The sequence below is a fragment of the Ramlibacter lithotrophicus genome (assembly GCF_012184415.1).
In the GTDB taxonomy this organism is placed as follows: Bacteria; Pseudomonadota; Gammaproteobacteria; order Burkholderiales; family Burkholderiaceae_C; genus Ramlibacter; species Ramlibacter lithotrophicus.
In genome coordinates, this window is record NZ_VTOX01000001.1 from 445,314 (window position 1) to 501,048 (window position 55,735).

Annotated in this window: 49 protein-coding genes (2 of these 49 only partly in view); 24 read left to right on the plus strand and 25 right to left on the minus strand. The window is 68.5% G+C overall.

Annotated features, from left to right (window positions below):
- The 9 genes from RAMLITH_RS02135 to RAMLITH_RS02175 form a co-directional block, all read right to left on the minus strand.
- Positions 1-620 carry the 5' end (the start) of an acyl-CoA dehydrogenase gene (locus RAMLITH_RS02135; RefSeq protein WP_168105678.1) on the minus strand. Its footprint begins 1,264 nt before the window's first position, so 620 of the gene's 1,884 nt are visible here — the first part of the coding sequence; it begins with the start codon at positions 618-620; its stop codon lies off the left edge, out of view.
- A 147-nt stretch (positions 621-767) separates the two neighbouring features.
- A complete protein-coding gene (locus RAMLITH_RS02140; RefSeq protein ID WP_168105679.1) occupies positions 768-1,943 on the minus strand; it encodes an acetyl-CoA C-acyltransferase in 1,176 nt (391 codons plus the stop codon).
- A gap of 24 nt (positions 1,944-1,967) precedes the next feature.
- Complete coding sequence (locus RAMLITH_RS02145; RefSeq protein WP_168105680.1) at positions 1,968-4,076, minus strand: 3-hydroxyacyl-CoA dehydrogenase NAD-binding domain-containing protein; 2,109 nt, start codon at positions 4,074-4,076, stop codon at positions 1,968-1,970.
- Positions 4,077-4,232: 156 nt separating this feature from the next.
- Positions 4,233-4,928 carry an ABC transporter ATP-binding protein gene (locus RAMLITH_RS02150; protein ID WP_168106415.1) on the minus strand — a complete coding sequence of 232 codons (696 nt, stop codon included), beginning with the start codon at positions 4,926-4,928 and terminating at the stop codon, positions 4,233-4,235.
- Between the two features lie 5 nt (positions 4,929-4,933).
- The gene (locus RAMLITH_RS02155) at positions 4,934-5,782 is read right to left on the minus strand and encodes an ABC transporter ATP-binding protein (RefSeq protein ID WP_238343977.1); all 849 of its coding nucleotides are present in this window, start codon (positions 5,780-5,782) and stop codon (positions 4,934-4,936) included.
- 103 nt (positions 5,783-5,885) lie between these two features.
- Positions 5,886-7,241, minus strand: coding sequence for a branched-chain amino acid ABC transporter permease (locus RAMLITH_RS02160; protein ID WP_168106417.1), 1,356 nt, complete (start codon positions 7,239-7,241; stop codon positions 5,886-5,888).
- Between the two features lie 70 nt (positions 7,242-7,311).
- Entirely contained in the window at positions 7,312-8,259 is a 948-nt protein-coding gene (locus RAMLITH_RS02165) for a branched-chain amino acid ABC transporter permease (RefSeq protein ID WP_168105681.1), read from the minus strand.
- Positions 8,260-8,403: 144 nt separating this feature from the next.
- Complete coding sequence (locus RAMLITH_RS02170; protein ID WP_168105682.1) at positions 8,404-9,690, minus strand: branched-chain amino acid ABC transporter substrate-binding protein; 1,287 nt, start codon at positions 9,688-9,690, stop codon at positions 8,404-8,406.
- Positions 9,691-9,825: 135 nt separating this feature from the next.
- Positions 9,826-11,454: a 3-(methylthio)propionyl-CoA ligase gene (locus tag RAMLITH_RS02175; protein WP_168105683.1), complete on the minus strand. Its 1,629-nt coding sequence runs from the start codon at positions 11,452-11,454 to the stop codon at positions 9,826-9,828.
- 213 nt (positions 11,455-11,667) lie between these two features.
- On the opposite strand from RAMLITH_RS02175, the gene msrB reads away from it, so the two are divergent.
- The 4 genes from msrB to RAMLITH_RS02195 are packed head-to-tail and all read left to right on the plus strand — an operon-like array spanning position 11,668 to position 13,722.
- A complete protein-coding gene (gene msrB, locus RAMLITH_RS02180) occupies positions 11,668-12,087 on the plus strand; it encodes a peptide-methionine (R)-S-oxide reductase MsrB (protein WP_168105684.1) in 420 nt (139 codons plus the stop codon).
- 10 nt (positions 12,088-12,097) lie between these two features.
- Complete coding sequence (locus tag RAMLITH_RS02185; protein ID WP_168105685.1) at positions 12,098-12,643, plus strand: septation protein A; 546 nt, start codon at positions 12,098-12,100, stop codon at positions 12,641-12,643.
- The gene (locus RAMLITH_RS02190) at positions 12,640-12,909 is read left to right on the plus strand and encodes a BolA family protein (RefSeq protein WP_168105686.1); all 270 of its coding nucleotides are present in this window, start codon (positions 12,640-12,642) and stop codon (positions 12,907-12,909) included. Before RAMLITH_RS02185 ends, RAMLITH_RS02190 begins: the two co-directional genes overlap by 4 nt.
- 33 nt (positions 12,910-12,942) lie before the next feature.
- Positions 12,943-13,722 carry a peptidyl-prolyl cis-trans isomerase gene (locus RAMLITH_RS02195; RefSeq protein ID WP_168105687.1) on the plus strand — a complete coding sequence of 260 codons (780 nt, stop codon included), beginning with the start codon at positions 12,943-12,945 and terminating at the stop codon, positions 13,720-13,722.
- A 66-nt stretch (positions 13,723-13,788) separates the two neighbouring features.
- Here the strand turns inward: RAMLITH_RS02195 and RAMLITH_RS02200 are convergent, their stop codons facing one another.
- The 3 genes from RAMLITH_RS02200 to RAMLITH_RS02210 all read right to left on the minus strand — a co-directional run bounded on the left by RAMLITH_RS02200 (position 13,789) and on the right by RAMLITH_RS02210 (position 17,626).
- Positions 13,789-14,298 (minus strand): hemerythrin domain-containing protein, encoded by a 510-nt coding sequence (locus tag RAMLITH_RS02200; RefSeq protein ID WP_168105688.1) that lies wholly within the window; start codon positions 14,296-14,298, stop codon positions 13,789-13,791.
- Positions 14,299-14,326: 28 nt separating this feature from the next.
- Positions 14,327-16,762, minus strand: a complete 2,436-nt coding sequence (locus tag RAMLITH_RS02205) for a catalase (RefSeq protein ID WP_168105689.1) — start codon at positions 16,760-16,762, stop codon at positions 14,327-14,329.
- Positions 16,763-16,888: 126 nt separating this feature from the next.
- The gene (locus RAMLITH_RS02210; RefSeq protein ID WP_168105690.1) at positions 16,889-17,626 is read right to left on the minus strand and encodes a heparan-alpha-glucosaminide N-acetyltransferase; all 738 of its coding nucleotides are present in this window, start codon (positions 17,624-17,626) and stop codon (positions 16,889-16,891) included.
- A 131-nt stretch (positions 17,627-17,757) separates the two neighbouring features.
- Between RAMLITH_RS02210 and RAMLITH_RS02215 the strand changes: the two genes are divergently transcribed.
- Positions 17,758-18,438 carry a hypothetical protein gene (locus RAMLITH_RS02215; RefSeq protein ID WP_168105691.1) on the plus strand — a complete coding sequence of 227 codons (681 nt, stop codon included), beginning with the start codon at positions 17,758-17,760 and terminating at the stop codon, positions 18,436-18,438.
- A 77-nt stretch (positions 18,439-18,515) separates the two neighbouring features.
- On the opposite strand, the gene RAMLITH_RS02220 is transcribed toward RAMLITH_RS02215, so the two are convergent.
- Together RAMLITH_RS02220 and RAMLITH_RS02225 are read right to left on the minus strand one after the other, a co-directional pair.
- Positions 18,516-18,824, minus strand: coding sequence for an MTH1187 family thiamine-binding protein (locus tag RAMLITH_RS02220; RefSeq protein WP_168105692.1), 309 nt, complete (start codon positions 18,822-18,824; stop codon positions 18,516-18,518).
- A gap of 9 nt (positions 18,825-18,833) precedes the next feature.
- A complete protein-coding gene (locus RAMLITH_RS02225; protein WP_420376882.1) occupies positions 18,834-19,661 on the minus strand; it encodes a DUF2189 domain-containing protein in 828 nt (275 codons plus the stop codon).
- A 136-nt stretch (positions 19,662-19,797) separates the two neighbouring features.
- On the opposite strand from RAMLITH_RS02225, the gene RAMLITH_RS02230 reads away from it, so the two are divergent.
- The gene (locus tag RAMLITH_RS02230; protein WP_168105694.1) at positions 19,798-21,843 is read left to right on the plus strand and encodes a peptidase U32 family protein; all 2,046 of its coding nucleotides are present in this window, start codon (positions 19,798-19,800) and stop codon (positions 21,841-21,843) included.
- Positions 21,844-21,959: 116 nt separating this feature from the next.
- On the opposite strand, the gene purL is transcribed toward RAMLITH_RS02230, so the two are convergent.
- Entirely contained in the window at positions 21,960-26,054 is a 4,095-nt protein-coding gene (gene purL / locus RAMLITH_RS02235; RefSeq protein ID WP_168105695.1) for a phosphoribosylformylglycinamidine synthase, read from the minus strand.
- Positions 26,055-26,169: 115 nt separating this feature from the next.
- On the opposite strand from purL, the gene map reads away from it, so the two are divergent.
- The 3 genes from map (at position 26,170) to RAMLITH_RS02250 (ending at position 30,439) form a co-directional block, all read left to right on the plus strand.
- Positions 26,170-26,973, plus strand: coding sequence for a type I methionyl aminopeptidase (gene map, locus RAMLITH_RS02240; RefSeq protein ID WP_168105696.1), 804 nt, complete (start codon positions 26,170-26,172; stop codon positions 26,971-26,973).
- Positions 26,974-27,016: 43 nt separating this feature from the next.
- On the plus strand, positions 27,017-29,641 hold the full coding sequence (locus RAMLITH_RS02245; protein WP_168105697.1) for a [protein-PII] uridylyltransferase: 2,625 nt from the start codon (positions 27,017-27,019) through the stop codon (positions 29,639-29,641).
- A gap of 114 nt (positions 29,642-29,755) precedes the next feature.
- Entirely contained in the window at positions 29,756-30,439 is a 684-nt protein-coding gene (locus tag RAMLITH_RS02250) for an OB-fold nucleic acid binding domain-containing protein (protein ID WP_202883221.1), read from the plus strand.
- Between the two features lie 137 nt (positions 30,440-30,576).
- Here the strand turns inward: RAMLITH_RS02250 and def are convergent, their stop codons facing one another.
- Complete coding sequence (def, locus tag RAMLITH_RS02255) at positions 30,577-31,116, minus strand: peptide deformylase (protein WP_168105698.1); 540 nt, start codon at positions 31,114-31,116, stop codon at positions 30,577-30,579.
- 34 nt (positions 31,117-31,150) lie between these two features.
- Between def and RAMLITH_RS02260 the strand changes: the two genes are divergently transcribed.
- On the plus strand, positions 31,151-31,588 hold the full coding sequence (locus tag RAMLITH_RS02260) for a YbaN family protein (protein WP_168105699.1): 438 nt from the start codon (positions 31,151-31,153) through the stop codon (positions 31,586-31,588).
- Here the strand turns inward: RAMLITH_RS02260 and ligA are convergent.
- Genes ligA through smc form a run of 3 tightly spaced genes read right to left on the minus strand, consistent with a single transcriptional unit; the run spans position 31,574 to position 38,341 of the window.
- Entirely contained in the window at positions 31,574-33,769 is a 2,196-nt protein-coding gene (gene ligA / locus RAMLITH_RS02265) for an NAD-dependent DNA ligase LigA (protein ID WP_168105700.1), read from the minus strand. The genes RAMLITH_RS02260 and ligA overlap by 15 nt on opposite strands.
- 1 nt (position 33,770) lies before the next feature.
- Positions 33,771-34,811, minus strand: coding sequence for a cell division protein ZipA C-terminal FtsZ-binding domain-containing protein (locus RAMLITH_RS02270; RefSeq protein ID WP_168106419.1), 1,041 nt, complete (start codon positions 34,809-34,811; stop codon positions 33,771-33,773).
- Positions 34,812-34,825: 14 nt separating this feature from the next.
- The gene (gene smc / locus RAMLITH_RS02275; protein ID WP_168105701.1) at positions 34,826-38,341 is read right to left on the minus strand and encodes a chromosome segregation protein SMC; all 3,516 of its coding nucleotides are present in this window, start codon (positions 38,339-38,341) and stop codon (positions 34,826-34,828) included.
- Between the two features lie 159 nt (positions 38,342-38,500).
- Between smc and RAMLITH_RS02280 the strand changes: the two genes are divergently transcribed.
- A complete protein-coding gene (locus RAMLITH_RS02280; protein WP_168105702.1) occupies positions 38,501-39,391 on the plus strand; it encodes a DUF72 domain-containing protein in 891 nt (296 codons plus the stop codon).
- A 9-nt stretch (positions 39,392-39,400) separates the two neighbouring features.
- Here RAMLITH_RS02280 and RAMLITH_RS02285 read toward each other — a convergent pair whose 3' ends face one another.
- Positions 39,401-39,868 carry a MarR family winged helix-turn-helix transcriptional regulator gene (locus tag RAMLITH_RS02285; RefSeq protein ID WP_168105703.1) on the minus strand — a complete coding sequence of 156 codons (468 nt, stop codon included), beginning with the start codon at positions 39,866-39,868 and terminating at the stop codon, positions 39,401-39,403.
- 194 nt (positions 39,869-40,062) lie between these two features.
- Between RAMLITH_RS02285 and RAMLITH_RS02290 the strand changes: the two genes are divergently transcribed.
- The 13 genes from RAMLITH_RS02290 to RAMLITH_RS02350 all read left to right on the plus strand — a co-directional run bounded on the left by RAMLITH_RS02290 (position 40,063) and on the right by RAMLITH_RS02350 (position 52,853).
- Complete coding sequence (locus RAMLITH_RS02290) at positions 40,063-40,521, plus strand: tripartite tricarboxylate transporter TctB family protein (protein ID WP_168106420.1); 459 nt, start codon at positions 40,063-40,065, stop codon at positions 40,519-40,521.
- Between the two features lie 13 nt (positions 40,522-40,534).
- Positions 40,535-42,037, plus strand: coding sequence for a tripartite tricarboxylate transporter permease (locus tag RAMLITH_RS02295; protein WP_168105704.1), 1,503 nt, complete (start codon positions 40,535-40,537; stop codon positions 42,035-42,037).
- A gap of 47 nt (positions 42,038-42,084) precedes the next feature.
- Positions 42,085-43,287, plus strand: a complete 1,203-nt coding sequence (gene dapC / locus RAMLITH_RS02300; RefSeq protein WP_168105705.1) for a succinyldiaminopimelate transaminase — start codon at positions 42,085-42,087, stop codon at positions 43,285-43,287.
- Between the two features lie 4 nt (positions 43,288-43,291).
- A complete protein-coding gene (gene dapD / locus RAMLITH_RS02305; RefSeq protein ID WP_168105706.1) occupies positions 43,292-44,116 on the plus strand; it encodes a 2,3,4,5-tetrahydropyridine-2,6-dicarboxylate N-succinyltransferase in 825 nt (274 codons plus the stop codon).
- A gap of 146 nt (positions 44,117-44,262) precedes the next feature.
- Entirely contained in the window at positions 44,263-45,423 is a 1,161-nt protein-coding gene (locus tag RAMLITH_RS02310; protein ID WP_168105707.1) for a PilT/PilU family type 4a pilus ATPase, read from the plus strand.
- Positions 45,423-46,652, plus strand: a complete 1,230-nt coding sequence (gene dapE, locus RAMLITH_RS02315) for a succinyl-diaminopimelate desuccinylase (RefSeq protein ID WP_168105708.1) — start codon at positions 45,423-45,425, stop codon at positions 46,650-46,652. The genes RAMLITH_RS02310 and dapE overlap by 1 nt, the downstream gene beginning before the upstream one ends.
- Before the next feature lie 67 nt (positions 46,653-46,719).
- The gene (gene prmB, locus RAMLITH_RS02320; protein WP_168105709.1) at positions 46,720-47,592 is read left to right on the plus strand and encodes a 50S ribosomal protein L3 N(5)-glutamine methyltransferase; all 873 of its coding nucleotides are present in this window, start codon (positions 46,720-46,722) and stop codon (positions 47,590-47,592) included.
- Positions 47,589-49,604, plus strand: coding sequence for an ATP-binding cassette domain-containing protein (locus RAMLITH_RS02325; protein ID WP_168105710.1), 2,016 nt, complete (start codon positions 47,589-47,591; stop codon positions 49,602-49,604). Before prmB ends, RAMLITH_RS02325 begins: the two co-directional genes overlap by 4 nt.
- A 32-nt stretch (positions 49,605-49,636) precedes the next feature.
- On the plus strand, positions 49,637-50,161 hold the full coding sequence (locus tag RAMLITH_RS02330; RefSeq protein WP_168105711.1) for a hypothetical protein: 525 nt from the start codon (positions 49,637-49,639) through the stop codon (positions 50,159-50,161).
- Between the two features lie 4 nt (positions 50,162-50,165).
- A complete protein-coding gene (locus RAMLITH_RS02335) occupies positions 50,166-50,564 on the plus strand; it encodes a hypothetical protein (protein ID WP_168105712.1) in 399 nt (132 codons plus the stop codon).
- 100 nt (positions 50,565-50,664) lie between these two features.
- Positions 50,665-51,162 carry a hypothetical protein gene (locus RAMLITH_RS02340; RefSeq protein ID WP_168105713.1) on the plus strand — a complete coding sequence of 166 codons (498 nt, stop codon included), beginning with the start codon at positions 50,665-50,667 and terminating at the stop codon, positions 51,160-51,162.
- Positions 51,163-51,371: 209 nt separating this feature from the next.
- Positions 51,372-52,346 carry a recombination-associated protein RdgC gene (locus RAMLITH_RS02345; protein WP_168105714.1) on the plus strand — a complete coding sequence of 325 codons (975 nt, stop codon included), beginning with the start codon at positions 51,372-51,374 and terminating at the stop codon, positions 52,344-52,346.
- Between the two features lie 297 nt (positions 52,347-52,643).
- Complete coding sequence (locus RAMLITH_RS02350) at positions 52,644-52,853, plus strand: hypothetical protein (protein ID WP_168105715.1); 210 nt, start codon at positions 52,644-52,646, stop codon at positions 52,851-52,853.
- A 79-nt stretch (positions 52,854-52,932) separates the two neighbouring features.
- On the opposite strand, the gene RAMLITH_RS02355 is transcribed toward RAMLITH_RS02350, so the two are convergent.
- The 5 genes from RAMLITH_RS02355 to RAMLITH_RS02375 all read right to left on the minus strand — a co-directional run.
- On the minus strand, positions 52,933-53,205 hold the full coding sequence (locus RAMLITH_RS02355; protein WP_168105716.1) for a DUF4242 domain-containing protein: 273 nt from the start codon (positions 53,203-53,205) through the stop codon (positions 52,933-52,935).
- Between the two features lie 126 nt (positions 53,206-53,331).
- Positions 53,332-53,535, minus strand: coding sequence for a hypothetical protein (locus RAMLITH_RS02360; protein WP_168105717.1), 204 nt, complete (start codon positions 53,533-53,535; stop codon positions 53,332-53,334).
- Between the two features lie 259 nt (positions 53,536-53,794).
- Positions 53,795-54,544 carry an MBL fold metallo-hydrolase gene (locus RAMLITH_RS02365; protein ID WP_168105718.1) on the minus strand — a complete coding sequence of 250 codons (750 nt, stop codon included), beginning with the start codon at positions 54,542-54,544 and terminating at the stop codon, positions 53,795-53,797.
- A 139-nt stretch (positions 54,545-54,683) separates the two neighbouring features.
- Positions 54,684-55,139, minus strand: coding sequence for an OsmC family protein (locus RAMLITH_RS02370; protein WP_168105719.1), 456 nt, complete (start codon positions 55,137-55,139; stop codon positions 54,684-54,686).
- Between the two features lie 236 nt (positions 55,140-55,375).
- Positions 55,376-55,735 carry the final stretch of a dihydrolipoyl dehydrogenase gene (locus RAMLITH_RS02375; RefSeq protein ID WP_168105720.1) on the minus strand. 1,011 nt of this gene lie beyond the right edge of the window, so 360 of the gene's 1,371 nt are visible here — the last part of the coding sequence; its start codon lies off the right edge, out of view; the stop codon is at positions 55,376-55,378.

A 55,735-nucleotide genomic window follows, 5' to 3' on the forward strand; every position in this document is an offset into this window, starting at 1 on the left:
AGCTCGTGCTCGCCCGCCGAGATCCACATCTTGTTGCCGGTCAGTCGGTAGCGGGGACCGAGCGCGTCGGACTCGAAGTCGTCGCCGTCCGGGACGGCCCGGGTCGCGACGTCGGACAGCGACGAGCCCGCCTGCGGCTCCGACAGCGCCATCGTCCCCGACCAGCGCCCGGAGAATTCGTTGAGCGCGAAGACCTTGCGCTGCAGCTCGGTGCCGTGTTCGAGCAGCAGGTTGGCGTTGCCCACGGTCAACATGCCCGAGCCGATGCTGACCGAGGCCATCGCGAAGAAGCTGTTTGCCGCCGCCTCGACGGTGTACGGCAGTTGCATGCCGCCGATGTCGTAGTCCTGCGCCGCGCTGAGCATGCCGGAGGCGGCGTAGGCATCGTGCGCCTCATGCGTCGCCTTGGGCAGGATCACCTTCTCGCCGTCGAAGCGTGGCTCCTCGATGTCCACCGTGCGGTTGAACGGCGCGTACTTCTCGCGGGCGATGCGCTCGCAGGTGTCGAGCACCGCGTCGAAGGTCTCGCGCGAGTGGTCGGCAAAGTGCGGCCGGCCGGACAGCTGCTCGACGTGCAGCCAGTCGTAGAGGAGGAATTCGAGGGTGGGACGGTATGGCATGTCGTTCGAATGGAACATCCGAACGCAGAAGCCGCAAAGGAAGCGCAGAAGCCGCAAAGAAATCAAGAAGAAGTTTGGCCTTCTCCCTGATCGTTCTGCGGCTTCTGCGAAGCTTTTGCGGCTTCTGCGTCCGGCTGTCCGTTTTCCTTAGAGAACCTCGAACACGCCAGCGGCCCCCATCCCCCCGCCGATGCACATGGTCACCAGCACGCGCTTGGCGCCGCGGCGCTTGCCTTCGATCAGCGCATGCCCGGTCAGCCGCTGGCCCGACACGCCGTACGGGTGGCCCAGCGCGATGGCGCCGCCGTTGACGTTCAGGCGATCGTTCGGGATGCCCAGCTTGTCGCGGCAGTAGATCACCTGCACCGCGAACGCCTCGTTCAGCTCCCACAGGTCGATGTCCTGCACCGACAGGCCCAGTTTCTTCAGCACCTTCGGCACCGCGAAGACCGGCCCGATGCCCATCTCGTCGGGCTCGCAGCCGGCCACGGCGAAACCCAGGAAGCGGCCCAGCGGCTTCAGGTTGTTGCGGCTTGCGTACTGCTCGCTCACCACCACGCAGGCGCCGGCGCCGTCGGAGAACTGGCTGGCGTTGCCGGCCGCGATCGAGCCGCCCGGCAGGGCCGGCTTGATGCCCGAGATGCCTTCCCTGGTCGTGCCTTCGCGCGTGCCTTCGTCGCGGCTGACGGTGACTTCCTTGCTGCGCAGGCCCATCACCGGGTCGGCGACGCCCGCCGTGACGGTGATCGGCGCGATTTCGTCGTCGAACTTGCCGGCGTTCTGCGCCGCGCAGGCCTTCTGCTGGCTGGCGGCGCCGTATTCGTCCATGACCTCGCGGCCGATGTTGTAGCGCTTGGCGACCTGCTCGGCCGTCTGCAGCATCGTCCAGTAGATCTCCGGCTTGATCTCCATGAGCGCCGGGTCGCGCAACATGTGCATGTTCATCTCCTGCTGCACGCAGGAGATGCTCTCGACGCCGCCGGCGACGAACACCTCGCCCTCGCCGGCGATGACGCGCTGCGAAGCCAGCGCGATCGTCTGCAGGCCCGACGAGCAGAAGCGGTTGACGGTCATGCCCGAGACGGTGACGGGCAAGCCGGCGCGCAGCGCGGCCTGGCGCGCGATGTTCATGCCGGTGGCGCCCTCGGGGTTCGCGCAACCCATGATCACGTCCTCCACCTGCGCGGCATCGATGCCGGCGCGCTGGATCGCGTGCTTGACGGCATGGCCGCCGAGCGTGGCGCCGTGCGTCATGTTGAAGGCGCCCTTCCAGCTCTTGGCCAGGGGCGTGCGGGCGGTGGAGACGATGAGTGCGTTGGTCATGGCTGGACCCCTTTCGAATTCGTGTCAGGTGGTCTGGTTGAAGGTCTTGCCTTCGGCGGCGAGGCGCGCCAGCACCGGCGCCGGCTCCCAGAACTTCTGGTCGTCGCGCGGGTTCTTCTGGAACCGCTTCATCGCCTGCACCACGTTGAACAGGCCCACCTGGTCCGCGTACAGCATGGGGCCGCCGCGGTGGATCGGGAATCCGTAGCCGGTGAGGTACACCATGTCGATGTCGCTCGCCTTGGACGCGATGCCGTCCTCGAGGATGCGGGCGCCTTCGTTCACGAGCGAATACACCAGCCGCTGCACGATCTCGTCGTCCGAGATCCTGCGCGGGGTGATGCCCAGTTCCTTGCGATGGTCCTCGATCATCTTGTTGACGACGTCGGACGGGATCGCGTCGCGCTTGCCGGCCTGGTAGTCGTACCAGCCGGCGCCGGTCTTCTGTCCGAAGCGGCCCAGCTCGCACAGCTTGTCCGCGGTGCGGCTGTACTTCATGTCGGGATGCTCGACGGCGCGACGCTTGCGGATGGCCCAGCCGATGTCGTTGCCGGCCAGGTCACCCATGCGGAACGGGCCCATGGCGAAGCCGAAACGCTCGATCGCGCGGTCCACCTGCGCCGGCAGCGCGCCCTCGTCCAGCAGGAAGCCGGCCTGGCGGCTGTACTGCTCGATCATGCGGTTGCCGATGAAGCCGTCGCAGACGCCGGAGACCACCGCCGTCTTCTTGATCTTCTTGGCCAGCGTCATCACCGTGGCCAGTACGTCCTTGGCCGTCTTCTCGCCGCGGATCACCTCGAGCAGCTTCATCACGTTGGCCGGGCTGAAGAAGTGCATCCCGATCACGTCCTGCGGGCGCTTCGTGAACGCCGCGATCTTGTTGACGTCCAGCGTCGACGTGTTGGACGCCAGGATCGCGCCGGGCTTCATCACCGCGTCGAGCTGCTCGAACACCTTCTGCTTGACGCCCATTTCCTCGAACACGGCCTCGATCACCAGGTCGGCGTCCTTGAGGGCGCCGTAGTCCAGCGTCGTGTTCAGCAGGCTCATCCGCTGCTCGTACTTGTCGGCCTTGAGCTTGCCCTTCTTGACCTGGGCTTCGTAGTTCTTGCGGATGGTCGCGACGCCGCGGTCCAGCGCTTCCTGCTTCATCTCGAGGATGGTCACGGGAATGCCGGCGTTCAGGAAGTTCATCGAGATGCCGCCGCCCATGGTGCCGGCGCCGATGACGGCGACCGACCTGATCTCACGCTGCGGCGTGTCGGCAGGCACGTCGGGGATCTTGGAGGCGGCGCGCTCGGAAAAGAAGATGTGGCGCAGCGCCCGGCTCTCCGGGCTGATCAGGAGGGACGCGAACAGCTCGCGCTCGCGCGCCAGCCCGTCGTCGAACCGCCCTTGAGTGGCCGCTTCCACCGCGTCCACGCACTTGGCCGGTGCGGGCAGGTTCTTCGCCATGCCCTTGACCATGTTGCGCGCGAACTGGAAGTACGCATCGCCCAGCGGGTGCTTGCACGGGAGGTCGCGCACCTTCGGCAGCGGGCGCGCATCGGCCACAGAGCGGGCGAAGGCGATCGCCTCCTCCAGCAGCGACTCGGGCGACTTCGCCATGCGGTCGAACAGCTTCTGGCCCGGCAGCTGGGCCAGCATTTCACTCTTGACGGGCTCGCCGCTGACGATCATGTTCAGCGCTGTCTCCACGCCCAGCACCCGCGGCAGCCGCTGCGTACCGCCCGCGCCCGGAAGGATGCCGAGCTTCACTTCGGGCAGCGCGATGTTGGCACCCGGCGCGGCGATGCGGTAGTTGCAGCCCAGCGCGAGTTCCAGGCCGCCGCCCATGGCGATCGAGTGGACCGCGGCGACCACCGGCTTGTCGCAGGCTTCCAGGGCCAGGATCACTGAGTGCAGGTTCGGCTCGGCCATGGCGGCCGGCTTGCCGAACTCGTTGATGTCGGCGCCGCCGGAGAATGCCTTGCCGGCGCCGGTGATCACGATGGCCTTGACGGACGCATCGGCCCCGGCCTGCTCCAGTCCCCTGGTGATCCCGGCGCGGGTGGCGTGCCCCAGCCCGTTGACGGGCGGATTGTTGATCGTGACCACGGCCACGTCGCCGTGCACCTTGTATTCAGCCGTCATGCTGGTGTGCTCCTGAAAGAAAAGAACGACCGCCAAGATCGTTCGACGCGGCGCTGGTGCGCTCGTTGCGAAACGATTGTAGGGACGTCCGCGGTCGCCGCAACGCCGTTTGTCCCGGCAGAGACAAGCTGAGCCGCCGCGCCCGCGGCGGCCTGTTCAGACCTCCAGCCACTCCTTGCGGATGTACGCGTCCGCGCGCAGGGTCTGCGGCGTGCCCTGGAACACGATGCTGCCGTGTCCCATGACCAGCGTGCGGTCCGAGATCGCCAGTGCGATCGTCAGCTTCTGCTCGATCAGCAGCACGGAGATGCCGCGCTGCTTGAGCCGCTGCAGGTACTCGGCGACGAGTTCGACGATCTTGGGCGCGAGTCCCTCGGTCGGCTCGTCGATGATGATCAGGTCGGGGTCGCCCATCAGCGTGCGGCACAGCGTGAGCATCTGCTGCTCGCCGCCGGACAGCACGCCGGCGTCGGTGTGCTGGCGTTCCTTCAGCCGCGGGAACATGTCGTACATGTCGTCGAAGCTCCAGCGTCCCTGCCGCTTCGCGCTCTTCTGCCCCAGCATCAGGTTCTGGTGCACCGTCAGCTTCGGAAAGATGTCGCGGTTTTCCGGAACGTAGCCCAGGCCCAGGTGGGCGATCTGGTAGGGCTTGAGCCCCATCGTGTGGCGACCTTTCCAGTCGACGACGCCGGTGCACTCGACCATGCCCATGATCGCCTTGGCGGTGGTGGAGCGGCCCGATCCGTTGCGGCCCAGCAGCGCCACGATCTCCCCCTCGCCGACCTCGAAGTGCACGCCGTGCAGCACGTGGCTCTTGCCGTAGAAGGCATGCAGGTTCTCGACCTTCAGCATCGTGTTCATGGCCGTGCCACCTGCGCGTCGGCGACGTGCGAGCCGAGGTAGGCTTCCTGCACGCGCTGGTTGGACCGCACCGCCTCCGGCCGGTCGAAGGCGATCACCTCGCCGTACACCACGACGGCGATCTTGTCGGCCAGCCCGAACACCACCCCCATGTCGTGCTCCACCGTCAGCAGCGTCTTGCCCACCGTCACTTCCTTGATCAGCTCGATGAAGCGCCGGGTCTCGCTCTTGCTCATGCCGGCGGTCGGCTCGTCCAGCAGGATCACGCCCGCGCCGCCGGCAATGGTGATGCCGATCTCCAGCGCACGCTGCTCGGCGTACGTGAGGTTCATGGCCAGCACGTCCCGCTTCTTGTCCAGCTTGATCATCTCCAGCAATTGCTCGGCGCGCTCGTTGGCGTCGTCGAGGTCGGCCAGGAACTTCAGGAAGGTGTAGCGGTAGCCGAGGCTCCACAGCACGCCGCACCGCAGGTTCTCGAACACGCTGAGCTTCGGAAAGATGTTGGTGATCTGGAAGCTGCGCGACAGTCCCAGCCGGTTGATCTCGAAGGGCCGCTTGCCGTCGATGCGCTGGCCATTGAGCAGGACCTCGCCGCTGGTGGGCGCAAACCGGCCGCTGATGAGGTTGAACAGCGTGGACTTGCCGGCGCCGTTGGGTCCGATCACGGCGACCCGCTCGCCGGCGTTCACCGCCAGGCTGGCGCCGCGGATGATCTCGGTCTTGCCGAAGCTCTTGCGCAGGTCGCGCAACTCCAGCGCGTACGGCGGCGCCGAGCCGCCCCTGGCTCCGGCAGGCTCCGCGAGGCCGGCGCCCGTCGGCGTGATGCCGGATGCAACCGCGCTCATAGCGCCTCCTTGCGAATGCCGTTGGCGCTCCAGCGCCGCGCGGCGGAGGCGATGCCGTACTCCGCTGGTCGATCCCCGCAAGCGGGGCCCCTCGCCCTACGCTTCATACGGCCTCCCTGCGCTTGATTTCCTTCTCGATGAACTCCTGGATCTCGCCCCAATGGCGCACGAAGTGGCGGCGCGCCACCTCGAACAGGCCGAGGGCGGTGAGCATCACGAAGGCCGATCCGAACCAGCTGTTCAGGCCATGCGCGTTCAGGTGCAGGCCGAGGAACTCCAGTTCCGGGCCGAGCGCCGCGTTCAGCTTCAGGTGGTACACCATCTCGATCATCGCCGCAGCGCCAAGCAGCACGACCAGCGCGGTGCACGCCAGGGCGAGATAGCTCACCCACAGCTCGCGCAGGCGTCCGAACGACGCGATGCGCAGGTTCATCATGATCAGGCTGGCGATGCCGCCGGGCGCATACATCACCATGAACAGGAACACCAGGCCCATGTACAGCAGCCACGCCTTGGTGAGCTCCGACAGCAGCACGAAGGCGATCACCATCAGGATGCCGCCGATGATGGGCCCGAAGAAGAACGTGGCGCCGCCGAGGAACGTGAACAGCAGGTAGGCACCCGAGCGCGGGCCGCTCACCACCTCGGAGGTGACGATCTCGAAATTCAGCGCGGCCAGTCCGCCCGACACGCCGGCGAAGAACGCCGCGATGATGAACGCGATGTAGCGCACCATCTGCGTGTCGTAGCCGACGAACTCGACTCGCTCGGGGTTGTCTCGCACCGCGTTGAGCATCCGGCCGAGCGGCGTGCGCGTGAACGCGAACATCAGCGCCGTGCAGATGAACGTGTAGATGGCGATCAGGTAGTACAGCTGGATCTGCGGCCCGAACGTGAGGCCCAGCGCATCCGCGATGCCGCCGGCCTTGGCGCCGGTCACCCGGTTACCGGAGACGCCGCCTTCGCCGCCGAAGAACTCCGGAAACATCAGCGACATCGCCCACACCAGCTCGCCGATGCCCAGCGTGATCATGGCGAACGGGGTGGCCGCCTTCTTGGTCGTCACCCACCCCAGGAGCACGGCGAAAAACGCGCCCGACAGCCCGCCCACGATCGGAATGAGGCTCACGGGCACCGGCAGGCTGCCCTTGCTCACCAGGTTCAAGGTGTGGATCGCGAGGAAGGACCCCAGGCCCGAGTAGACGGCGTGGCCGAAACTGAGCATCCCGCCCTGCCCCAGCAGCATGTTGTAGGACAGGCACACGATGATCGCGATGCCCATCTGGCTGAGCATGGTGTGCGACAGGCTGCTGGTGAACAGCATCGGCGCGACGCCGAGGACCACCGCGAACAGCCCCCAGATGATCCAGCGGCCGACGTTGTAGGGTCTGAACTGGTAGTAGTCCTTGCTGGACCGGGAGTCCGGCACCCGCGAGGACCGCGCGCCGGGAAGCGCCATCGGAATGCCGGTGCGCCGGTTCTCCCGCTCCGCTTCGGAATTGGCTTCAAGGTTCGACAGCGTCGTCATCTCATCCCTCCCGCGTGCCGAGGAGGCCCTTGGGCCGGAAGATGAGGATCAGCACCAGGAACAGGTAGGGCAGGATCGGCGCGATCTGGCTGATCTTGAGCTTCCACACCGGGTAGCCGAAGGTCTGCGGGCCGATCTCCAGGCCGATGCTGGTCGCGGCACCGATCAGCGAGCTGTCGATGCCGACCGCGAAGGTCTGGATGATCCCGATCAGCAGCGAAGCGACGAACGCGCCCGACAGCGATCCCATGCCGCCGACCACGACCACGACGAAGATCACCGAGCCGACGGTGGCCGCCATGCCGGGCTCGGTGACGAAGGCGTTGCCCCCGATGACCCCGGCCAGGCCGGCCAGCGCCGCGCCGCCGCCGAACACCAGCATGAACACGCGCGGGACGTTGTGGCCCAGCACCTCCACGGTCTCGGGGTGCGTCAGCGCGGCCTGGATCACGAGTCCGATCCGCGTGCGCGTGAGCAGCAGCCAGATGGCGACCAGCATCAGGATCGCCACCAGCATCATGAAGCCGCGGTAGGCGGGGAACTGCGTCCCGTAGATCGTGAACAGCGGACCGCTGAGCGCCGGCGGCACCCGATAGTCGACCGAACTGGTGCCCCAGATCAGCTGGACGACCTCCAGGATGATGAACGACAGGCCGAAGGTAATGAGCAGCTCGGCGACGTGGCCGAACTTGTGGACGCGGCGCAGCGCGTACCGCTCGAACACGGCGCCGAGTGCCGCCACCAGCAGCGGCGCGACGAACAGCGCCGGCCAGTAGCCGACAACCTGCGTCGTGGAGTACGCGAAATACGCGCCGAGCATGTAGAAGCTGGCATGCGCGAAGTTCAGCACGCCCATCATGCTGAAGATCAGCGTCAGCCCCGAACTGAGCATGAACAGCAGGAGCCCGTAGCTCAGGCCGTTCAGCAGCGAGATGGTGAAGAACTCCATTGAATATCCATGGATGCTGGAAGGCAGCCCGTGGCCCTCAGGCGCGGCTGCACAAGGGCGGCCCCGGCCGCCGCCGGGGCCCGGATGCGACAACGCCGGGTTGGCTGCGAGGCTTCACCCGGCGTCGCGGCATGGACGGCGCGTTCAGCCCGGCCGCTTCATCTGGCAGCTGGTGGGCGTGCTGGAAACGTACGGATCCATCTGCTTGATCGGCACGAAGGTGTAGCCGGTCTTCTCGACGCTGTACTCGCCCTGCTTGGCCTTCTGCCACTTCGTGATGAACATGCTCTGCTGCAGTTGGTGGTCCGAGGCACGCATCTGCACGTCACCGGCGAAGCTCTTGAACGACAGACCTTCCATCGCCTTGGCCACCTTCACCGGGTCGGTCGAGCCGGCCTTGACCATGGCGTTCGCCAGCAGGTTGATGCCGTTCAGCGTCGCGTAGGTGTAGTAGTCGTCGTTGAACTTCTTGAGGAACTCCTGGCCCATCTGGCCGAGTTCGCCGGGGTGGTTCGCATGGCCGTAGGCCACCACGTACACCTCGCTGTCGCCGCCGGCGGCCAGGGCCGTGGGCGTTCCGGTCACGCCGGCATAGTACGTATACATCGGCAGCTTCAGGCCGGCATCGTTCAGCGCCTTCACGAGCAGCGTGAGGTCGGTGCCCCAGTTGCCCGTGACGATGGTGTCGGCGCCGGACTGCTTGATCTTGGCCACGTAGGGCGAGAAGTCCTTGACCTGGCCGATCGGGTGCAGGTCCTCGCCGACGACCTGCACGTCGGGCCGCTTGCGCTTGATGCCTTCCTTGAAATAGCTCGCGACCTGGTGGCCGTGCGAGTAGTTCTGGTTGATCAGGAAGACCTTCTTGACCTTGGGCTGGTCCTTCATGAAGGTCGTGAGCGCCTCCATCTTCATGGAGGTATCGGCGTCCAGGCGGAAGTGCCAGTAGTTGCACTTGTCGTTGGTCAGCGCCGGATCCACCGCCGCGTAATTGAGGTAGACGACTTCCTTGCCCGGGTTGCGGTCGTTGTGCTTGGCCACCGCGTCCATGATGGCGGTGGCGGCGCCGGAGCCGTTGCCTTGCGTGATGTATCGGAAGCCCTGGTCGATCGCCGCCTTGACGGTGTTGAGGCTTTCCTGCGGCGAGCCCTTGTTGTCGAAGCCGACGACCTCGAACTTCACGCCCGCCGGGTTCTTGTCGCCGGACAGGCGCTCGGCGATGTACTGCCAGCTCTTCAGCTGGTTCTGGCCGACGTTGGCAAACGGGCCCGAGAGCGGGTCCATGAACGCGATGCGCACCGTCTGGCCCTTCACGGCGCTGGCCGCTGCGGGGGCCGCCGGCTTGGCGGCCGGCTTGGCGGGCGCTTGCGCGAACAGCGGACCGGCGCAGAACAGCAGGCTGCCGAGCGCAACCGAGGTCAGTGCGAATTTCATCTACGTTTCTCCTGGAAATCGACAGCGGCAGCGTACATTTGTTGTGGTGCGCGCCGCGCTAGGGAATGCCCTAGACGGAATCGCCCGCGCGACCGGCGGGCCTTGCCCGTTCTGCAGTGCAAACCAGTCCCCGGCTCACGCCGTCGGCAGCCGGTAGTCCTTCAGCATCTCGCGCAGCCGCGTCTTGAGCATCTTGCCGGTGGCGCCGAGCGGGATGGCTTCGACGAAGACCACGTCATCGGGGATCTGCCACTTGGCGATCCTGCCCTCGTAGAACTTCAGGAGTTCCTCGCGGGTGACCTCGGCGCCCGGCTTCTTCACCACCGCGACGATCGGCCGCTCGTCCCACTTGGGATGCGGCATGCCGACGCAGGCGGCCATCGCGACGGCCGGATGGGCGACGGCGATGTTCTCGACGTCGATGGAACTGATCCACTCGCCGCCGGACTTGATCACATCCTTGCTGCGGTCCGTGATCTGCATGTAGCCGTCGCCATCGATGGTCGCGACGTCGCCGGTGGGGAACCAGCCGTCCACCAGCGGATCGCCGCCTTCGCCCTTGAAGTACTCGCGCACCGTCCACGGGCCCTTCACGTAGAGGTTGCCGTAGGTCTTGCCGTCCCAGGGCAGTTCCTTTCCGTCGTCGCCGACGATCTTCATGTCGACGCCGAAGAAGGTCCGCCCCTGCTTGAGCCGGATCTTCATCTGCTCTTCTTCGGGCATGTCCAGGTGCTTGTTCTTCAGTGTGCACAAGGTGCCCAGCGGGCTCATCTCGGTCATGCCCCAGGCATGCAGCACCTCGACGCCGTACTCGTCGCGGAAGGCGTGGATCATGGCCGGCGGGCAGGCGGAGCCGCCGATCACGGTGCGCTTCAAGGTCGAGAAGCGCAGTTTGTTGGGCTTCAGGTGCCCCAGCAGCATCTGCCAGACGGTCGGCACGCCGGCCGCGTAATTGACCTTCTCCGCCTCGACCAGCTCGTAGATCGACTTGCCGTCCATCGCCGGACCCGGGAAGACCAGCTTGGCGCCGACCAGCGCGGCGGAATACGGAATGCCCCAGGCATTGACGTGGAACATCGGCACCACCGGCAGCACCGAGTCGCGCGCCGACAGGCACATGACGTCGGGGAGCGCCGCCGCGTAGGCGTGCAGGATCGTCGAGCGATGGCTGTACAGCGCGGCCTTCGGATTGCCGGTGGTACCGCTCGTGTAGCACATGCTGGAGGCCGAGTTCTCGTCGAAGCTCGGCCACTCGTAGGTGGTGGGCTGGCCCGCGATCCACGCTTCGTAGCTCACCAGGTTGGGCACGCCGGTGTCGGCCGGCAGCTTGTCGGCGTCGCACAGCGCAACGTATTGCCGGATGCCCGGGCAGCGCGCGTGGATGGCCTGCACCAGCGGCAGGAAGGTCATGTCGAAGCACAGCACCTGGTCTTCGGCATGGTTGGCAATCCAGGCGATCTGGTCCGGGTGCAGACGCGGGTTGATCGTGTGCAGGACGCGGCCCGATCCGCTGACGCCGAAATAGAGCTCCAGGTGGCGGTAGCCATTCCAGGCGAGCGTGGCGACCCGATCGGAGAACAGGAGGTTCATGGCGTCCAGCGCGTGCGCCACCTGGCGCGCGCGAGTCGCGACGCCACGCCAGTTGTAGCGGTGGATGTCGCCCTCGACGCGGCGCGAGACGATTTCGGCGTCGCCATGGTGGCGGTCCGCGAAGTCGATCAGCGACGAGATCAGCAGGGGTTGGCTCTGCATCAAGCCCAGCATGGAAGCTCCTTGGGTTGGGTTCGTGGTCCAAAACCCTGATCGTAGTATTGCCGTGCTGGATTGGATACCCGGACTTTCACGCGCGCGACAGCGGCATCCCCGGAAACGGCGCGCCGGCCGCCCCGCTTTTGCCCCGCCGCGCACGGGAAATCCCCCCGCGCGGGACAATGCCGAAGGAGACCGGGTTGCCCGGGTCCAACTCAGCTGCTTGCCATGACCTACCCCATCCAGAAAACCGATTCCCAGTGGCGCGAGCTGCTGGCGCAACAAGGCGCCGAACCCGGTGCCTTCGAAGTGACCCGGCGCGCCGCGACCGAACGCCCGTTCACGGGCAAGTACGAACAGGTGTGGGCCGACGGCAGCTACCACTGCGTCTGCTGCGGCGCCAAGCTGTTCGACTCGGGCACCAAGTTCGACGCCGGCTGCGGCTGGCCCAGCTTCTCGCAGGCGGTGCCCGGCGCGATCCGCGAGATCACCGACCGCAGCCACGGCATGGTCCGCACCGAGACCGTGTGCGCCCAATGCGGCGCCCACCTGGGCCACGTCTTCCCCGACGGCCCGGCGCCGACCGGACTGCGCTACTGCATGAACTCCGCGTCCCTCCAGTTCGCGCCCGCCAAGGACGGGGAATAATCCAGGCCACATGAAACTGCTGATCGATTTCTTCCCCATCATCCTGTTCTTCGCGGCCTTCAAGCTGTGGGGCATCTACGCGGCGACGGCCGTCGCCATCGTCGCAACCATCGCGCAGATCCTCTGGCTGCGCCACAGCCATGGCAAGGTCGAACCGATGCAGTGGGTCAGCCTGGGGGTGATCGTCCTCTTCGGCGGCGCGACCATCGCGTTGCAGAACGAGACCTTCATCAAGTGGAAGCCCACGGTGCTGTACTGGCTGATGGGCGGCACGCTCGCGGCGGGCCAGCTGTTCTTCCGCAAGAACCTGCTCAAGACGCTCATGGGCTCGCAGCTCGACCTGCCGGAGCCGGCCTGGCGCGTCACGAACTGGAGCTGGATCGTGTTCTTCGCCGTCATGGGCGTGCTGAACCTGTGGGTGGCCTACACGTTCGACACCGACACCTGGGTCAACTTCAAGCTGTTCGGCGGCATGGGACTGATGGTCGTCTTCGTCATCGGACAGGCCCTGTACCTGGGCCGGTACATGAAGGCCGACGAGGCGAGCGGGCCATGAGCGGCACCGGCATCACGGCGGACGCGATGCGCGCGCGCCTCGAGGAACTCCTGGCGCCGACCTGGCTCGAAGTCATCGACGAAAGCATGGCGCACATGGGCCACGCCGGCTCGGACGGAACCGGCTCGGGGACGCACTTCAGGGTGCGGATCGCCGCGCCGGCGTTCGACGGCCTGTCGCGGGTGGCGCGGCATCGCCTTGTGTATGATGCGCTGCGAACTTTCGTGGACCGGGGCGTGCACGCCCTGGCGATCGAAACCCTCTGATTTTTTCCGCTCCGTTTCCTCGAGAGATCCCCCATGAAGCGATATGTCCTGCCGGCGGTGTCGGCCCTCGTCCTCAGCCTGGCCCTGCCCGTGTTCGCGCAGAACGTGGCGATCGTCAACGGCAAGCCCGTGCCCAAGGCCCGCGTCGACGCGCTGGCGGCCCAGCTTGCCAAGTCCGGCCGGCCGGTGGGCGCCGAGATGGAAGGCCAGCTGAAGGAGGAAGTGATCGCGCGCGAAGTGTTCATGCAGGAAGCGCAGAAGCGCGGGCTGGACGCCAGCGACGACTTCAAGACCCAGATGGAACTGGCGCGCCAGACCCTCCTGATCCGCGAACTGTTCGCCGACCAGCAGAAGAAGAACCCGGTCTCCGACGCCGAAGTGCAGGCCGAGTACGACAAGTTCGTGTCGGCCAACGGCGGCAAGGAATACCGCGCCCGCCACATCCTGGTAGAGAAGGAAGCCGACGCGAAGGCGATCATCGCCTCGCTGAAGAAGGGCGGCAAGTTCGAGGACATCGCCAAGAAGCAGTCGAAGGATCCCGGCTCCGGCGCCAACGGCGGCGATCTCGACTGGGCCAACGCGGCGAGCTACGTTCCCGAGTTCTCGCAGGCGCTGATCAAGCTGAACAAGGGCCAGACCACCGACGCGCCGGTCAAGAGCCAGTTCGGCTGGCACGTGATCCGCCTCGACGACGTGCGCCAGGCGCAGCTGCCGAAGCTGGAGGACGTCAAGCCGCAGATCGCCGAGCAGCTGCAGCGCCAGAAGCTGGCCAAGTTCCAGGAAGACCTGCGCGGCAAGGCCAAGGTCGAGTGACGCGGGCGGCCGGAGGCAGCAGCGAAAAAGGCGGCTCGCGGGCCGCCTTTTTTTCGTCCGGAAGGATCAGGCCGCCTGCGCTTCGAGCTCCTGCTGTCGCTCCTTCATCCTCGCGCCCAGCTCGTCGAGATCGAGCTCTTCGGCCGCGCGCGCCTTCGGGAACAGCAGGTCGCGCTCCTCCTTGACGTGGTTTTCCACGGCCCGGGCGAGCTCGCTCACGAGGTCGTCCATGGCGGCGTCGGCTTCCGAGAGGCCTTCGATCTGCGCGATCAGTTCCCTGGCCTGCTGGTGCTCGGCCTGCGCCTCGTCCAGCAGTTCGGGAACGTCGACGACGTCGCGCAGCGCCGGATAGAAGATCTCCTCCTCGATCTGCGCGTGCACTGTGAGTTCGCGGCAGATCTTGCGGGCCAGCGCCGGCCGCTGGTCGGCCGGACGGCTGCGGCCTTTGCCGGGGGCGCCCGCGCCGGTGGCCGCCCCGGCAAAGGCCAGCCGGGCGTATTCGACGAAGAGGTGCTTGGTGGCGATGTGGTCGGCGTCGAGCAGTTCGCAGGCGTCGTGTTGGACAAGTGTTGGCATGTGAAGTCCTGGCTGTGCGGGTGGAGGGTCAGACCAGTGGCGGGTCCATCTGGCGGCCGAAATGGCGGTGCATGGCCAGGGCCTGCACGAACGCTTCGCCCGCCTGGCCGCCGGTACCATCCTCGGCGACGATCAGGCCGGTGCCACCCTGCGCCTGGCTCTTGTCCAGCGACAGCGGCAGGCCGGCCTGCGACAGCAGCATGCGCGAGGCGCCGAACACCAGGATCGGCTTGCAGTGGCGGAACTGGTCGCGGATGAACTCCGCGGTGTGGCCGTCCTGCGCCAGCGCCGCCACGGCTTCGTCGCCGTCGGGCAGCACCAGGCCGTCGAACAGGAATCCGGGCTCGTTCTCGAGCGAGGCATCGGCGTCGATCAGGTCGCCGCTGGCGCTGGGCATCGGCCCGATCCGGGGCCCGACCAGGCGGCCGACGGCGCCTTGCGCCGCCAGCGTCGCCTGCAGTTCCAGGATCGCATCGGCCTGGACGCCGGGCGCCACCAGCAGGGCGACCTTGCGGCCCTTGATCGACCCGTCGCCCGGCCGCGCCATGAGCGACAGCGCCGGCGATTTCGCCACCTCGGGCGGCGCCGGCTGCTCGAGCGCCCGCGGCATGGGCGGTGGCAGCTCCACCATCCCCAGCCCGTCGGCCACCTTCTTGGCCAGTTCCTCCGAAGCGTTGCGCAACGAGGCGACCATGCGTTCCCGGATCGCCGGGACCGTGACCTTGCTCAGCTCGAAGCGGAAGGCCTCGGCGATGTGGCATTGCTCGACCGGCGTCTGGCTTTCGTAGAACAGCGTCGCCTGCGTGTAGTGGTCGGCGAACTTCTCGGGCTTGGCCCGCACCTTCCCCTGCTCCTCCTTCGCCTGGATGCGCGCCGGCACCGAGACGAAGCCCTGCGCGGCGCCGGCCTGGAACGGGCAGCCGCCGGCGAGCGAGTTCGGCTCGTAGTTCACCCGGCCGCGGTGGATCGCCTGCCGGTGGAAGCCGTCGCGCTGGTTGTTGTGCACGGGCACGACCGGGGCGTTGATCGGGATCTCGTGGAAATTGGGTCCGCCCAGGCGCGTGATCTGCGTGTCGACGTAGGAATGGATGCGGCCCGCCAGCAGCGGATCGTTGGAGAAATCGATTCCCGGAATCACCTGTGCCGTGCAGAACGCGACCTGCTCGGTCTCGGCGAAGAAGTTGTCGGGGTTGCGGTTCAGGACCATGCGGCCCACCGGCCGGATCGGCACCAGCTCCTCCGGCACGATCTTGGTCGCGTCGAGGATGTCGAAGCTGAACTGGTCGGCCTGCTCCTCGGTGAAGACCTGCACGCCCAGCTCGTACTCGGGATAGTTGCCGGATTCGATGCGCTCCCACAGGTCGCGGCGGTGGAAGTCGGGGTCCGCGCCCGAGATCTTGACGGCTTCGTCCCAAACCAGCGAATGCGTGCCGGCAACCGGGCTCCAGTGGAACTTGACGAACACCGACTCGCCCGCGTCGTTGACGAAGCGAAAGGTGTGCACGCCGAAGCCCTGCATGGTGGCGAAGCTGCGCGGGATCGCGCGGTCGGACATCACCCACATCAACATGTGCGTCGACTCGGGCATCAGCGACACGAAGTCCCAGAACGTGTCATGGGCGCTGGCCGCCTGCGGCATCTGGTGGTGCGGCTCGGGCTTGACGGCGTGCACCAGGTCGGGAAACTTCATCGCGTCCTGGATGAAGAAGACCGGCATGTTGTTGCCCACCAGGTCCCAGTTGCCCTCGTCGGTGTAGAACTTCACGGCGAAGCCGCGCACGTCGCGCGCCGTGTCCTTGGAGCCGCGCTCGCCCTGCACGGTGGAAAAGCGCACGAACACCGGCGTCACCTTCCCGGCCTCCTGGAACGGCGCCGCCCTGGTCAGGTCGGTGAGCGGCTCGTAGCATTCGAAGAAGCCGTGCGCGCCGGAACCGCGCGCGTGCACGATGCGCTCGGGGATGCGCTCGTGGTCGAAATGCGTGATCTTCTCGCGCAGGATGAAGTCTTCCAGCAGCGCCGGCCCGCGCACGCCGTACTTGAGAGAGTTCTGGTTGTCCGCGATGCGCACGCCCTGGTTGGTGGTGAGCATCTGTCCCGTCGAGTCCACCCGGACGCGGTCCAGGGGCTCGATGGTCGAGTTGACACCCTCGGGCGCGACGCTGCCGGTCTTGCCCGAGCCGTTCTCCTCGGACAGCGTGCTGGCGCCGGGGAGGCGCGAGTCGGGGTCGACGGTCGCGCCGGGCTGCGGCGCGACCCCGCTGGCAAAGCCGTGCTCGAATGGCTTCGTGGGGTTGTGCGGCATGGCGGCGGCGAGGGCCTGCACCTGCGCCATTCGCTCGGCCGGCGCATCGCCGCCGGCCGGGACTGCGCGGCCGGGGCCGCTGTCGGTATTGCGTGCCGCCGACTTGGCGGCGGCTTTCTTCGCCGGCGTTTTTGCTGCCGGCGGCTTGGGGGATTTGGGCATGATCTTCCTGATCACAGCGGCAAGATGGCCGACCCTCACCCTAAGTGGCCGCTCCGGCCGAGCACGTAGGACGGTATTGATGATCCCGGCCTTCCGGCAAGTGTGGGAGGCCGTTCCTGATTCAGGTCAACTCGCGGCCCGCCGCACGAGTGCCAGCGCGCCGATGAGCACGGGCTGGTGCAGCATGTACCAGGTCAGGCTCCAGCGGCCCAGCCAGGACAGCGGCGCGGCGGCGCGCGGCAACCGGACCTCGACCCAGGCCCGGCGGCGAGCCAGCAGCCATTGGCCGCTCGCCATGCCCCACCACATCACGCCCAGCCAGGGCACGAGCGGCACATAGTCCTCCGTCACCGGCTTGCGGCCGACGAGGCCGAGCCAGTTCCAGGCGGGGGCGTCGAGGAACGCCAGCCCGGGCCACTGCGCGTGCGCCGCTTCGGCGATGGGCTTGGCCAGGATCGCGAGCGCTCCCGCCAGCCACAGCCAGCGGCCCCAGCCGGCGGTGACGCGGACGATGACCAGCATCGCCGCGATGCCGTGCAGCACGCCGAAGTAGATGAAGCTGCGCGGGAACATGAACCAGGAACCGGCCGTGACCAGCAAGGCGCAGCCGGCGACCTGGGCCCAGCGTTTCCAGAACCGGGGCCAGCCCTGCCGCTGCTCCCAGGCGACGGCCTGCCCCAGGCCGGCGCAGAACAGGAACAGGCTGACGATCGCGGTGCGCTGCCAGGTCCAGAACGGATCGCGGTAGAAGTCCTCGCGCAGCCAGCCGAACCAGTTCAGGTCGAAGCAGAAGTGGTACGCCGTCATCCACACGATGGCGGCGCCGCGCAGGGAGTCGATGGCGTCGAAGCGCTGGCGTGGCATCGGCCCGAGTGTAGGGCGCCGGCGAGGCGCAGGCTCAACCACGCGGGCCGCCCCAGGATTCCCCTAGTGACCTGGCTGGTGGGCGGCGGTTCAATCCCCTGCCAGACAAGGAACAACTTCGGGAGAGAACCATGCGAAAGAGCGCGCGAACTGCTTTCTGGGTGGCTGCCGGCGCGATCGGCCTGGCCGGATGCGCGGCGATGCAGTCGGGTCCGCAAGGGATGTCGTTCTTCGTGACCAGCGGCGGACCCGGCAAGGGCGGCGACCTGGGTGGCCTGGAGGGCGCCGACCGGCACTGCCAGACCCTGGCACAGGCCGCCGGAGCGGGCCATCGCACATGGCGCGCCTACCTGAGCACGCAGGCCCCCAGCCTGAACAATCCAGGCTTCGTGAATGCGCGCGACCGGATCGGCACCGGACCGTGGCACAACGCGAAAGGCGTGGTGATCGCCCGCAGCGTGGAAGACCTCCACTCGGCCGCCAACAACGTCAACAAGGAGACGGCGCTCGATGAGCGAGGGCGGCCGGTCAACGGACGCACCGAAACGCCGAACAAGCACGACATCCTCACCGGCTCGCGCCCGGACGGAACCGCGTTTCCGGGAGCGCCGTTCCCGGACATGACCTGCGGGAACTGGACGAAGGGCACCGCCGATGGCGCGGCGATGACCGGCCATCACGACCGCGCCGGCCCCATCAACAACGCGTGGGCCGTGTCGTGGAATTCCGCTCATCCGACCCTCGGTTGCAGCCAGGAGCGAGTGCGCCCGACCGGCGGCGACGGGCTGTTCTACTGCTTCGCCGCAAAGTAGGGGATCGGGCGGCAGCACGGCGGCACTGATCCGCCCCGGCGCGCGGTCACCAGCTGCCTGGTGGCCAATCGTTCGTTCTAGGTCTTGAGCTTGCGCCCGAGGTGCGCTTCCACGCGGGCGATCTTGCTGAGCAGGCGCGATTCGGGGCCGGCCCGCCAGTCCATCTTCAGGTTCATGCCGATGCGCGGGCACTCCGCCTGCAGGGTCTTGAAGCAGGCGGTGACGACGGCCATCACCTCGTCCCACTCGCCTTCGAGAATCGTGCCCATCGGCGTCAGCTGGTACGGCACGCCGCTCTTGTCGATCACGTCCAGGACGCGGGCCACCTGCGCACTCAGGCTCTCGCCCTGACCGGTGGGCGACATCGCGAATTCAAGCAGGACCATCTGTGTCTCCTAAGCCGGTGTGATGGTACCCGCCGGGCGCCACGCGAAAGAGCCGCGGTAGGCATGCCAGCTGGCGTGCCCCAGCCACGGGCCGACCACCAGCAGCCCGGCGGCCCACGGCAGCAGCATCGCGCCGAGCACCAGGGCCACGATCAGCGCCCCCCAGACCACCATGGGGCCGGTGCGCAACGCCACCACCTGCATGCTGGCGAGGCCCGCAGTGATGGCGTCCGTGTCGCGGTCCAGGATCATCGGGAGCGCCACGACGCAGGTGGAGAACACGAGCGCGGCAAAAACCCAGCCGACCAGCAGGTAGACACCGATGAACTGCCAGTTCTTCGGGTTGAACACGGCCTGCACGACGCTGGCCGTGGTCGGCATCCCGGTGTTGAAGAAGACGGCGAACACCACCAGCGACGCGCGGCCCCACAGCAATTCGAGCAGCAGCAGCACCAGCACCAGCATGCCCATGCTGCCGAGGTGTCCCTCCCAGCACGTCAGCGAAGCGCCCAGGCTCTGCGGCAGCCCCTGCTCGCGCCGGCGGCTCACCTCGTACAGACCGAGCGCGAGGAACGGGCCGACCAGGAAACAGCCGGACACGAAAGAGATCGTGTATTCCGGCTTGTTGCGGAATACCGCCTGCAGCGTCACGGCCATCAGCCAGAAGCACACGCCATAGAACAGCGCGATGCCGGGCGCCGCGCGCAGGTCCCCCCAGCCGCCGCGCAGCCAGCGCAGCGGGTCCGTGAGGCGCACCGGCAGCAGTTGGCGCACCTCGGCAGGTCTTGGGGTGGCCTCGGGTGCGGCCGGCTCGACGGGAACGGTCATGCGCGGCATTGAAACCGGCGGCCGGCAGGGCCGTATCGGGACCAACCCGCAGCCGGTCGGGCTTCCGGCGGGCCGGTCACGCTCCGCCCGCGGCGTCGCTAGAATGTCCGGCTCCCGCGCCGGGCATTCCGCGCCCTCCTCCCCCATGTCACTCCTGAACCACCAGCTCGAGCTGCTCGCGCCGGCCCGTGACGCCGACATCGGCATCGCGGCAATCGACCACGGCGCCGACGCCGTCTACATCGGCGGACCCGCCTTCGGCGCGCGGGCTTCCGCCGGCAACGACGTGCGGGACATCGAGCGGCTCGCGCGGCATGCGCACCGCTTCGGCGCGCGCATCTTCGTCACGCACAACACCATCCTGAGGGACGACGAGCTGGAGCCGGCGCGCCGCATGGCCTGGGACGTGTACCGCGCGGGCGCCGACGTGCTGATCATCCAGGACATGGGCCTGCTGGAGCTCGACCTGCCGCCGATCCAGCTGCACGCCAGCACCCAGACCGACATCCGCACCCCCGAGAAGGCGCGCTTCCTGCAGGACGTCGGCTTCTCCCAGATCGTGCTGGCGCGCGAGCTCACGCTGGAGCAGATCCGGGAGATCCACGGGCGCCTCGACGCCGACCGCTGCAAGCTGGAATTCTTCGTGCACGGCGCGCTGTGCGTCGCCTACAGCGGCCAGTGCTACATCAGCCACGCGCACACCGGCCGCAGCGCCAACCGCGGCGACTGCTCGCAGGCCTGCCGGCTGCCGTACCACGTGGTCGACGCGCAGGGCCGCTTCGTGGCCCACGACAAGCACGTGCTGTCGATGAAGGACAACAACCAGGGCGCCAACCTGGCCGCGCTGGTGGACGCCGGCGTCCGCAGCTTCAAGATCGAGGGCCGCTACAAGGACATGGGCTACGTGAAGAACATCACCGCCCACTACCGCAAGCTGCTCGACGAGCTGATCGAATCGCGCGAGGGATCCGGTTTTCCCCTGGCGCGCGCGTCCAGCGGCCGCACGACGTTCAGCTTCGCGCCGGATCCCAACCAGAACTTCAATCGCGAGTTCACCGACTATTTCGTCAACGGCCGGCAGGACGACATCGGCGCCTTCGACTCGCCCAAGAACCCGGGCCAGGCCATCGGCTGGGTGACCAGGGTCGGCAGCGACTGGATCGAGCTGGAGCTCGACGATCCCCAGGCCGTACTGCACAACGGCGACGGCCTGTGCTACTTCGACCTGCAGAAGGAACTGGTCGGCGTCGCCATCAACCGCGCTGAATTGCTCCCTCTCCCCGCTGGGGGGAGCGGAGCGAGGGGGGCTGGGGCGAGGGGCGCTGGCGCACGCTGGCGCGTCTTCCCCAAGGACTCCATCGCCGGCATGCGCGACCTGCGCCAGGGCACGCGGATCAACCGCAACCGCGACATGGACTGGGTGCGCACCCTGGAGAAGAAGTCGAGCGAGCGACGCATCGCCGTGTGGGCGCGGCTTGCCGACACCCCTGACGGCGTTCGCCTGAGCCTGACGGACGAGGACGGATTTGCCGGCGAGGCAGCGGCCGCCTGCGAGAAGTTGCCGTCGCGCGACCCGGCTCGCGGCAAGGCCGCACTGCGCGATCACCTGGCGCGGTTCGGCGCCACCATCTTCGAGCCGCTGGACATCGCGATCGACCTGGCGCAGCCCTGGTTCATTCCGGCTTCACTGATCAACCAGCTTCGTCGGGGCGCCGTGGAGGCGCTCGAAGCGGCGCGCGCCGGCGGCTATCGCCGTCCCGCGCGGACCGAGCCGGTCACGCCGCCGGTGCCGTACCCGGAAGACACCCTCTCCTACCTCGCCAACGTTTTCAACCAGAAGGCCCGCGACTTCTACGCGAAGCACGGGGTCAAGGTGATCGATGCGGCCTACGAAAGCCACGAGGAAGAAGGCGAAGTCAGCCTGATGATCACCAAGCACTGCGTGCGCTGGTCGATGAGCCTGTGTCCCAAGCAGGCCAAGGGCGTGGTCGGCGTCAAGGGCACGATCAAGGCCGAGCCGCTGCAATTGATCAACGGCAGTGAAAAGCTCACGCTGCGCTTCGACTGCAAGCCGTGCGAGATGCACGTCGTCGGCAGGATGAAGAAGTCGGTGCTGCAGCAGCGCGCCCGGGAGATGGCCGAGGTGCCGATGCAGTTCTATCGGACGCGGCCGGCTCGGTCGACCGCCTGACGTTCATTGCACGACCTCGCGCCGCGGGAGGCGCTGCCCGGCGTGGCCTCATGGCGCGCGGGGCCTCTCTCGATGCGGGCAAGCTGACGACCCCGGGGAACGACCCTGGCGAAGCCCTACCCCACCCACCGGCGCGCATTGCGCCAGATCTGCATCCACGGGCTGAAGTCGCTCTTGTCGCCGCTGGTCCAGGACATCTGGATGTTGCGGAACACGCGCTCCGGGTGCGGCATCATGGCCGTGAAGCGGCCGTCCGCGGTGGTCACGGCCGTGAGGCCGCCCCGGCTGCCGTTGGGATTGAGCGGATAGGCTTCGGTCGGCTGGCCGCGGTGGTCGACGAAGCGCATGGCGGCAATCGCCTGCGACTGGTCGCCGCGGTTGGCGAAGTTCGCATAGCCTTCACCGTGCGCGACGGCGATCGGCAGCCGGGCGCCGGCCATGCCGGCGAAGAACAGGCTCGGTGAGTCCAGCACTTCCACCTGCGACAGGCGCGCCTCGTAGCGTTCGCTGCGGTTGGTGGTGAAGCGCGGCCAGGCCTGCGCGCCCGGCACGATGTCGGCCAGTTCGGCAAGCATCTGGCAGCCGTTGCACACGCCCAGCGCGAAACTGTCCTGGCGCGCGAAGAACGCCTTGAACTGGTCCGCCAGTTCCGGGTGGAAGGTGATGCTGCGGGCCCAGCCGATGCCCGCGCCCAGGGTGTCGCCGTAACTGAAACCGCCGCAGGCGACGAAGCCCTTGAAGTCCGCCAGGCTCGCACGGCCCGACAGCAGGTCGGTCATGTGCACGTCGTAGGCTTCGAAACCGGCCTCGCTGAAGCAGTACGCCATCTCCACGTGGGAGTTGACGCCCTGCTCGCGCAGGATGGCGACCATGGGGCGGGAGAGGTTGAGGGCGGGCGCACTGCCCCCGCCCCAGCCCTCCCCCAGCGGGGGAGGGAGAACGACGTGCAGGCCAGGATCCGCCGGATCGCCGGCGGCCGCATGCTCCTGGTCGGCGCAGGCGGGGTTGTCGCGCTCGCGGCAGATCTTCCAGCTCACGCTGTCCCACACCTGGTGCAGGTCCGCCAGCTTCGCGGAAAACACCGCCCTGGTGTCGCGCCAGACCTGGACCTCGCCCTTGCCGACCGCTATCGCCGACGACAGGGGCCGGGTGCTGCCGACGAAGTGGCTGTGCTTGGACAGTCCGTACTGGCGCAGCACCTGCATGACCTCGTTGCGCACGTCGGTCGGCACCTGCAGCACCACGCCGAGCTCCTCGTTGAACAGCGCCTGCAGCGTCAGCTCCTCGCGGCGCGCGCCGATCTGCGACGCCCAGTTCTTGGCGTCGCCGTATTCGGCGCGGCTGTCGGTGATGCCGTCGCCTTCGGTGACGAGCAGGTCCACGTTCAGCGCGACGCCGACCTGGCCGGCGAAGGCCATTTCGCAGGCCGCGGCGAACAGGCCGCCATCGCTGCGGTCGTGATAGGCCAGGATGCGGCCTTGCGCCCGCAGCGCGTTCACCGCGTCGACCAGCCGCACCAGGTCCTGCGGCTCGTCGAGGTCCGGCACCTCGTCACCGGCCTGGTCGAGCACCTGCGCCAGGACGCTGCCGCCCATGCGCCGCTTGCCCTGCCCCAGGTCGACCAGCACCAAAGTCGTCTCCCGCGTGGCGTCCAGCTGCGGCGTCAAGGTGCCGCGCACGTCGTCGATGGTTGCGAAGGCGCTGACGATCAGGCTCACTGGCGACGTGACCTTGTGGTGCTGCCCGCCTTCGCTCCATTGCGTGCGCATGGACAGGCTGTCCTTGCCGACCGGAATCGACACACCCAGCCACGGGCACAGTTCCATGCCGACGGTGCGCACCGTCTCGTACAGCGAGGCGTCCTCGCCCGGTTCGCCGCACGCGGCCATCCAGTTGGCGGAGAGCTTCACGCGCTTGAGGTCGATCGGTGCGGCCAGCAGGTTGGTGATCGCCTCGGCCACGGCCATCCGGCCGGACGCGGGCGCGCTCACCGTCGCCAGCGGGGTGCGCTCGCCCATGCTCATGGCCTCGCCGGCGAAGCCGCGGAAGTCGGCCAGCGTCACGGCGCAGTCGGCCACCGGCACCTGCCAGGGCCCGACCATCTGGTCGCGGTGCGTGAGCCCGCCCACCGTGCGGTCGCCGATGGTCACGAGGAAGCGCTTGGAGGCAACGGTCGGGTGGCCGAGGACCTTGATGGCGGCGTCCTGCAGGCTGACGCCCGTGAGGTCGACCGGCGCGAACTCGCGCCGCACGGTCTTGACGTCGCGGTGCATCTTGGGCGGCTTGCCGAGCAGGACGTTCATGGGCATGTCGACGGCCAGACTGCCCCCATCCCGGCCTTCCCCCAGCGGGGGAAGGTGATCTTCACTCCCTCCCCCTTTGGGGGAGGGTTGGGGTGGGGGCACCGGAAGATCCACATCCCCCACCACCAGTTGCCGCTCTTGCGTCGCCACGCCGACGACCGCGAACGGGCAGCGCTCGCGCTCGCAGAAGGCCTGGAACTGCGGCAGCGACTCCGGGGCGATCGCCAGCACGTAGCGCTCCTGGCTCTCGTTGCACCAGATCTCCTTGGGCGCCAGGCCAGACTCCTCCAGCGGCACCCGCCGCAGGTCGAAGCGCGCGCCGCGGCCGGCGTCGTTGGTCAGTTCGGGGAAGGCGTTGGACAGGCCGCCCGCGCCCACGTCGTGGATCGCCAGGATCGGATTGGCCTCGCCCTGGGTCCAGCAGTGGTTGATGACCTCCTGCGCCCGGCGCTCGATCTCGGGGTTGCCGCGCTGCACCGAGTCGAAATCGAGCTCGGCGGCGTTGGCGCCGGTGGCCATCGAACTGGCGGCGCCGCCGCCCATGCCGATGCGCATGCCGGGCCCGCCCAGTTGCACCAGCAGCGTGCCGGCCGGGAACTCGATCTTGCGCGTCTGGTCAGCCGCGATGCTGCCGAGGCCGCCCGCGATCATGATCGGCTTGTGGTAGCCGCGGGCCTCGGTGCGTTGCTCGCCTTCTCCCGCCAGTCGGTAGTTCACGGTCTGCTCGTACTCGCGGAAATAGCCCAGCAGGTTGGGCCGCCCGAACTCGTTGTTGAAGGCGGCGCCCCCCAGCGGGCCCTCGATCATGATCTGCAGCGCACTGGCGATGTGGGCGGGGCGGCCCAGCTCGCTGCCCCACAGCTTCGAAACGGTGAAGCCGGTCAGGCCCGCCTTGGGCTTCGAGCCGCGGCCGGTCGCGCCTTCGTCGCGGATTTCGCCGCCGGCTCCGGTGGAGGCGCCCGGAAACGGCGAGATCGCCGTAGGGTGGTTGTGCGTCTCCACCTTCATCAGCACGTGCTGCAGCGCGTCCTCGCGGTCGTAGCGCCAGGATGCGCCCGACCGCGCGGTGAAGCGCTCCACCGTGGTGCCTTCCATGATCGAGGCGTTGTCCGAATAGGCCACGACCGTGTGCTGCGGGCTCGCCTGGTGCGTGTGCCGGATCATCCCGAACAGGCTGCGTTCCTGCGCCACGCCGTCGATGGTGAACTGCGCATTGAAGATCTTGTGCCGGCAATGCTCGCTGTTCGCCTGGGCGAACATCATCAGCTCCACGTCGGTGGGGTTGCGCCCCAGCCCCTTGAACGCGTCGACCAGGTAGTCGATCTCGTCGTCCGCGAGCGCCAGGCCAAAGCGCGTGTTCGCGGCCTCCAGCGCCGCGCGGCCGCCGCCCAGCACGTCCACGTGCTCCATGGCCGCCGGCGCCAGCTCGGTGAAGAGGCCGTGCGCCGCCGCGCGGTCGGCCATCACGCTCTCGGTCATCCGGTCGTGCAGCAGGGCCGCGATCGCCTCCAGCCCGGCGGCCCCGGGAGCCGGCGCTGCGCCGAGCAGCCCCGGCTTGAGCGTCAGGTGATATTCGGTGATGCGTTCGATCCGCCGCACCGCCAGCCCGCAGTTGTGGGCGATGTCCGTGGCCTTCGAAGCCCAGGGCGAGACGGTACCGAACCGCGGCGTGACCACCAGCACGACGGAGCCCGCCGGCGAGCGCCAGGGCTCGCCATAGGTCAGCAGTGCCGCCAGCCGCGCCTGCTCCGCCGCCGCCAGCGGATGGTCGGCGGCCGCCAGGTGGACGTGCCGCGCGGCCAGCCCGGTGATCCTGGAGTGGACGGCCTGCAGGCGCGGGAGCAGTTGCTGGACACGGAAATCGCTGAGGGCGTTGCCGCCCTCGAACGCGGTGATGTGCAGGGTCACTGGGCTTACCTGTGTGATCGGGGGGGACGCTCGGCGGCGGCCGCTGACTGGGACCGCCGCGCCAAGCCCGCCATTTTACCCGCACGCCTTTGCACGCTCTGGAATAATCGCCGCGATGAGCATCACTTACAAGGACGCGGCGGGGATCGAGGGCATGCGGGTGGCCGGGCGCCTCGCCGCCGAGGTGCTGGACTACCTCACGCCGCACATCAAGCCGGGCATCACCACCAGGGAGATCGACCGCCTGGCCGCCGAATGCATGAAGCAGCAGGGCAGCGTCTCGGCCACCCTGGGCTACCAGCCGGCGGGCTACCCGCCTTATCCCGCATCGCTGTGCACTTCCGTCAACCACGTTGTCTGCCACGGCATTCCCAACGACAAGCCGCTCAAGAAGGGCGACATCGTGAACGTCGACGTCACCGTGATCAAGGACGGCTGGTTCGGCGACACCAGCCGCATGTTCATGGTCGGCGAGGTCTCGATCGCGGCCAGGCGGCTGGTCAACGTCACCTTCGAGGCGATGTGGCACGGCATCATGCGGGTCAAGCCGGGCATCCACCTGGGCGACATCGGCTACGCCATCCAGAAGTTCGCCGAAGGCCACGGCTTTTCCGTCGTGCGCGAGTTCTGCGGGCACGGCATCGGCCGCAACTTCCACGAGGAGCCGCAGGTGCTCCACTACGGCAAGCCCGGCACGCTCGACGAGCTCAAGCCGGGGATGACCTTCACCATCGAGCCCATGATCAACGCGGGCCGGCGCGACGTGAAGGAGTTCGGCAACGACGGGTGGACCATCGTCACCAAGGACCATTCGCTCTCGGCGCAGTGGGAGCACACGGTCCTGGTCACGGAAACCGGCTACGAGGTGATGACGCTGTCGCCGGGCTGTCCCCCGCCGCCGCCGTTCGTCAACGCATGAGCACGGGCGCCGGCGCGCTCCACGCCTGAACGGGCAGCTTTCCATGGCGCAGACCCCGCTCGCCATCCCGCTCGACATCCACGCCGACATGAGGGCCCTGCGGGAAGCGCATCGCGCCCGCAAGGCCCAGCTGCTGGCGTCGCTGGAGGCACTGGGCAGCTCCGCGCGCGGCATCCGGCGGCTGCTGCAGGGCCTGGCCCAGGCCACCGACGAGACCTTGCGCACCGTGTGCCGGATGTCCGGGGTGCCTGGCGATTGCGCCTTGCTGGCCGTCGGCGGCTATGGCCGCGGGGAGCTGTTCCCGCACTCCGACGTCGACGTGGTGATGCTGCTGCCCGACCACATGCCGCCCGACCAGGAGCCGCAGCTCAAGCGGCAGATCGAGGCGTTCATCACCAATTGCTGGGACGCCGGACTCGAGATCGGCTCGAGCGTGCGCACGGTGGCCGAATGCGTGGCCCAGGCGGAGAGCGACGTCACGGTGCGCACTTCGCTGCTGGAGTCGCGCCTCGTGTCGGGCAACACCGCGCTGTACGCGCAGTTCGGCAAGCGCTTCCGCGCCAGCCTCGATCCGCGTGCGTTCATGATCGCCAAGACGCTGGAGATGCGCCAGCGCCACACCAAGTTCGAGAACACGCCATACGCGCTGGAGCCGAACTGCAAGGAGTCGCCGGGCGGCCTGCGCGACCTGCAGGTGATCCTGTGGATCGCCAAGGCCACGGGTCTCGCCCGCAGCTGGGACGAACTGGCCCGCAAGGGGCTGGCCACCGCCTTCGAAGTGCGCCAGATCAAGCGCAACGAGGCGCTGCTCGGCCTGATCCGCGCCCGGCTGCACGTGATCGCCGGGCGCCGGGAAGACCGGCTGGTGTTCGACCTGCAGACGGCCGTGGCCGAATCGTTCGGCTATCGGACGCAGACCACCGATGGGCGCATCGTCGCCCGCGCCAGCGAGGCGCTGATGAAGCGCTACTACTGGGCCGCCAAGGCGGTGTCGCAGCTGAACCAGATCCTGCTGCTCAACATCGAGGAGCGGCTCAACCCGCCGGCGCAGCCGCCCGAGCCGATCAACGAGCGCTTTTCGCACCAGGCCGGGATGATCGAGGTGGCGAGCGACGATCTCTACCTGCGCGAGCCGCACGCGATCCTGGAGACCTTCCTGGTGCACCAGACGACCGTCGGCGCCAAGGGCTTGTCGGCGCGCACCTTGCGTGCCCTGTACAACGCGCGGCAGGTGATGGATGCGAAATTTCGCAACGATCCCGTCAACCACGCCACCTTCCGCCAGATGCTGCTCGAGCCGCAGGGCATCACCCATGCGCTGCGGCTCATGAACCAGACCTCGGTGCTGGGGCGCTACCTGTGGGTGTTCCGGCGCATCGTCGGCCAGATGCAGCACGACCTGTTCCACGTCTACACCGTGGACCAGCACATCCTGATGGTGCTGCGCAACGTGCGGCGCTTCTTCATCGCCGAGCACGCCCACGAATACCCGTTCTGCTCGCAGCTGGCCGCCGGCTGGGACAAGCCGTACATCCTGTACGTGGCCGCGCTGTTCCACGACATCGCCAAGGGCCGCGGCGGTGACCATTCGTCCAAGGGCGCGCGCGACGTGCGCGCGTTCTGCCGCGACCACGGCTTCGTGGGCGAGGACGCGAAACTGATCGAATTCCTGGTGCGCGAGCACCTCACCATGAGCCGGGTGGCGCAGAAGGAAGACCTCAGCGACCCCGCCGTCATCACCGCCTTCGCCAGGCGCGTGGGCAACGAGCGGGCGCTGACGGCGCTGTACCTGCTGACGGTGGCCGACATCCGGGGCACCGGGCCGAAGGTCTGGAACGCCTGGAAAGGCAAGCTGCTGGAGGACCTCTACCGGCTGACGCTGCGCACGCTGGGGGGGCGCGCACCGGACCCGCACGCCGAGATCGAGGCCCGCAAGCGCGAGGCGCTGGTGCAACTGGGCCTGTATGCGCTGCCGTTCCAGGCCCACCAGAAACTGTGGGACACCCTCGACGTGGGCTATTTCATGCGCCACGACGCGGGCGACATCGTGTGGCACACCCGGCATCTCTCGCGCTATGTCGGCACCGGCAAGCCGATCGTGCGGGCGCGGCTGTCGCCGGTCGGGGAAGGACTGCAGGTGCTGGCGTACACGCCCGACCAGCCCGACCTGTTCGCGCGCATCTGCGGCTATTTCGAGCATGCCGGCTTTTCCATCCTGGACGCCAAGATCCACACGGCCACCAACGGCTACGCGCTGGACACGTTCCAGGTGGTGAGTTCCATGCTGCCGGAACACAACCGCGAGCTGCTGAACATCGTCGAATCGGAGCTGCAGCACACGATCGAGCGGGCGGGGCCCTTGCCGGCCCCGAGCCGCGGCCGCGTGTCGCGCCGCGTCAAGAGCTTCCCGATCCCGCCGCGGGTGCAGCTCGCCCCCGACGAAAAGGCCCAGCGCTGGCTGCTGTCGGTGTCGGCCAGCGACCGCGTCGGCCTGCTCTACTCGATCGCCCGGGTGCTGGCTCGCCACCACCTGAACCTGCAACTGGCCAAGGTGTCCACGCTGGGCGAGCGGGTGGAGGACACCTTCCTGATCGACGGACCGGAACTGCAGGAGAACCGGCGCCAGATCGAGATCGAGACCGAGCTGCTGCAGGCGCTGGCGGCGTGAACCGCAGCGCCCGGGGGAAGGCCGGCGCGGTTTCCCGACCGGCAATGACATTTCTCAAGGGCGGCGCACCCTGCCCGGCTATCCTTGCCGGCATTCTCTACAGGAGTTTTCTCCATGCTGAAAAGAACGCTGGCCGCCTGCCTGCTGGCCGCCGCCCCCCTGGTCTGGGCCCAGAACGTGGTCGTCGGCGAAATCCTCGAGGTCCAGAACGTCGAGGGCTACAGCTACCTGCGGCTCAAGACCGGCCAGGGCGACACCTGGGCCGCCGTCCCGACCGCCAAGGTGAAGAAGGGTGACAAGGTCACGATCGCCGAGCCGATGGTGATGAACAACTTCGAGAGCAAGGCCCTCAAGCGCAAGTTCGACAAGGTGGTGTTCGGCACGCTCGCCAGCGACAAGGCGGTCGCCGCCGCCGCGGCGGCGCAGCCGGCCGTGCCTCCCCACGCGCTGCCGAAGGGCCCCGAGACCCCCGACGCCAAGGTGCCGAAGGCGTCCGGCCCCGATGCCCGCACCGTCGGCGAGATCATGGCCAAGCCCGACGCGCTCAAGGAGAAAGCCGTCGTCGTGCGCGGCAAGATCGTCAAGATCAACTCGGGCATCCGCGGCGTGAACTGGGTGCACCTGCGCGACGGGTCGGGCTCCGCCGCCAGCGGCACCAACGACCTGATCGTGACCACGAAGGAAGAACTGAAGGTCGGCGACATCGTCACCATGAAGGGCGTCGTGCGCACCGACAAGGACTTCGGCGCCGGCTACGTCTACAAGGTGCTGGTCGAGGAAGGCAAGTCGCAGAAGTAGGCGTCGTCCCGAGCCCGAAGGGACGGCGCTTTTCCGGGCGCGCGCGCCCTTCAGGGCGCGCTTTCCGTTGGTCTGGCGCCTGGCATCTCATCCCGGAAAAGCACCGTCGCGCACGGCGGGATTTGCTCAGAGCTTCCCTAGTCGTCCTGGCCCGGGTCGAGCTCCGGGAACAGGACGTCGGTGAAGCCGAACCGGCTGAAGTCGCGCATTCGCATCGGATAGAGCTTGCCCAGGAGGTGGTCGCACTCGTGCTGCACCACCCGGGCATGGAAGCCTTCCACTTCGCGCTCGATCGCGTCGCCGTACTGGTCGAAGCCGGAGTAGCGGATGCGCGAAAAGCGCGGCACCACGCCGCGCAGCCCCGGCACCGACAGGCAGCCCTCCCAGCCCTCCTCCTCCTCGTCGCCCAGGGGCGTGATCACCGGATTGAGCAGAACAGTTCGCGGCACCAGCGGCGCTTCCGGGTAGCGCGGATTCGGCGCGTCGGTGCCGAAGATCACCAATTGCAGGTCGACCCCAATCTGCGGCGCGGCCAGCCCCGCGCCATTGGCCGCCCGCATCGTGTCGAGCATGTCGGTGACGAGCCGGTGGATCTCGTCGCTGTCGAATCGGGTGACGGGTTGGGCGACGCGCAGCAGCCGCGGATCGCCCATCTTCAGGATTTCGCGCACGGTCATGCAGCGAGCATAGCGTCACGGCAGAATCGCACCGATGCCCGCGCCGCCGAACTCTTCCGCCCTGACCGATGAACCTCAGCTGTCGCGCCCAGTCCGGTGGCTGCTGAAGGGCGTGGCCGCCGCCAGCCTGGTACTGGCGGTGATCGGGATCTTCCTGCCGATCATGCCGACCGTGCCGTTCGTGCTGCTGGCGGCGTGGGCGGCCACGAAAAGCTCGCCGCGGCTGTCGCACTGGCTCGAGAACCACCCGCGCATGGGACCGCCGATCCGCGAATGGCGCCAGGGTGGCGTCGTCAGCCGCGGCGCGAAATGGTGGGCCACCACCATGATGAGCACGGGCGCGCTGTTCATGATGGCGGTTGTGCGCCCGCTGTGGATTCCCCTCGGCGTGTGCGCCATCATGCTGGCCGTCGGGATCTGGCTCTGGCTGCGGCCGGAGGCCCCGCCGCAGCCGCCTTCAACCGGAAAGTAGCGCCCGTAACCCATCCTCGTCGAGCACGGCGACGCCCAGTTCGCGCGCCTTGTCGAGCTTGCTGCCCGCTTCGGCGCCGGCGATCACGTAGTCGGTCTTCTTGCTGACCGAGCCCGCGACCTTGGCGCCGGCCGCTTCCAGCAGGTCCTTCGCTTCGTCGCGGCTGAGGCTGGGCAAGGTGCCGGTCAGCACGATGGTCTTGCCGGCCAGGGGCTTCGGGGCGCGGGCCGCCGGCTCGCCCTCCTCCCACGTGACGCCGCAGGCGCGCAACTGCTCCACCACCTCGCGGTTGTGCGGCTGCTGGAAGAAGGTGTGGATGCTCTCGGCGACGACCGGCCCGACGTCCGGGACCTCGAGCAGGTGCTCGACGCTCGCATCCATGATCGAGTCGAGCCGGCCGAAGTGGCGCGCCAGGTCCTTGGCCGTCGCTTCGCCGACGTGCCGGATGCCCAGGCCGTAGAGAAAGCGCGGCAAGGTGGTCCGCTTGGACTGTTCCAGGGCCGCGAGCACGTTGCGAGCCGACTTGTCGGCCATGCGCTCCAGGCTCGCGATGGCATTCAGGCCCAGCCGGTACAGGTCGGCCAGCGTCCGGATCACGTTGCCTTCGACCATCTGGTCCACCAGCTTCTCGCCCAGCCCCTCGATGTCCATCGCCCGGCGCTGGGCGAAGTGCAGGATGGCGTGCTTGCGCTGGGCGGCGCAGAACAGGCCCCCGGTGCAGCGGTAATCCGCTTCGCCTTCCTCGCGCACCGCCTCCGCCCCGCAGACCGGACAGTGGCGCGGCATGGTGAATTGCGGCGGCTGGCCGTGCCGCTTGTCCGGGACCACGGCCACGACCTCCGGAATCACGTCGCCGGCGCGGCGCACGATCACCGTGTCGCCGATGCGCACGTCCTTGCGCCTGGCCTCGTCCTCGTTGTGGAGGGTCGCGTTGGTCACCGTGACCCCGCCGACGAACACCGGCGCGAGCTTGGCGACCGGGGTGAGCTTGCCCGTGCGTCCCACGTAGACGTCGATCGCCTCGACCGTCGTCAGCATCTCCTGGGCGGGGAACTTGTGGGCCACGGCCCAGCGCGGCTCGCGCGTCACGAACCCCAGGCGACGCTGCAGTGCCAGGCTGTTGACCTTGTAGACCACGCCATCGATGTCGAACGGCAGCTGGTCGCGTTCGCGCCCGATCGCCTGGTGGTAGGCCACCAGCGCCTCCGGCCCGGCGGCGAGCTGCGTCCGTTCGCTGACCGGAAGGCCCCAGGCCCGCAGCGCCTGCAGCACCTCGAAATGCGTTTCGAAGCGCGGCCCGCCTTCCTCGGGGGGCGTGATTTCGCCCCAGCCGTAGGCGAAGAAACTGAGCGGCCGCTGGCGGGCGATGCCGGGATCGAGCTGGCGCACCGCGCCGGCCGCGGCGTTGCGCGGATTGACGAAAGTCTTCTCGCCCTTGGCGCCCCTGGCGATCTTCTCGCGCTGCAGTTCGTTCAGGCGCTCGAAATCGTCGCGGCGCATGTAGACCTCGCCGCGGACTTCGAGGATGGGAGGGACTGGCGGTGCCCCCTCCCCAGCCCTTCCCCAGCGGGGGAGGGAGTCTTTCTTGGTCCCCTCCCCCTCTGGGGGAGGGCCTCCGGGGTCCTCGAGAAAAGCGCTTGCGCTTTTCTCGGGGTGGAGGTGTGGGTGGGGCCGCCCCTCCAATCGCAACGGAATCTGCCCGATCGTGCGGATGTTCTGCGTGACGTCCTCGCCGATCTCGCCATCGCCCCGCGTGGCCGCCTGCACCAGCACGCCGTGCTCGTAGCGCAGGCTGATCGCCAGGCCGTCGAACTTCAGTTCGGCGACGTACTCGACCGGCAGGTCGCCTTCCGCCAGCCCCAGTTCGCGCCGCACGCGGGCGTCGAAGCTGCGCGCGCCGCTGGCCTCGATGTCAGTCTCGGTGCGGATCGACAGCATGGCGACCTTGTGCCGCACCTTGGCGAATCCCTCCAGCACCTTGCCGCCCACGCGCTGCGTCGGCGAATCGGGTGCGAGCAGCTCGGGATGCTGCGCCTCCAGCACCTGCAGTTCGCGAAACAGCCGGTCGTACTCCGCGTCCGGGATCTCCGGCTGGTCCAGCACGTAGTACCGGTGGGCGTGATGGTGCAGCAGCTCGCGCAGGGCATCCACCCGCTCCCGGATCGTCGCGTCCACCGCCATGTCAGGAGAACAGGCGCCGCGCCAGCGGCGAGCCGGCCGCCAGGTCGCGCGAGTCCAGCGTGTCGTAGAGCTGCTCCAGGTCGGCGCCGATGACGTCCAGGGCCTGCGGCTGGATCGGCTGGCCGTTGTCGTCGGTGACCACCCCGTCCATCGCCGCGGCCAGGGCGTCCGCCGTCTCGCGCATGCGGGCGAATGGCTGCTCGCGCCGGTCTACCTGCGGCACGTCCAGGCTCAGGCTCAACTGGCGCAGCGCCGCCTGCTCCGGATCGTCCGCCAGCGCCGCCTGCGTGTCGAACGACAGGCCCAGCAGCGGCGGCGCTCCTGGGGTGGCCGACGGCAGCACCATGCGGCCGGGCAGCGCGCCGGCCACGAAGCCCAGGCGGGCGGCGTGCTGCTGCACGTACCCAGGGCTCCACGCGGCCTGGCGCGCGCGCAGGGTGAAGGACAGCTGGGCGTCGTGGCCGCTGGCGAACTGGTCCAGTTCGCGCGCCCGCGCCACCTCGTCCAGCATCTCCGGGACGTCCGGAGTGCCGTTGACGGCATCCGCGAAGGCCTGCACCTTCATGACGAACTCCGAATACTCGATCTCGTTGAGCGCGCCGACCCGGTTGGCCAGTTGCACGCCGGCCTGGAACGAGCCATAGCGCTGCCCCGGATGCGGCGTCTCCCACTGCTGCGAATGCGCGTTCAGGCCCTCGATCGCGAACGGCTTGCTGCCCGCACGCCGCGTCGGCGGCATGGCGGCCAGCGCCGCTTCGCCGGAGACCGGCGCTTCCAGGGCGATCGGGGCCAGGACGTCGATCAGCGCATCCAGCCCCGGCTTCCGCTCCGGCAGCGGCAGCGGCGGCGCGACGTCGAACACCGGTTCCTGCCGCTCGGCGTCCAGCGCGGGCCCCAGGCGCGGCTCGACCGGCACCGGCGGTGGCGCGGCCGCCTGGGCCCGGCGCGGCGTGTGGCGGCGCGAGGTCCAGGTGTTCCAGGCGGCCAGGGCCGCCAGCACCATGGCGCCCAGCAGGATCAGGCCCAGCGTGAAGCTGCTCAACGCGCCGGCCCCCGTCATGCGGCCTCGACCATGGAGACCGCCGATTCCATGTCCACGGCGACGATCCGCGAGACGCCCTGCTCCTGCATGGTCACGCCGATCAACTGCTCGGCCATCTCCATCGCGATCTTGTTGTGGCTGATGAAGAGGAACTGCGTGCCGCGGCTCATGCTGGTCACCAGCTTGGCATAGCGTTCGGTATTGGCGTCGTCCAGCGGGGCATCCACCTCGTCGAGGAGGCAGAACGGTGCCGGATTGAGCTGGAAGATCGCGAACACCAGGGCGATCGCCGTCAGTGCCTTCTCCCCGCCAGAGAGCAGGTGGATGGTCTGGTTCTTCTTGCCGGGCGGCTGCGCCATCACCTGCACGCCCGAATCCAGGATCTCGTCGCCGGTCATCACCAGCTTCGCGTTGCCGCCGCCGAACAGCTCGGGGAACATCTTGCCGAAGTGCTCGTTGACGGTGTTGAACGTGCCGGCCAGCAGCTCGCGCGTTTCGCCGTCGATCTTGCGGATCGCGTCTTCCAGCGTCGTGATGGCCTCGTTGAGATCCTGCGACTGCGCGTCCAGGAACTGCTTGCGCTCGCGCGCGGTGGTGAGCTCCTCCAGCGCCGCCAGGTTCACCGCGCCGAGGGCCGCGATCTCGCGGTGCAGCCGGTCGATGTCGCCCTGCATGCCGGCCAGCCGCACGTTGCCGGCCTCGATCGATTTCGCCACCGCCTCCAGATCCGCGCTGGCATCGGCCAGCAGCTGCGAGTACTGCTCGAAGCCCAGGCGCGCGGCCTGCTCCTTCAGCTGGAAGTCGGTGATCCGCTGGCGCAGCGGGTCGAGTTCGCGCTCCAGCTGCAGCCGGCGTTCGTCGCTGGCGCGCAGCTTGGCCGTGAGGTCGTCGTACTCGCTGCGCTTGGCGCCCAGCGCCTGTTCGCGTTCGAGCTTCAGTGCCAGGGCGCTTTGCAGCCCGGCCTGGGCGGCAGCGTCGGTCAGGCGCGAGAGCTCCTCGCGGCCGCGCTGCTCCTCGGCGGCAATGCTCTGCGCCTGCTGCTCCGCCGTTTCGATCGCGCGCCGCAGCTCGGCCAGCCGGGCCTGCACCGAGCGCTGGGCGAACTGCGCCTCCTGCGCCTGTCGCTCCAGGCTGCGATGTTGCTCGCGGCTCTCGCTCACCTTGCGCTCGGCCTCCATCACGCGCTCGTCCAGCTGGGCATGGCGTTCCTGGCTGTCGGCCAGCTGCATGTCCAGCTCCTCGAAGCGCGCCTCGGCCGTCACGCGGCGCTCCTGCAAGTCCTCGAGCTGGGCGTCGACCTCGGCGAGATCGGCGTCGATCTGTTCGCTGCGGACCCGGGTCTGCTCGGCCAGCTGCGTCAGGCGCAGCGTCTCCACCTGCAGTTCATGGGCCCGGCTGCGGGTCTCGGCCGCCTCCCGCCGCGCCAGCACCAGCCGCTGCGAAGCGTCGCTGTACGCCGCCTCGGCGCGTACCAGGGCCGTGCGGGCTTCCTCGGCGATCAGCGCCTGTGCCCGCAACTGCTTTTCCAGGTTCTCGATTTCCTGCTGTCGCGCCAGCAGCCCGGCCTGCTCGGAGTCCTGCGCGTAGAAGCTGACGCTGTGCGCGCTCACCGCGTGGCCGCTCTGGACGTAGATCACCTCACCGACCTGCAGCTGGCTGCGCGCCGCCAGCGCCTCCTCCAGGCTGCGGGCGGTGTAGCAGCCGTGCAACCAGTCCGCCAGCAGCGCCTGCTGGCCGGCGTCGTTGAGCCGAAGCAGTTGCGCCAGCCGCGGCAGCGCGGCCTGGCCTTCGGGGGCCGCCGCCGGCGGCGGACTGTAGAAGGCGAGCCGCGCCGGCGGCGCGTCCGCGGCGAAGGCCCGCACCATGTCCAGGCGCGAGACCTCCAGCGAATTCATGCGCTCGCGCAAGGCGGCTTCCAGCGCGCCTTCCCATCCCTGCTGGATGTGGATGCGCGTCCACAGCGCCTGCAGGTGGTCGAGCCCGTGTTTCGCCAGCCAGGGCTTGAGCTTGCCGTCGATCCGAACCTTCTCCTGCAGCGCCTTCAGGGCCTCCATGCGCGCGGAAAGATCGGCCTGCTTGTGGCTCTCGCTGTTGACGCCCTGCTGCTTCGCGCGCCGGTCCTCGTCGAGCTGCGGTACCTGCTCCTGCAGTTCGTGCAGGCGCCCGTCGGCGGTCTCGGCAGTCTCCTGCGCCGCGGCGAACTGGCCTTGCAACTGGTGCAGCCGCTCCTGGTCGGGCGCGGCCAGCGCGTTGCGGTCGAGCGCGAGCCGTTCGCGCCGCTGCGCGAGCTGCCGCGTCTGCTCCTCGATGTTGCGCTGGTCAGCGGCCAGCACCTGGATCTGCTGCTGCACCTGCGCCACCTGCGCGCGCTGCTCGTTGGCGCGCGCCTGCGCCTGGCGCAGCGCGTCCTCCAGGTCGGGCAGTTGCAGGCCCTGCTCCTCGACCTGCGCGGCCAGCAGCGCGGCCCGTTCCTCCGCGTGCTCGCCCTGAGCACCGAGCGCCTCGGTCTCGGCCGCTGCCTCGTCCCGGCGCGCGGCCCACTGGGCGGTCTGCTGCGTCAGTTGCGCCAGCCGCTGCTCGACCCGCTGCCGGCCTTCGACCACGAAGCGGATCTCCGCTTCCAGCCGTCCGACCTCGGCGCTGGCTTCGTACAGCTGGCCCTGCGCCTGGTTCACCTGGTCGCCGGCGGCATAGTGCGCCTGGCGGATGGTCTCCAGCTCGCTCTCGATGCGGCGCAGGTCGGCCACGCGCGACTCGAGGTCGTTGGCGGCCTTGTCGGCATCCGCCTTGACCTTGCCCTGGTCGGCTTCGCTTTCGGCGCGCTTGAGGAACCACAGCTGCTGCTGCTTGAGGGTGGCCTCCGCCTGCAGCGCGTTGTACTGCTGCGCGACCTCGGCCTGCTTCTCCAGCTTCTCCAGGTTGGCGTTGAGCTCGCGCAGGATGTCCTCCACCCGGGTGAGGTTCTCCCGCGTGTCGGACAGGCGATTCTCGGTTTCGCGCCGCCGCTCCTTGTACTTGGAAACGCCCGCCGCCTCTTCCAGGAACAGGCGCAGCTCCTCGGGCTTGGATTCGATGATGCGGCTGATCGTGCCCTGGCCGATGATGGCGTAGGCGCGCGGGCCCAGCCCGGTGCCCAGGAACACGTCCTGCACGTCGCGCCGGCGCACCGGCTGGTTGTTGATGTAGTAGCTGGAGGTCCCGTCGCGCGTCAGCACCCGCTTGACAGCGATCTCGGCGAACTGGCTCCACTGGCCGCCGGCGCGGTGGTCGGCGTTGTCGAACACCAGTTCGACCGACGAGCGGGAGGCCGGCTTGCGGGTGGTCGTGCCGTTGAAGATCACGTCCTGCATCGACTCGCCGCGCAGCTCGCTGGCCTTGCTCTCGCCGAGCACCCAGCGCACGGCGTCCATGATGTTGGACTTGCCGCAACCGTTGGGGCCCACGACTCCCACGAGCTGGCCCGGCAGCATGAAATTGGTGGGTTCCGCGAACGACTTGAACCCGGACAACTTGATGGAAGTAAGACGCACGGCCTGCTCGAAAGACGCTGACGGGAAGGGGCGCCGGCTGAGCCGCCGGCAGTGGCCCGCATGATACAGGCGGCGCCCGAGCGCCCCGCGGCGGCGCCGCTTGCAACCAAGCGTAAGCCCGGCCAGCGCGGCGGCCCGGGTTCTGGCACAAGTGGCCCCATGGCAGGCCGCATCCGAATCGGCGTCTCCGGCTGGCGCTACACGCCCTGGCGCGGGAACTTCTATCCGGCCAGGCTGGCGCAGGCGCGCGAGCTGGAATTCGCGGCCCGCGCGTTCAACTCGATCGAGCTCAATGGCTCGTTCTATTCGCTGCAACGGCCCTCGAGCTATGCCTCGTGGGCGCGCGAGACGCCGCCGAGCTTCATCTTCGCCGTCAAGGGCGGCCGCTACATCACGCACATGCTCAAGCTGCGCAACGCGCGCACAGCGCTGGCGAACTTCTTCGCCTCGGGCCTGCTGGAGCTCGGCGACAAGCTGGGACCCATCCTGTGGCAGTTCCCGCCGCGGATGAAGTTCAACCCGGGGCTGTTCGAGGAGTTGTTCGACCTGCTGCCGCGGACGGCCACGCAGGCCGCGCTGCTGGCGCGCGGCCACGACGAGCGGATGCGCGAGCGGGTGGCGCTGCAGGTGCGGTTCGAACAGCCGCTGCGCCACGCGGTGGAAGTGCGGCACGACAGCTTCGTCGACCCCGCGTTCATCGCCATGCTTCGCCGCCACGGCGTCGCCTGGGTGGTGGCCGACACGCCCAATCCCTGGCCGCTGTTCGAGGACATCACGGCCGATTTCGTCTACGTCCGGCTGCACGGCTCGACCGAGCTGTACAACAGCCGCTATACGGGCGAGGAGCTGGACCGCTGGGCGCGTTTCATGCGCTCCTGGGCCAACGGCCGCCAGCCGCGGGACGCGCGGCTGATCTCCGCGGAGGCGCCCCCGGCGTGCGCCTCGCGAGACGTCTACTGCTATTTCGACAACACCGACAAGCTGCACGCACCGGACAACGCGCGCGAGTTGATGGATCGCCTCGGCGTGCGCTGGAACCCCGCAGCCTGAGCGGCGGCGTCAGCGCCGCCGTCCGGGCAAATCGCGCGCCGCGGCGTCCACGGCGTCGGCCAGCACCTGCCACTGTTCCAGGTGCATGACGGCGAGCCGGTCCAGGTAGTGGCGCCCCTTGGCGAGCAGGTGCACTTCGACCTGCCGGCGGTCCTGCCGGCCCGGCCGCCGGCGCACCAGCCCGGCCTCCTCGCAGCGCGTGACCAGCGCCACGACGCCGTGCGGCTTGGCCTGCAGCCGTTCCGCGAGCTCGCCGACGGTCGCCCACTCGCGCTCCGGCATCCCGGCGATGTGCACCATCAGCTGGTACTGCAGGGACGTGATGCCCGCGTCGTGCGCGGCGTCCTCGGAAAAACGCAGGAAGCGCCGCAGCGCGTAGCGGAACTGGGAAAGCGCCGTCAGCTGCTGCTTCGTCGGCGCGGTCTGGGCAGGCGCCGCCGGGTGGGGCTTGGCCTGCGCTGTCTGGAAGGCGTGCATCTGTGGTTCGCGCCCCACTCTGGCGTGGGGGCCGTCGCGGTCGAATGTATCAAAGAAAACGGGCTGCCGACGACGAAAGGCCTCGGTGTATCTCCTCATGACATGACATAAACAATGTCATATCGTGATGCTTTTGCACCTGGGCGCGCACGTTTCCCGTGCGCTTTTTTTTCGAGGATCCCCACTTGTTTCGCATAGCCATCCGCAGCCAGAAGAACTTCGCTTCCGGTCTGCTCTACATCGCCGTCGGCCTGGCCTTCGCCGTCGGCGCCACCAGTTACCGGATGGGCGACGCCGCCCGCATGGGCCCGGGCTACTTCCCCTTCGCGCTGGGCCTGCTGCTGGCCTGCATCGGGGCCATCGTGCTGGCCGGCTCGCTGCGCCCGCATGCGCCACCCGAGCACCTGCCGCGATTCCACTTCAAGACGCTGGCGTGGATCCTGGGCTCGGTCGTGCTCTTCGGGCTGCTCCTGGTTCCGCTGGGGCTGGTCGGCTCCCTGATCGTGCTGGTGTTCGTCTCCAGCATGGCCAGCCACGAATTCGGCTGGAAGGGGGCGCTGGTGAACGCCTTCGTGCTGTTGGCGATCTGCGCCGGCGCCTTCGTGTACGGCCTGGGCCTGCAGTTGCCGATGTGGCCGGCGTTCATGGGTTGAGGAGGACGCTGCCATGGAACTGCTTGACAACCTCGCGCTGGGCTTCCAGACCGCGCTCACCTTCCAGAACCTCGCCTACGCCTTCCTCGGGTGCCTGCTGGGGACCTTGATCGGCGTGCTGCCGGGCCTGGGCCCGTCGGCCACGATCGCGATGCTGCTGCCCGTGACCTACGCGCTGCCGCCGGTCTCCGCGCTGATCATGCTCTCGGGCATCTACTACGGATCCCAGTACGGCGGCTCGACCACGGCAATCCTGGTCAACCTGCCCGGTGAGTCGTCGTCGGTCGTCACCGCGATCGACGGCTACCAGATGGCGCGCAAGGGCCGCGCCGGCGTGGCGCTCGCCACCGCCGGGATTTCCTCGTTCGCCGCCGGCTGCTTCGCCACCCTGGTGCTGGCGGGATTCGCGGCCCCGATGGCGGAACTGGCCTTCAAGTTCGGCCCCGCCGAATACTTCTCGCTCATGGTGCTGGGTCTCGTGGGCGCCGTCGTGCTGGCCTCGGGGTCGCTGATCAAGGCCGTGGGCGCGATCGTCCTGGGCCTGCTGCTGGGCCTGGTGGGCACCGACGTCAACTCCGGCGTGGCGCGCTACTCGTTCAGCGTGCCGGAGCTCACGGACGGTCTGAACTTCGTCGCGCTGGCCATGGGCCTGTTCGGCTTTGCCGAAATCGCGTCGAACCTGGAACAGGGCGAGCACCGCGAGACCTTCACCAACAAGGTGACCAACCTGTTCCCGACGAAGGAAGACTTCAGGCGCATGATCCCCGCCGCGGCACGCGGCACGGCGCTCGGCACGCTGCTGGGCATGCTGCCCGGCGGCGGCGCCACGCTGTCGGCGTTCGCGTCGTACACGGTCGAGAAGAAGATGTCCCGGCGGCCGGAGGAGTTCGGCCACGGCGCGATCGAAGGCGTGGCCGGCCCGGAAGCCGCCAACAACGCCGGCGCCCAGACCTCGTTCGTGCCGCTGCTGACGCTGGGCATCCCGTCCAACGTGGTGATGGCCCTGATGGTCGGCGCGATGACGATCCACAACATCCAGCCCGGACCGCAGGTGATGACCAGCAACCCGGACCTGTTCTGGGGCCTGATCGTCTCGATGTGGATCGGCAACGCCATGCTGATCATCCTGAACCTGCCGCTGATCGGCCTGTGGGTGAAGCTGCTGAAGGTGCCCTACCGTTACCTGTACCCGGCGATCCTGGTGTTCTGCTCGATCGGCGTGTACTCGATCAACAACAACGTCTTCGACGTGTTCCAGGCGGCCGCGTTCGGCCTGATCGGCTACATCTTCGTCAAGCTCTCGGTGGAGCCGGCGCCGCTGCTCCTCGGCTTCGTCCTGGGGCCGATGATGGAGGAGAACCTGCGCCGGGCGATGCTGCTGTCGCGCGGCGATTTCTCCACCTTCTTCACGCGTGGCCTGTCGCTCGGGCTGCTGATCGCCGCGGTGTTGCTGGTGGTGCTGGTGGCCCTGCCGGCGGTGTCCAAGACGCGGGAAATCGCGTTCCAGGACGAGTGAAGCGGCGGGTCGCGGCGGCGGTGCCGCGGCCCACTGATAATCGGGGGATGAATCCCCTGTTGTCCCGCCTGCAGCCCTACCCGTTCGAGCGGCTGCGGCAGCTCTTCGCCGACGTCCAGCCCAATGCGGCCTATCGCCCGATCAGCCTGGGCATCGGCGAGCCGACACACCCGACCCCCGCCTTCATCAAGGAAGCATTGACCGCTTCGCTGGCCGGCCTGGCCAGCTATCCGGCCACCACCGGTGTGCCGGCGCTGCGCGAGGCCTGTGCCGGCTGGCTGGAGCGCCGCTACGGCATCGCCGCCGACCCGGCCACCCAGCTGCTGCCGGTCAACGGCTCGCGCGAAGCGCTGTTTTCCTTCGCCCAGACCGTCATCGATCCGACGCGCGACCCGGTCGTGGTCTGCCCCGACCCCTTCTACCAGATCTACGAGGGCGCTGCCCTGCTCGCCGGGGCGCGGCCTTACTACGTGGCAACCGACCCGCAGCGCAACTTCGCCGTCGACTGGGACAGCGTGCCGGACGATGTCTGGGCCCGCACCCAGCTGCTGTTCGTCTGTTCGCCCGGCAACCCGACGGGTGCCGTGATGCCGCTGGACGAGTGGCGCCGCCTGTTCGAGCTGTCCGACCGGCATGGTTTCGTGATCGCCTCCGACGAGTGCTACAGCGAGATCTATTTTTCGGGCCAGGCGCCGCTGGGCGGCCTGGAGGCGGCGGCGCGGCTCGGCCGGACCGACTTCCGCAACCTCGTGATGTTCACCAGCCTGTCCAAGCGCAGCAACGTGCCGGGCATGCGCAGCGGCTTCGTCGCGGGCGACGCCGCGCTGTTGAAGCAGTTCCTGCTGTATCGCACCTACCACGGCAGCGCCATGAGCCCCGTGGTGCAGCAGGCCAGCATCGCCGCCTGGAACGACGAGCAGCACGTGGTCGCCAACCGCGCCCAGTACCAGGAAAAGTTCGGGCAGGTGCTGCCCTTGCTGCAGCCGGTGCTGGACGTGCGGCTGCCCGACGCCGGCTTCTACCTGTGGGCCGGCGTCGGCGGCAGCGACACGGCTTTCGCCCGCGACCTGCTCGCTCAATACAATGTCACGGTGTTGCCGGGCAGCTACCTCGCCCGCGACGCCAGCCGCGCCGGCGCGCCGTACAACCCCGGCAGCGGCCGCGTGCGCATGGCGCTCGTCGCCGAAACCGCCGAATGTGTGGAAGCCGCACGACGCATCGTCCAGTTCGTCCAGTCAAGAGCCAGGTAACTTCATGAGCCAGCAGCTGCAAAGCATCATCGACGCCGCGTGGGAGGACCGCGCCAACATTTCCCCCAAGGCCGCCCCGAAGGAAGTGGCGCAAGCCGTGGAGCACGTGATCGGGGAGCTGAACGCCGGCCGCCTGCGCGTGGCCACCCGCCAGGCCGTCGGCCAGTGGACCGTGCACCAGTGGATCAAGAAGGCCGTGCTGCTGTCGTTCCGGCTGCGCGACAACGAGCTGACCCGCGCCGGCGACCTCGGCTTCTACGACAAGGTGCCGACCAAGTTCGCCGACGTGAGCGCCGAGGAGATGGCGGCCAGCGGCGTGCGGGTGGTGCCGCCGGCCGTGGCGCGCCGCGGCAGTTTCATCGCGAAGAACGCGATCCTGATGCCCAGCTACGTGAACATCGGCGCCTATGTCGACGAAGGCACCATGGTCGACACCTGGGCCACCGTCGGCTCGTGCGCCCAGGTCGGCAAGAACGTGCACCTGTCCGGCGGCGTCGGACTGGGCGGCGTGCTCGAGCCCCTGCAGGCCAACCCGACGATCATCGAGGACAACTGCTTCATCGGCGCCCGCTCGGAAGTGGTCGAAGGGGTGATCGTCGAGGAGAACTCGGTGATCTCCATGGGCGTGTACATCGGCCAGAGCACCAAGATCTACGACCGCGCCACCGGCACGGTCTCGTACGGCCGGATCCCCGCCGGCTCGGTGGTGGTGTCGGGCAACCTTCCCAGCGCCGACGGCAAGTACAGCCTCTATTGCGCGGTGATCGTCAAGCGCGTGGATGCGCAGACCCGGGCGAAGACGAGCCTGAACGATCTGCTGCGGGATTGACCGTTTTTGAATACCGGACGCAGAAGCCGCAAAGGTGACGCAGAAGCCGCAGAAGGGACCTGAAGAATGAATGACCTTTGCGGCTTCTGCGAGTTATTGCGGCTTCGGCGTCCGGCTGTCCGCATTCATAAGACGAGGAGCGCCACATGAGCGGCACGATGGAGCGCATCCTGCGCCTGATGAGCGAGAAGAAGGCCTCGGACGTGTATCTCTCCGCACACGCGCCGGCGCTCATCAAGATCAACGGGCAGTGCCTGCCGATCAACAACCAGCTGCTGCCGGCGGACGCGCCGCGGGCGCTGATGGCCGAAGTGCTGCCGGCCGAGCGCATGAAGGAACTGGAAGCCACCGGCGAGCTGAACATGGCCCACGCGATCGAAGGCGTCGGCAACTTCCGCTTCTCTGCCATGCGCCAGCGCGGCACCTATGCCGCCGTGATCCGCTACATCACGACCGACATCCCGCCGCTCGCCTCGCTGTCGGTACCGTTGATCCTGGGCGACCTGATCATGGAAAAGCGCGGCCTGCTGCTGATGGTCGGCGCCACCGGCTGCGGCAAGAGCACGACGCTGGCGGCGATGATGGACCATCGCAACGAGCGCGTCTCCGGGCACATCCTCACCATCGAGGATCCGGTCGAATTCCTGTTCAGGAACAAGAAATCGGTGGTCAACCAGCGGGAGGTCGGGAGCGACACCGCCTCGATGCAGACGGCCTTGAAGAACGCGTTGCGCCAGGCGCCGGACGTGATCCTGATCGGCGAGATCCGCGACCGCGAAACCATGTCGGCGGCGATCGCGTACGCCCAGTCGGGCCACCTGTGCCTGGCGACCATGCACGCCAACAACAGCTACCAGGCGCTGAACCGGATCCTGAGCTTCTACCCCGTGGAGGTCCGCCCGACGATGCTCGGCGACCTGGCAGCCGCGCTCAAGGCCATCGTGTCGCAGCGGCTGCTGCGCACTGTGCATGGCAGCCGGACGCCGGCGGTGGAAGTCATGCTCAACACCAAGCTGGTGGCCGAGCTGATCGAAAAAGGCGACTTCTCCGGCGTCAAGGAAGCCATGGAGAAGTCGATGGCCGAAGGCTCGCAGACCTTCGAGCAGGACATCGCCCGCCTGATCATGGACGGCTTCATCGACAAGAAGGAGGGCCTGGCCTACGCCGACTCGCCCACCAACCTGCAATGGCGGCTGCAGAACGACTTCCGCGGCAAGGAGCAGGAGCAGGTCGAGGAAGGCGCTTCGGCCGAAGACCTCGACGACGAGCCGTCCTTCACCGAAATCACGCTCGACGTGAAGCACTGATGTCGCGCACGCTGCACCTGGCCGAACAGCTCATCTCCCGCCGCTCCGTCACCCCCGAAGACGCCCAGTGCCAGGAGATCCTGGCCCAGCGCCTGCAGTCGCTGGGCTTCGAGTGCGAGCCGCTGCCCAGTGGACCGGCCGAGTTCCGCGTGAGCAACCTGTGGGCCCGCCGTCCAGGACGCCTGCACGGCCAGGCGGCCGGCCGCACCATCGTCTTCGCGGGCCACACGGACGTCGTCCCGACCGGCCCGCTGGACCAGTGGACGAGCGATCCGTTCACGCCGACCCACCGCGACGGCAAGCTGTACGGACGCGGCGCGGCCGACATGAAGACGTCGATCGCTTCGTTCGTGGTCGCGATCGAGGAATTCCTCGCCGCCGATCCGGACCCGGCCCTGTCCATCGCGCTGCTGGTCACCAGCGACGAGGAAGGACCGGCGGTCGACGGCACCGTGGTGGTCTGCGAACAGCTCGCGGCGCGCGGGGAGCGCCTGGACTTCTGCATCGTCGGCGAGCCCACCTCGGTCGAGCGGGTCGGCGACATGATCAAGAACGGCCGCCGCGGCAGCATGAGCGGCAAGCTGGTGGTGGAAGGCGTGCAGGGCCATATCGCCTATCCGCAACTCGCTCGCAACCCGATCCACCAGGCTTTGCCGGCCCTGGCGGAACTGGCGGCCGTCGAATGGGACCGCGGCAACGAGTTCTTTCCGCCGACCAGCTTCCAGATCAGCAACGTCCATGGCGGCACCGGCGCGACCAACGTCATCCCGGGATCGGTCGTGATCGACTTCAATTTCCGCTACAGCACGGAGTCCACGCCCGACGGCCTCCAGCAGCGGGTCGAGGAAGTGCTGAACCGGCACGGACTGGACTACGAGCTCGACTGGACCGTGGGCGGGCTGCCGTTCCTCACCCGTCCCGGCGAGCTGGTGACGGCGGTGCAGGAGGCCATCCGCGCGGAGACCGGGCTGGAGACCGAGCTGTCCACCACCGGCGGCACCAGCGACGGCCGCTTCATCTCGCGCATCTGCCCGCAGGTGATCGAGCTGGGCCCGGTGAACGCGACGATCCACAAGATCGACGAGCACGTCCGCGTCGCCGACATCGAGCCGCTGAAGAACATCTACCGGCGGGTGCTGAAGAACCTCGAAGCGGCAGTCGCGACGGGGATCGGACAGCCGAACGCAGTGGCCGCAGAAGCTGCGCAAAAGCCGCAAGAGGACGCCTGAAAGTCTTTGCTGTTTTTTTGCGGCTTCTGCGTCACCTTTGCGGCTTCTGCGTCCGGTATTCAATTCCATGACCCTCATCGAACTCGTCAACCACAGCGCCGCCCGGCTGGAAGAAGCCGGCGTCGCCTTCGGCCACGGCACCACCAACGCCTTCGACGAGGCGGCCTGGCTCGTGCTGTGGGCGCTCGGGCTGCCGCTCGACGACCTCGACGGCGTCGCCGACATGGCGCTGTCGCCGCAGCAGTGCGCCACCGTCGAAGAGCTGGTCGCCGAGCGCATCCGCACCCGCAAGCCGGCGGCGTATCTCACCCGCGAGGCCTGGCTCCAAGGCGTGCCGTTCTACGTGGACGAGCGGGCCATCGTGCCGCGCAGCTTCATCGCCGAGCTGCTCGCCGGCGGCGACCTCGATCCGTGGTTCGACGGCAGCGGCCGCATCCTGGACCTGTGCACCGGCAACGGCAGCCTGGCCGTGCTCGCGGCGATGGCTTATCCCGACGCCGCGGTTGCCGGCGCCGAACTCTCGCCCGATGCGCTGGCGGTCGCGCGCATCAACGTCGACCGGCACGGATTGCAGGACCGCATCGAACTGGTCGAATCGGACGGGCTGCAAGCCGTGTCCGGCGCCTTCGACCTGATCCTGTGCAATCCGCCGTACGTCAACGCCGCGAGCATGGCGCAACTGCCCGCCGAATACCGGGCCGAGCCGCAGCTGGCGCTGGCGGGCGGCGCCGACGGCATGGACTTCGTGCGGCGGCTGCTGCACGAGGCCCCGGCGCACATGAATCCGGGGGCCGCGCTGGTGCTGGAGATCGGCAACGAGCGGCCGCACTTCGAGGACGCCTTCCCGCAACTCGCGGCCGTGTGGCTGGAGACCAGCGCCGGCGACGACCAGGTGCTGCTCCTGACGCGGGAAGCCCTGGCCGGCGGGGAGCGCCCGTGATCCTCCTGCGCAACGTCACCCTGCGCCGCGGCGCCAAGGTGCTCCTCGACCAGGTCTCGGTCACGATCAATCCCGGCGAGAAAGTCGGGTTGGTGGGGCGCAATGGGGCCGGCAAGTCGTCGCTGTTCCGGCTGATCGACGGCCAGCTGCACGAGGACGCCGGCGAATTCACGATGCCGGCGCAATGGCGCCTGAGCCAGGTGGCCCAGGACATGCCGGAGACCGACGAGCCGGCCACGGACTTCGTGCTGGGCAGCGACACCCGGCTCATGGAGCTGCGCAACGCGCTGGCACGGGCCGAGGCGCAGGCGCACGCGAGCGGCGACCATGCGGCCGCCGGCATGGAGATCGCCCATCTGCATTCGGACCTGGCCGATGCCGGCGAGCACGACGCCGTGCCGCGCGCCCAGTCGCTGATCCTGGGCCTGGGCTTCAAGCCGGCCGACCTGGACCAGCCCGTGAGCAGCTTCTCCGGCGGCTGGCGCATGCGCCTGCAGCTGGCGCGGGCGCTCATGTGCCCGTCGGACCTGCTGCTGCTGGACGAGCCCACCAACCACCTGGACCTGGATGCGCTGGTGTGGCTGGAGGCATGGCTCAAGCGCTACCAGGGCACGCTGATCGTGATCAGCCACGACCGCGAGTTCCTCGACGCCGTGACCGACGTCACCGTGCACATCGAGCGCCAGCAGCTCACGCGCTACGGCGGCAACTACAGCGCGTTCGAGACGCTGCGGGCACAGCAGCTGGAGCTGCAGCAGGCCGCGTATTCGAAGCAGAAGGAAAAGATCGCGCACCTGCAGAAGTTCATCGACCGCTTCAAGGCCAAGGCCAGCAAGGCAAAGCAGGCGCAAAGCCGGGTCAAGGCGCTGGAGCGGATGGAGAAGATCGCCCCGGTGCTGGCCGAGGCCGAATTCACCTTCGAGTTCAAGGAGCCCGCCAACCTGCCCAACCCGATGCTGGCGATCCGCGACGGCGAGTTCGGGTATGTGGTCGACGGCGAACGGAAGTTGATCGTCGGCGGCGTCGACAAGTCCGTGCTCGCCGGCGAGCGCATCGGCATCCTCGGTGCCAACGGCCAGGGCAAGTCCACGCTGGTCAAGACGATCGCGCGGGCCATTCCGGCGCTCGGCGGGACCGTCACCGAAGGCAAGGGCCTCAACATCGGCTACTTCGCGCAGCAGGAACTCGACGTGCTGCGGCCGCAGGACACGCCGCTGGAGCACATGACGCGGCTGGCGCGCGAACTCGGCCCCAACTCGGGGGAGTCGGGACGCGAGCAGGACCTGCGCAACTTCCTGGGCACCTTCAACTTCAGCGGCGACATGGTGGCGCAGGCCGTCGGCACGATGAGCGGCGGCGAGAAGGCGCGGCTGGTGCTGGCGATGATCGTCTGGCAGCGCCCCAACCTGCTGCTGCTGGACGAGCCGACCAACCACCTGGACCTGGCCACGCGCGAGGCGCTGGCCATGGCCCTCAACGAATTCGAAGGCACGGTGATGCTGGTGAGCCATGACCGGGCCCTGCTGCGCGCCGTGTGCGACGAGTTCTGGCTGGTCGGGCGCGGCCGCGTGCAGCCGTTCGACGGCGACCTGGACGACTACCAGCGCTACCTGCTGGAGGAGTCGAGGCGCCTGCGGGAAGAGGCGCGCCAGGAAGCGAGGGACGGCGCGCGCACGCCGGCCGCCACGGCGCCACCCGTGCCGGCCCCTTCCGCGCCGGAGCGCTCGCCGCAGGAGCAGCGGCGCCTGGACGCCCAGCAGCGCCAGCAGCTCGCGCAGCGCACCAGGCCGCTCAAGCGCGAACTGGAACAGGTGGACCAGAGGATGGCGCAGCTCGATGGAGCCAAGGCGGAACTCGAAGCGCGACTGGCCGCCCCGCTGCCACCGGCCGAGATCGCGGACGCGGGCAAGCGGCTGAAATCCATCCACGACGAAGTTGCCGTGCTGGAAGAGCGCTGGCTGGACCTGTCGAGCCGTATCGAGGCCATCGAAGCGGCGCGCGAAGACGCTTGATCCGTGGCCGCCTGCGCCCCATCATGTCCGCCATGACCAGCGCGCTCCAACTCGCGCGAGGCAATCCGGTCCTGGAAGGGGCCGTGCGCCGCGCCCGCAAGCTCCTCAATCGCCGGGCCCTGCTCGGCGCGGCGGCCAGCGCCGTGCCCGTCCCGGGGGTGGACTGGGCCGTCGACGCCGCCCTGCTCTCGCGCCTGGTTCCCGCCATCAACGCCGAGTTCGGCCTCACGCCCCAGCAGATCGACCGGCTGCCGGCGCACAAGCGCGACGACGTGCAGAAGGCCGTGGCGGTGGTCGGCTCCATGCTGGTCGGCAAGTTCATCACCCGCGACCTCGTCGTCCGCATGGCGCAGGCCGCCGGCAAGCGCATCGCGGCGAAGCAGGCCGCCAGGTACGTCCCGATCGCGGGGCAGGCGGTGTCGGCGCTCATGGGCTACACGGCGCTGCGCTATCTGGGCGAGGAACACATCAAGGACTGCGTGCGGGTGGTGCTCGACGCCAGGCTGGCGCTGCCGGCGCCCGCCGCTGCTTCGACCACCGACCGCCTGCCGGAATGACGGCATGAGGTCCGCGCCAGGGTCACGGGCAGACGCGCCAACCGGCTGGTGGGTCGCCGGCGCCCTGCTGCTCGCCCTGGCGGCGCTGCTCGCCTGGACTGCATGGCAGAACCAGGCGCTGCGTGGCAGGGTCGCGGGCCTGGAGCGGGAAAATCGCGCGCTGGCGCAGGCCCTCGCGGCGCGTGCCGCCGCGGCGCCGACACCCGGCTCGGCCGGTGCGCTCGCGGCCGTTGCGGGCCGGCCGCCGCCTGCCGCTGCCGCGCCGGCCGCCGCTGCCCCCTTCGCGCCCCATGCCAGCCTTCCCGCCTCGTCGCCGGCGCGCGCAGGCCCGCTGGAGGAAGCCTTGCAGGGCCTGCGCGCGCCCGTCCCCAGCCCTGGCGCCAGCCCGTTCGGCCACCGCTGAGGTGTGCCTTCCGGCGGGGGGCGTTGCAACCTTGATCAGGCTCAAGGACATGCCCGGCCGTTGGAGCCACCGTCCGGACACAACAACCTGGAGAACTCACATGTCCGATGGTCCGTCCCGGCAGCCCGGTTTCGCCCGCGCGTGGCGCCACCTGCTTCTTGGCCTGCTGATGCTGCTGCCGATGCTGTCCATGGCGCAAAGCTACGTGGGAAAGGTTTGCGCGGTCAACACGCTGACGACGCGCGACCAGGGCCCGGTTACCCCCGTGGTCTTCGTCATGGAGTTCGACGTCACGAATCTCGGCGGCACCACCTACTCGGTGGCCGGCGGCCTCCTCGCCCCGCCCGACGAGCCGGTGGTGGCGACCGGACACGCGACGCTGGTCGGAAACGAGCTTTACTTCAACCTGATCGTGACGCAGGCCCATGCGGACGGCTGGGTGGATACCGGCATCAACCGCACGCGCCTGAACCTGTCGACCCTGACCGGCACGTTCTACGAGATCGGACACGACTACAACACGGGCACCAGGACGTATGACCAGAACCGGTACAGCGCGGGCACCGTGGCGCTGTCGCTGGGGGCCTGCCAGCGCTGAGCGCGGCGCCCTTTCGGGACATCCCGCGCGGCCCGGGCGGGGCCGCCGCCCGCAGCCGCGGCGACTTGTCAACACCCCTGCGGCAGCCCTGTTGTGAATTGACCGCAGCGCGCCCGCCGGCCGCGGCGCCGGCGGGGGGGCGGCCGTAGAATCGCGCGCTCGTCTTCCTGACCGACGGCGGCCGTGCCGCCGTCATCACCCACCGCTCGATGTTCAAAAGCGCGTCCTACTACCGAATCGATCCGGGCTTCGTCCTCCCCTCCCTCGACGCCCTCGAAGAAGCCCTGCAGTCCGCCCGCTTCCTGCCTTGCGGCGCCACCCAGACCGACTCCGCCGGGTGGGTGCCGCCCCGCGGCAGGAAGAGCGTGGCGCTCGCCGAGATGGTCGGCGGCCACCTGATCCTGAGGTTGTGCACCGAGCGGCGCGCCTTGCCCGCCTCCGCGGTCAAGGCGGCGCTCGAGGAGCGCATCGAGAAGTACCGGCAGGAAACCGGCAACGAGCGCGTCGGCGCCAAGCTGAAGAAGGAATTCAAGGAAGAAATCGTCTTCGAGCTGCTGCCGCGCGCGTTCACCAAGCGATCGAGCACCTTGCTCTGGCTGGATCCGGCCAACCGGTTCCTGGTCGTCGACAGCGGCAGCCTCTCCGGGGCCGACAAGATCGTGACGGCGCTGGTCGAGGCCTTGAGCAAGGTCGGCGGCGCCCCCTTCGCGGTCAAGCCGGTGCGCACGAACAGTTCGGCCGCGGCGTCGATGTCGCACTGGCTGTCCACGCGCGAGGCGCCGGTGGGATTCACCGTCGACCGCGACTGCGAGCTGAAGACGCCCGACGACCAGAAGTCCACGGTGCGCTATTCGCGCCATACGCTGGAGATCGACGAGGTGCCGCAGCACATCGCCGCCGGGAAGGTGCCGACCCAGCTGGCGCTGACCTGGAGCGACCGCGTGTCGTTCGTCCTGAGCGAGTCGGCGCAGCTGCGCAAGCTCAAGCTGCTGGACGTCGTGATGGACGGCGTGCAGCAAGGCGGCAAGGACGACGACGGCTTCGACACCGATGTGGCGATCCTCACCGGCGAACTCACCGGATTGCTGCCCGACCTGCTCGACGCGCTGGGCGGCGAGATGGAGGACGGCCCGGCCGCGCCCGCCGCCGTGGCCGAGCCCGAGGCCGAACTGGCGCCGTTCTGAAGGTGGTCCGGGCCCCGCGGGCGCGCGTTTCTTGATCGCCCTCAAATTAATTTGCAACAGCGCCGCTGGATAAGGCTGTGGATAAGCATGGGCTTGCCCGTGCACAACAAACCCGCGTGGCGCCGCAACGGAGCACGGGCGCGCGGCGCGCGGGCGTCTGAAGCTTCATCCAGTCGGTTGTGACAGGCGCGACGCGGCGCCGGCCGGGTCCCTTGTCCGCCCCCGGCGCGCGGCCTACAGTCTCGCAGCCGCAAATCGCGACGGCGACGAATCTCCGAGGAGGTGGCTTCGCGCGCTATGCCCCAGACCCTGCACACCAAACTGTCCGAATGGCGCGACGCCGAACGCAAGGCGTGCGCCGCGGAACGCTCGCTCACGCACCTGCTCTTCGAACGGCTCGAGGAGCCGCCGCCGACCGAGGGCCTGGCCGCCGAAGCCAGGCTCCTGCGCGAACAGGCCAACGAGAAACTGCGCGCCGCGATCGCGGCGCTGCGGCCGAAGCGCTAGCGGCTGGAAACCTGCCGTGACGCCGGGACACCCCGGGCAGTGAGGGCCGTCACACGCTTCGGTACGCCCGAACGTGCGTCTATTCCGCGGTCGCCGGGTCGATCACGGCCCGCACGGTGGAGATGCGCGTGACCGGGAAGCCTCCGCGCTCGGCGTGCTGGCGGACCGCGTCTTCGTTGTCGGCGATGTAGACGCAGAAGATCTTGTCGTCGGTCACGTAGCTCTGCTGCCACGTCACCCGAGGCGCCATGTCGCGCAGCACGTCGCACGACTTCTGGGCGACCCCGCGCAGGTCGGATGGCGACAGCTTGCCGGCATCGGGCAGATCGCGTTCGATCACGTATTTGGGCATTTCATGTCTCCTTGCACGGGTTCAGGGGGGGTGGAGTATGGTTGCGGCGCGCGTAACAGCCAAGCGACCGGGAGCGTTGCCGTGCAACCGGCGTAACCAGACGGCTTCGGCCGGCGCTCCGCCGGCTCAGCGCAGCAGTCGCAGCCAGGAGTCGTACTCGATAGCGCCGGCCTCCCCGGGCGCGCGGTCGCCGTCCCGCGGCCGCAGGGAGCGCAGCATCGCAGCAAGCGCGTGCTCGATCAGCTCGATCGTCTCGAGCGATACCGGATGAGGACAGGCCCCGCCATCCTCGTGCTCGACCACGTTGTTCGTCTCGCAATGAACGGCCATCTGCTTCTCCTGATGCGCCTGCCGGCGCGCTGGTTGATCGGAGTGGCGACGCAGGCGCCGCGGCACCCGCTGGAGACAAGCATGGCGGCGTGCCGTTCCTGAAACGTTCCTGGACTCCGAGCCCGGATGCCGGGCCGAGTGACCGCTGCGAACCCGCGGTCGGGTTTCGCAGCGGGTCGCCCGGCTTCGATCGAGGCAGGTGAGACTACTTCGTCGACCTCGCCGCCGCGCAGGAGGCCCGGCGACAGCAATGCCGCTATCAGCCTTGCGGGCTCTGCGCCATCTGCCCGCAGTATTTCTGCAGTTCCTGCGGCAGGTCCGCCGGGCACTCGCCGCAGGAGCGGTTTCCCGGCACCGCGTAATCGATGAACCTGGGATAAGGCAGGTTCAGCGAGCCCATGATCTGCCGGAACTCCTCGAGCGTCCTGCCGCCGCCCAGGCGCGGGTTGCGGGCCCTCTCCTGTGCGATCGAGGACACGTGGCGTCCGGCATAGTCGTGCGCCGGATAGACGAGCGTCTCGCCGGGCAGGCTGAACAGCTTGCCAGTCACGGAGCGATACAGCGTGTCCGCGTCGCCGTTCTGGAAATCGGTGCGGCCGCAGCCGTCGATCAGCAGCGCATCGCCCGTGAAGACGCGCTCGCCAGCGACGAACGCGAAGTGGCCGTCGGTGTGGCCCGGCGTGTGCAAGCCCCGCACGCCGATCGAGCCGACCTCCAGCGGCGGCCCTTCCTCGATGCCGACGTCAACGCAATCCAGCCGGTCGATGGCCGGTGCGGCGATCCGGCTGCCGGTGCGCTGCTTCAACTCCCGCGCGGAGGTGATGTGGTCCGCGTGGATGTGCGTGTCCAGCGTGTACGCCAGCCGCAGCCCCAGCTCCTGGAGCACCCGCAGGTCGCGGTCGATCGAGTTCACCACCGGGTCGATCAGCACGGCCTGCCCCGTCTCCGGACAGCCGAGCAGATAGGTGTAGGTGCTGGAGACCGGCTCGAAGAGTTGCTTGAAGATCATGCGTGCGCTCCTGCGCTGACTGGCGGTTTATGCACTGCCGCCGGCAGGCCGCCTGTCGGACGGCGCCGCACGATACTGTCGAGGGTATTCGTGACCGCGCGCGGACGCCGCCGGCAGGCGGCGCGACGCGGCCCGAACGTCACTGCGCCGCCGGCGCCGCCTCCGCGAACGTGACCGTCGGCACCAGGTCGCATTCGGCGTTCAGCGAGTTGGTCACGAGGCAGGTGCGCTTGGCCTTGTCCAGCACGGTGCGGGCCAGCGTTTCGCGCTCGGGCGAGGAGATCGACAGACGGGGCTTGACCGTGAACCGCACGAAACGCGACACGCCTTCCACCCGGTCCAGGACGCCTTCGACGTCGACGTCCAGGCTGCTCCACTCCAGTTTCGATGCCCTGGCGACGGCGCGGAACGACAGGATGTAGCAGTCGGCGACGGACGCGACCAGCAGCGACTCGGGCGACCAGTAGCCTGGCGGGCCGTCGAATTCCGGCGGCGCGCTCGTCTCGAGGTCGGGCGCGTCCTGCGTCGTCACGCGGACACTGCCGCTGGCGCTGCCCTGGGCCTGGACGTGGTAGCGATGGGGGAAGGGATGCATGGTATTCCGCCGGGAAGTTCAGGGATAAGCCGAAGCTTATAGAAGGCAAGCTGTCGGGCTTTTGATCAAAGCCAAGCTTCGGCTCATTCATAAGCGACGATCCATGTCGACCGACTGAACCGCCGCCGTTCAGGCGCGGATATACGCCCAGCCCTCGCGCTGCACCGCGCGCTGGCGGTCGGCGCATGCAGCAGGATGCGTTCCCTCGTCTCGTCCGTCACTGGGTACTCGGGGGGTCAGGCATTCGTGGCCAGGCGGGATGCGACGTCCTTCAGTGCGGACTGCAGCATCTCCTCCACGCTCGGGTGGTAGTACGGCATCTCGAGCAGGCTGGACGCGGATTCGCGCCGCTGGATGGCCCACGCGAGCAGATGCGCGAGGTGCTCGCCGTGGGTCGCGATCAGGCTGGCGCCCACCAGCGTCCCGCTGCCGGGCTCCGCGTAGACGCGCACGAGGCTGTCCGTCGCGCCCAGGATGCGAGAGCGGCCATTGCCGGAGCCTTCCGCCGTGCCCACGACCGCGCCCGCCGGCAGCCGGTCGAACGGCAGGCCGACGGTCGCCACGTCGGGATCGCTGAATACGATCGAGAGCGGCAC

What these genes read in the sequence shown, in the direction of transcription:
- RAMLITH_RS02140 (WP_168105679.1), bottom strand. Translation starts at nt 1,943, where the DNA reads ATGACCAACGCACTCATCGTCTCCACCGCCCGCACGCCCCTGGCCAAG.
- RAMLITH_RS02145 (WP_168105680.1), bottom strand. Translation starts at nt 4,076, where the DNA reads ATGACGGCTGAATACAAGGTGCACGGCGACGTGGCCGTGGTCACGATC.
- RAMLITH_RS02150 (WP_168106415.1), bottom strand. Translation starts at nt 4,928, where the DNA reads ATGCTGAAGGTCGAGAACCTGCATGCCTTCTACGGCAAGAGCCACGTG.
- RAMLITH_RS02155 (WP_238343977.1), bottom strand. Translation starts at nt 5,782, where the DNA reads ATGAGCGCGGTTGCATCCGGCATCACGCCGACGGGCGCCGGCCTCGCG.
- RAMLITH_RS02160 (WP_168106417.1), bottom strand. Translation starts at nt 7,241, where the DNA reads ATGGCGCTTCCCGGCGCGCGGTCCTCGCGGGTGCCGGACTCCCGGTCC.
- RAMLITH_RS02165 (WP_168105681.1), bottom strand. Translation starts at nt 8,259, where the DNA reads ATGGAGTTCTTCACCATCTCGCTGCTGAACGGCCTGAGCTACGGGCTC.
- RAMLITH_RS02170 (WP_168105682.1), bottom strand. Translation starts at nt 9,690, where the DNA reads ATGAAATTCGCACTGACCTCGGTTGCGCTCGGCAGCCTGCTGTTCTGC.
- RAMLITH_RS02175 (WP_168105683.1), bottom strand. Translation starts at nt 11,454, where the DNA reads ATGCTGGGCTTGATGCAGAGCCAACCCCTGCTGATCTCGTCGCTGATC.
- msrB (WP_168105684.1), top strand. Translation starts at nt 11,668, where the DNA reads ATGACCTACCCCATCCAGAAAACCGATTCCCAGTGGCGCGAGCTGCTG.
- RAMLITH_RS02185 (WP_168105685.1), top strand. Translation starts at nt 12,098, where the DNA reads ATGAAACTGCTGATCGATTTCTTCCCCATCATCCTGTTCTTCGCGGCC.
- RAMLITH_RS02190 (WP_168105686.1), top strand. Translation starts at nt 12,640, where the DNA reads ATGAGCGGCACCGGCATCACGGCGGACGCGATGCGCGCGCGCCTCGAG.
- RAMLITH_RS02195 (WP_168105687.1), top strand. Translation starts at nt 12,943, where the DNA reads ATGAAGCGATATGTCCTGCCGGCGGTGTCGGCCCTCGTCCTCAGCCTG.
- RAMLITH_RS02200 (WP_168105688.1), bottom strand. Translation starts at nt 14,298, where the DNA reads ATGCCAACACTTGTCCAACACGACGCCTGCGAACTGCTCGACGCCGAC.
- RAMLITH_RS02205 (WP_168105689.1), bottom strand. Translation starts at nt 16,762, where the DNA reads ATGCCCAAATCCCCCAAGCCGCCGGCAGCAAAAACGCCGGCGAAGAAA.
- RAMLITH_RS02210 (WP_168105690.1), bottom strand. Translation starts at nt 17,626, where the DNA reads ATGCCACGCCAGCGCTTCGACGCCATCGACTCCCTGCGCGGCGCCGCC.
- RAMLITH_RS02215 (WP_168105691.1), top strand. Translation starts at nt 17,758, where the DNA reads ATGCGAAAGAGCGCGCGAACTGCTTTCTGGGTGGCTGCCGGCGCGATC.
- RAMLITH_RS02220 (WP_168105692.1), bottom strand. Translation starts at nt 18,824, where the DNA reads ATGGTCCTGCTTGAATTCGCGATGTCGCCCACCGGTCAGGGCGAGAGC.
- RAMLITH_RS02225 (WP_420376882.1), bottom strand. Translation starts at nt 19,661, where the DNA reads ATGCCGCGCATGACCGTTCCCGTCGAGCCGGCCGCACCCGAGGCCACC.
- RAMLITH_RS02230 (WP_168105694.1), top strand. Translation starts at nt 19,798, where the DNA reads ATGTCACTCCTGAACCACCAGCTCGAGCTGCTCGCGCCGGCCCGTGAC.
- map (WP_168105696.1), top strand. Translation starts at nt 26,170, where the DNA reads ATGAGCATCACTTACAAGGACGCGGCGGGGATCGAGGGCATGCGGGTG.
- RAMLITH_RS02245 (WP_168105697.1), top strand. Translation starts at nt 27,017, where the DNA reads ATGGCGCAGACCCCGCTCGCCATCCCGCTCGACATCCACGCCGACATG.
- RAMLITH_RS02250 (WP_202883221.1), top strand. Translation starts at nt 29,756, where the DNA reads ATGCTGAAAAGAACGCTGGCCGCCTGCCTGCTGGCCGCCGCCCCCCTG.
- def (WP_168105698.1), bottom strand. Translation starts at nt 31,116, where the DNA reads ATGACCGTGCGCGAAATCCTGAAGATGGGCGATCCGCGGCTGCTGCGC.
- RAMLITH_RS02260 (WP_168105699.1), top strand. Translation starts at nt 31,151, where the DNA reads ATGCCCGCGCCGCCGAACTCTTCCGCCCTGACCGATGAACCTCAGCTG.
- ligA (WP_168105700.1), bottom strand. Translation starts at nt 33,769, where the DNA reads ATGGCGGTGGACGCGACGATCCGGGAGCGGGTGGATGCCCTGCGCGAG.
- RAMLITH_RS02280 (WP_168105702.1), top strand. Translation starts at nt 38,501, where the DNA reads ATGGCAGGCCGCATCCGAATCGGCGTCTCCGGCTGGCGCTACACGCCC.
- RAMLITH_RS02285 (WP_168105703.1), bottom strand. Translation starts at nt 39,868, where the DNA reads ATGCACGCCTTCCAGACAGCGCAGGCCAAGCCCCACCCGGCGGCGCCT.
- RAMLITH_RS02295 (WP_168105704.1), top strand. Translation starts at nt 40,535, where the DNA reads ATGGAACTGCTTGACAACCTCGCGCTGGGCTTCCAGACCGCGCTCACC.
- dapC (WP_168105705.1), top strand. Translation starts at nt 42,085, where the DNA reads ATGAATCCCCTGTTGTCCCGCCTGCAGCCCTACCCGTTCGAGCGGCTG.
- dapD (WP_168105706.1), top strand. Translation starts at nt 43,292, where the DNA reads ATGAGCCAGCAGCTGCAAAGCATCATCGACGCCGCGTGGGAGGACCGC.
- RAMLITH_RS02310 (WP_168105707.1), top strand. Translation starts at nt 44,263, where the DNA reads ATGAGCGGCACGATGGAGCGCATCCTGCGCCTGATGAGCGAGAAGAAG.
- dapE (WP_168105708.1), top strand. Translation starts at nt 45,423, where the DNA reads ATGTCGCGCACGCTGCACCTGGCCGAACAGCTCATCTCCCGCCGCTCC.
- prmB (WP_168105709.1), top strand. Translation starts at nt 46,720, where the DNA reads ATGACCCTCATCGAACTCGTCAACCACAGCGCCGCCCGGCTGGAAGAA.
- RAMLITH_RS02330 (WP_168105711.1), top strand. Translation starts at nt 49,637, where the DNA reads ATGACCAGCGCGCTCCAACTCGCGCGAGGCAATCCGGTCCTGGAAGGG.
- RAMLITH_RS02335 (WP_168105712.1), top strand. Translation starts at nt 50,166, where the DNA reads ATGAGGTCCGCGCCAGGGTCACGGGCAGACGCGCCAACCGGCTGGTGG.
- RAMLITH_RS02340 (WP_168105713.1), top strand. Translation starts at nt 50,665, where the DNA reads ATGTCCGATGGTCCGTCCCGGCAGCCCGGTTTCGCCCGCGCGTGGCGC.
- RAMLITH_RS02345 (WP_168105714.1), top strand. Translation starts at nt 51,372, where the DNA reads ATGTTCAAAAGCGCGTCCTACTACCGAATCGATCCGGGCTTCGTCCTC.
- RAMLITH_RS02350 (WP_168105715.1), top strand. Translation starts at nt 52,644, where the DNA reads ATGCCCCAGACCCTGCACACCAAACTGTCCGAATGGCGCGACGCCGAA.
- RAMLITH_RS02355 (WP_168105716.1), bottom strand. Translation starts at nt 53,205, where the DNA reads ATGCCCAAATACGTGATCGAACGCGATCTGCCCGATGCCGGCAAGCTG.
- RAMLITH_RS02360 (WP_168105717.1), bottom strand. Translation starts at nt 53,535, where the DNA reads ATGGCCGTTCATTGCGAGACGAACAACGTGGTCGAGCACGAGGATGGC.
- RAMLITH_RS02365 (WP_168105718.1), bottom strand. Translation starts at nt 54,544, where the DNA reads ATGATCTTCAAGCAACTCTTCGAGCCGGTCTCCAGCACCTACACCTAT.
- RAMLITH_RS02370 (WP_168105719.1), bottom strand. Translation starts at nt 55,139, where the DNA reads ATGCATCCCTTCCCCCATCGCTACCACGTCCAGGCCCAGGGCAGCGCC.